Source organism: Streptomyces sp. BBFR102 (assembly GCF_051397025.1).
GTDB lineage: Bacteria > Actinomycetota > Actinomycetes > Streptomycetales > Streptomycetaceae > Streptomyces.
The window spans coordinates 792,319-849,437 of record NZ_CP195757.1 but is presented as its reverse complement, the minus strand read 5'-3'; the positions used below and the strand labels follow the sequence as shown (position 1 = coordinate 849,437).

Annotated in this window: 46 protein-coding genes and 2 pseudogenes (2 of these 48 only partly in view); 24 read left to right on the top strand and 24 right to left on the bottom strand. The window is 75.2% G+C overall.

The window, feature by feature from the left end:
* Positions 1-1,216, top strand: partial view of a ribosome biogenesis GTPase Der gene (gene der / locus ACSLIC_RS03885; protein WP_436736259.1) — the 3' portion only. Its footprint begins 248 nt before the window's first position; only the last 1,216 of its 1,464 coding nucleotides appear in the window; the start codon falls outside the window, past its left edge; the stop codon is at positions 1,214-1,216.
* A gap of 103 nt (positions 1,217-1,319) precedes the next feature.
* On the opposite strand, the gene ACSLIC_RS03880 is transcribed toward der, so the two are convergent.
* A complete protein-coding gene (locus ACSLIC_RS03880) occupies positions 1,320-1,658 on the bottom strand; it encodes a hypothetical protein (RefSeq protein WP_436736258.1) in 339 nt (112 codons plus the stop codon).
* A gap of 110 nt (positions 1,659-1,768) precedes the next feature.
* Positions 1,769-2,542, bottom strand: coding sequence for a hypothetical protein (locus ACSLIC_RS03875; protein WP_436736257.1), 774 nt, complete (start codon positions 2,540-2,542; stop codon positions 1,769-1,771).
* 787 nt (positions 2,543-3,329) lie between these two features.
* On the opposite strand from ACSLIC_RS03875, the pseudogene ACSLIC_RS03870 reads away from it, so the two are divergent.
* The 4 genes and pseudogenes from ACSLIC_RS03870 to ACSLIC_RS03855 all read left to right on the top strand — a co-directional run bounded on the left by ACSLIC_RS03870 (position 3,330) and on the right by ACSLIC_RS03855 (position 7,295).
* Positions 3,330-4,620 (top strand): annotated as a pseudogene (locus ACSLIC_RS03870) (glycosyltransferase family 4 protein).
* Positions 4,617-5,528, top strand: a complete 912-nt coding sequence (locus tag ACSLIC_RS03865; protein WP_436736256.1) for a hypothetical protein — start codon at positions 4,617-4,619, stop codon at positions 5,526-5,528. The pseudogene ACSLIC_RS03870 and the gene ACSLIC_RS03865 overlap by 4 nt, the downstream one beginning before the upstream one ends.
* A 286-nt stretch (positions 5,529-5,814) precedes the next feature.
* The gene (locus ACSLIC_RS03860) at positions 5,815-6,882 is read left to right on the top strand and encodes a helix-turn-helix transcriptional regulator (RefSeq protein ID WP_436736255.1); all 1,068 of its coding nucleotides are present in this window, start codon (positions 5,815-5,817) and stop codon (positions 6,880-6,882) included.
* A 197-nt stretch (positions 6,883-7,079) separates the two neighbouring features.
* Positions 7,080-7,295: an I78 family peptidase inhibitor gene (locus tag ACSLIC_RS03855; RefSeq protein ID WP_436736254.1), complete on the top strand. Its 216-nt coding sequence runs from the start codon at positions 7,080-7,082 to the stop codon at positions 7,293-7,295.
* Between the two features lie 83 nt (positions 7,296-7,378).
* Here the strand turns inward: ACSLIC_RS03855 and ACSLIC_RS03850 are convergent, their stop codons facing one another.
* Entirely contained in the window at positions 7,379-8,425 is a 1,047-nt protein-coding gene (locus ACSLIC_RS03850; protein WP_436736253.1) for a phosphatase PAP2 family protein, read from the bottom strand.
* Positions 8,426-8,677: 252 nt separating this feature from the next.
* Positions 8,678-9,841 carry a glycosyltransferase family 39 protein gene (locus ACSLIC_RS03845; RefSeq protein ID WP_436736252.1) on the bottom strand — a complete coding sequence of 388 codons (1,164 nt, stop codon included), beginning with the start codon at positions 9,839-9,841 and terminating at the stop codon, positions 8,678-8,680.
* Positions 9,842-10,071: 230 nt separating this feature from the next.
* Between ACSLIC_RS03845 and ACSLIC_RS03840 the strand changes: the two genes are divergently transcribed.
* On the top strand, positions 10,072-11,787 hold the full coding sequence (locus ACSLIC_RS03840) for an MFS transporter (RefSeq protein WP_436736251.1): 1,716 nt from the start codon (positions 10,072-10,074) through the stop codon (positions 11,785-11,787).
* Between the two features lie 9 nt (positions 11,788-11,796).
* Here the strand turns inward: ACSLIC_RS03840 and ACSLIC_RS03835 are convergent, their stop codons facing one another.
* Complete coding sequence (locus ACSLIC_RS03835) at positions 11,797-12,240, bottom strand: cell division protein SepF (protein ID WP_436736250.1); 444 nt, start codon at positions 12,238-12,240, stop codon at positions 11,797-11,799.
* Positions 12,241-12,534: 294 nt separating this feature from the next.
* On the opposite strand from ACSLIC_RS03835, the gene ACSLIC_RS03830 reads away from it, so the two are divergent.
* Both ACSLIC_RS03830 and ACSLIC_RS03825 read left to right on the top strand, forming a co-directional pair.
* Positions 12,535-13,698, top strand: a complete 1,164-nt coding sequence (locus ACSLIC_RS03830) for a DUF5685 family protein (protein ID WP_436736249.1) — start codon at positions 12,535-12,537, stop codon at positions 13,696-13,698.
* Positions 13,699-14,220: 522 nt separating this feature from the next.
* Positions 14,221-15,303, top strand: coding sequence for a S1 family peptidase (locus ACSLIC_RS03825; protein ID WP_436736248.1), 1,083 nt, complete (start codon positions 14,221-14,223; stop codon positions 15,301-15,303).
* A gap of 90 nt (positions 15,304-15,393) precedes the next feature.
* Here ACSLIC_RS03825 and ACSLIC_RS03820 read toward each other — a convergent pair whose 3' ends face one another.
* Positions 15,394-16,449 (bottom strand): DUF3533 domain-containing protein, encoded by a 1,056-nt coding sequence (locus tag ACSLIC_RS03820; protein ID WP_436736247.1) that lies wholly within the window; start codon positions 16,447-16,449, stop codon positions 15,394-15,396.
* Positions 16,450-16,637: 188 nt separating this feature from the next.
* Between ACSLIC_RS03820 and ACSLIC_RS03815 the strand changes: the two genes are divergently transcribed.
* Together ACSLIC_RS03815 and ACSLIC_RS03810 are read left to right on the top strand one after the other, a co-directional pair.
* Positions 16,638-20,153: a DNA polymerase III subunit alpha gene (locus ACSLIC_RS03815; RefSeq protein WP_436736246.1), complete on the top strand. Its 3,516-nt coding sequence runs from the start codon at positions 16,638-16,640 to the stop codon at positions 20,151-20,153.
* Complete coding sequence (locus tag ACSLIC_RS03810; protein ID WP_436736245.1) at positions 20,150-21,121, top strand: DNA polymerase Y family protein; 972 nt, start codon at positions 20,150-20,152, stop codon at positions 21,119-21,121. Before ACSLIC_RS03815 ends, ACSLIC_RS03810 begins: the two co-directional genes overlap by 4 nt.
* Before the next feature lie 394 nt (positions 21,122-21,515).
* On the opposite strand, the gene ACSLIC_RS03805 is transcribed toward ACSLIC_RS03810, so the two are convergent.
* Both ACSLIC_RS03805 and ACSLIC_RS03800 read right to left on the bottom strand, forming a co-directional pair.
* Complete coding sequence (locus tag ACSLIC_RS03805; protein ID WP_436736244.1) at positions 21,516-22,025, bottom strand: DUF402 domain-containing protein; 510 nt, start codon at positions 22,023-22,025, stop codon at positions 21,516-21,518.
* The gene (locus ACSLIC_RS03800) at positions 22,006-22,923 is read right to left on the bottom strand and encodes an N-acetyltransferase family protein (RefSeq protein ID WP_436736243.1); all 918 of its coding nucleotides are present in this window, start codon (positions 22,921-22,923) and stop codon (positions 22,006-22,008) included. Before ACSLIC_RS03800 ends, ACSLIC_RS03805 begins: the two co-directional genes overlap by 20 nt.
* A gap of 161 nt (positions 22,924-23,084) precedes the next feature.
* Here ACSLIC_RS03800 and ACSLIC_RS03795 point away from each other — a divergent pair, with 161 nt between their 5' ends.
* Entirely contained in the window at positions 23,085-23,471 is a 387-nt protein-coding gene (locus ACSLIC_RS03795) for a GntR family transcriptional regulator (protein ID WP_436736242.1), read from the top strand.
* Between the two features lie 63 nt (positions 23,472-23,534).
* Here ACSLIC_RS03795 and ACSLIC_RS03790 read toward each other — a convergent pair whose 3' ends face one another.
* Complete coding sequence (locus ACSLIC_RS03790) at positions 23,535-24,707, bottom strand: DUF5925 domain-containing protein (protein ID WP_436736241.1); 1,173 nt, start codon at positions 24,705-24,707, stop codon at positions 23,535-23,537.
* Between the two features lie 138 nt (positions 24,708-24,845).
* On the opposite strand from ACSLIC_RS03790, the gene ACSLIC_RS03785 reads away from it, so the two are divergent.
* On the top strand, positions 24,846-26,186 hold the full coding sequence (locus tag ACSLIC_RS03785; RefSeq protein ID WP_436736240.1) for a GH39 family glycosyl hydrolase: 1,341 nt from the start codon (positions 24,846-24,848) through the stop codon (positions 26,184-26,186).
* Positions 26,187-26,369: 183 nt separating this feature from the next.
* Entirely contained in the window at positions 26,370-26,816 is a 447-nt protein-coding gene (locus ACSLIC_RS03780) for a cytidine deaminase (protein ID WP_436736239.1), read from the top strand.
* Positions 26,817-26,832: 16 nt separating this feature from the next.
* Here the strand turns inward: ACSLIC_RS03780 and ACSLIC_RS03775 are convergent, their stop codons facing one another.
* The 7 genes from ACSLIC_RS03775 to ACSLIC_RS03745 all read right to left on the bottom strand — a co-directional run bounded on the left by ACSLIC_RS03775 (position 26,833) and on the right by ACSLIC_RS03745 (position 35,041).
* Complete coding sequence (locus ACSLIC_RS03775; protein WP_436736238.1) at positions 26,833-28,980, bottom strand: hypothetical protein; 2,148 nt, start codon at positions 28,978-28,980, stop codon at positions 26,833-26,835.
* Entirely contained in the window at positions 28,977-30,311 is a 1,335-nt protein-coding gene (locus ACSLIC_RS03770; RefSeq protein ID WP_436736237.1) for a lipopolysaccharide biosynthesis protein, read from the bottom strand. The genes ACSLIC_RS03775 and ACSLIC_RS03770 overlap by 4 nt, the downstream gene beginning before the upstream one ends.
* Positions 30,304-31,206, bottom strand: coding sequence for a polysaccharide deacetylase family protein (locus ACSLIC_RS03765; RefSeq protein ID WP_436736236.1), 903 nt, complete (start codon positions 31,204-31,206; stop codon positions 30,304-30,306). Before ACSLIC_RS03765 ends, ACSLIC_RS03770 begins: the two co-directional genes overlap by 8 nt.
* Positions 31,203-32,240, bottom strand: coding sequence for a glycosyltransferase family 2 protein (locus ACSLIC_RS03760; RefSeq protein WP_436736235.1), 1,038 nt, complete (start codon positions 32,238-32,240; stop codon positions 31,203-31,205). Before ACSLIC_RS03760 ends, ACSLIC_RS03765 begins: the two co-directional genes overlap by 4 nt.
* Positions 32,237-33,007, bottom strand: coding sequence for a glycosyltransferase family 2 protein (locus ACSLIC_RS03755; RefSeq protein ID WP_436740265.1), 771 nt, complete (start codon positions 33,005-33,007; stop codon positions 32,237-32,239). Before ACSLIC_RS03755 ends, ACSLIC_RS03760 begins: the two co-directional genes overlap by 4 nt.
* Before the next feature lie 527 nt (positions 33,008-33,534).
* Complete coding sequence (locus tag ACSLIC_RS03750) at positions 33,535-34,629, bottom strand: GNAT family N-acetyltransferase (protein ID WP_436736234.1); 1,095 nt, start codon at positions 34,627-34,629, stop codon at positions 33,535-33,537.
* Position 34,630: 1 nt separating this feature from the next.
* Positions 34,631-35,041 carry a hypothetical protein gene (locus ACSLIC_RS03745; protein ID WP_436736233.1) on the bottom strand — a complete coding sequence of 137 codons (411 nt, stop codon included), beginning with the start codon at positions 35,039-35,041 and terminating at the stop codon, positions 34,631-34,633.
* A gap of 325 nt (positions 35,042-35,366) precedes the next feature.
* Here ACSLIC_RS03745 and ACSLIC_RS03740 point away from each other — a divergent pair, with 325 nt between their 5' ends.
* Entirely contained in the window at positions 35,367-36,176 is an 810-nt protein-coding gene (locus ACSLIC_RS03740) for an SGNH/GDSL hydrolase family protein (protein ID WP_436736232.1), read from the top strand.
* Between the two features lie 156 nt (positions 36,177-36,332).
* On the opposite strand, the gene ACSLIC_RS03735 is transcribed toward ACSLIC_RS03740, so the two are convergent.
* The gene (locus tag ACSLIC_RS03735; RefSeq protein WP_436736231.1) at positions 36,333-37,445 is read right to left on the bottom strand and encodes a serine/threonine-protein kinase; all 1,113 of its coding nucleotides are present in this window, start codon (positions 37,443-37,445) and stop codon (positions 36,333-36,335) included.
* Positions 37,446-37,756: 311 nt separating this feature from the next.
* On the opposite strand from ACSLIC_RS03735, the gene ACSLIC_RS03730 reads away from it, so the two are divergent.
* On the top strand, positions 37,757-38,026 hold the full coding sequence (locus ACSLIC_RS03730; protein ID WP_436736230.1) for a hypothetical protein: 270 nt from the start codon (positions 37,757-37,759) through the stop codon (positions 38,024-38,026).
* A 152-nt stretch (positions 38,027-38,178) separates the two neighbouring features.
* Here the strand turns inward: ACSLIC_RS03730 and ACSLIC_RS03725 are convergent.
* The 4 genes and pseudogenes from ACSLIC_RS03725 to hmgA all read right to left on the bottom strand — a co-directional run bounded on the left by ACSLIC_RS03725 (position 38,179) and on the right by hmgA (position 43,936).
* A pseudogene (locus ACSLIC_RS03725) lies at positions 38,179-39,332 on the bottom strand (type ISP restriction/modification enzyme).
* A gap of 112 nt (positions 39,333-39,444) precedes the next feature.
* Positions 39,445-41,622 (bottom strand): RNA polymerase recycling motor ATPase HelR, encoded by a 2,178-nt coding sequence (gene helR / locus ACSLIC_RS03720; RefSeq protein ID WP_436736229.1) that lies wholly within the window; start codon positions 41,620-41,622, stop codon positions 39,445-39,447.
* A gap of 171 nt (positions 41,623-41,793) precedes the next feature.
* Complete coding sequence (locus tag ACSLIC_RS03715) at positions 41,794-42,540, bottom strand: GntR family transcriptional regulator (RefSeq protein ID WP_436736228.1); 747 nt, start codon at positions 42,538-42,540, stop codon at positions 41,794-41,796.
* Between the two features lie 73 nt (positions 42,541-42,613).
* Positions 42,614-43,936 (bottom strand): homogentisate 1,2-dioxygenase, encoded by a 1,323-nt coding sequence (hmgA, locus tag ACSLIC_RS03710; RefSeq protein WP_436736227.1) that lies wholly within the window; start codon positions 43,934-43,936, stop codon positions 42,614-42,616.
* Between the two features lie 131 nt (positions 43,937-44,067).
* On the opposite strand from hmgA, the gene ACSLIC_RS03705 reads away from it, so the two are divergent.
* The 6 genes from ACSLIC_RS03705 (at position 44,068) to ACSLIC_RS03680 (ending at position 50,881) form a co-directional block, all read left to right on the top strand.
* Entirely contained in the window at positions 44,068-46,125 is a 2,058-nt protein-coding gene (locus tag ACSLIC_RS03705) for a right-handed parallel beta-helix repeat-containing protein (protein ID WP_436736226.1), read from the top strand.
* Positions 46,122-46,910 (top strand): hypothetical protein, encoded by a 789-nt coding sequence (locus ACSLIC_RS03700; RefSeq protein WP_436736225.1) that lies wholly within the window; start codon positions 46,122-46,124, stop codon positions 46,908-46,910. The genes ACSLIC_RS03705 and ACSLIC_RS03700 overlap by 4 nt, the downstream gene beginning before the upstream one ends.
* A complete protein-coding gene (locus ACSLIC_RS03695) occupies positions 46,907-48,199 on the top strand; it encodes a hypothetical protein (protein WP_436736224.1) in 1,293 nt (430 codons plus the stop codon). The genes ACSLIC_RS03700 and ACSLIC_RS03695 overlap by 4 nt, the downstream gene beginning before the upstream one ends.
* A gap of 58 nt (positions 48,200-48,257) precedes the next feature.
* Complete coding sequence (locus ACSLIC_RS03690) at positions 48,258-48,899, top strand: TetR family transcriptional regulator (protein ID WP_436736223.1); 642 nt, start codon at positions 48,258-48,260, stop codon at positions 48,897-48,899.
* Between the two features lie 82 nt (positions 48,900-48,981).
* A complete protein-coding gene (locus tag ACSLIC_RS03685) occupies positions 48,982-50,073 on the top strand; it encodes a zinc-binding dehydrogenase (protein ID WP_436740264.1) in 1,092 nt (363 codons plus the stop codon).
* Positions 50,074-50,203: 130 nt separating this feature from the next.
* Positions 50,204-50,881 carry a TetR/AcrR family transcriptional regulator gene (locus tag ACSLIC_RS03680; protein ID WP_436736222.1) on the top strand — a complete coding sequence of 226 codons (678 nt, stop codon included), beginning with the start codon at positions 50,204-50,206 and terminating at the stop codon, positions 50,879-50,881.
* Between the two features lie 52 nt (positions 50,882-50,933).
* Here ACSLIC_RS03680 and ACSLIC_RS03675 read toward each other — a convergent pair whose 3' ends face one another.
* Positions 50,934-51,395 (bottom strand): MaoC family dehydratase, encoded by a 462-nt coding sequence (locus tag ACSLIC_RS03675; RefSeq protein ID WP_436736221.1) that lies wholly within the window; start codon positions 51,393-51,395, stop codon positions 50,934-50,936.
* 149 nt (positions 51,396-51,544) lie between these two features.
* Here ACSLIC_RS03675 and soxR point away from each other — a divergent pair, with 149 nt between their 5' ends.
* Together soxR and ACSLIC_RS03665 are read left to right on the top strand one after the other, a co-directional pair.
* Positions 51,545-52,009, top strand: coding sequence for a redox-sensitive transcriptional activator SoxR (gene soxR / locus ACSLIC_RS03670; RefSeq protein ID WP_436736220.1), 465 nt, complete (start codon positions 51,545-51,547; stop codon positions 52,007-52,009).
* A 326-nt stretch (positions 52,010-52,335) separates the two neighbouring features.
* Positions 52,336-52,839, top strand: a complete 504-nt coding sequence (locus ACSLIC_RS03665; RefSeq protein WP_436736219.1) for a hypothetical protein — start codon at positions 52,336-52,338, stop codon at positions 52,837-52,839.
* A 39-nt stretch (positions 52,840-52,878) separates the two neighbouring features.
* On the opposite strand, the gene ACSLIC_RS03660 is transcribed toward ACSLIC_RS03665, so the two are convergent.
* On the bottom strand, positions 52,879-53,457 hold the full coding sequence (locus ACSLIC_RS03660) for a hypothetical protein (RefSeq protein WP_436736218.1): 579 nt from the start codon (positions 53,455-53,457) through the stop codon (positions 52,879-52,881).
* 300 nt (positions 53,458-53,757) lie between these two features.
* On the opposite strand from ACSLIC_RS03660, the gene ACSLIC_RS03655 reads away from it, so the two are divergent.
* Entirely contained in the window at positions 53,758-56,592 is a 2,835-nt protein-coding gene (locus ACSLIC_RS03655; protein ID WP_436736217.1) for a penicillin acylase family protein, read from the top strand.
* A gap of 76 nt (positions 56,593-56,668) precedes the next feature.
* On the opposite strand, the gene ACSLIC_RS03650 is transcribed toward ACSLIC_RS03655, so the two are convergent.
* A protein-coding gene (locus ACSLIC_RS03650; RefSeq protein WP_436736216.1) for an exo-beta-N-acetylmuramidase NamZ family protein crosses the window boundary here: on the bottom strand, positions 56,669-57,119 show its final stretch. Its footprint extends 809 nt past the window's final position; the window shows 451 of its 1,260 coding nt (coding positions 810-1,260); the start codon falls outside the window, past its right edge — the gene reads right to left on this strand; the stop codon is at positions 56,669-56,671.

Genomic DNA, 57,119 nt, shown 5'->3' with positions numbered 1-57,119 from the left:
CCGCGACCGCGTCACCTACGAGGCCGAATGGGCCGGGCGCCGGTTCAAGCTGGTCGACACCGGCGGCTGGGAGCAGGACGTCCTCGGCATCGACGCCTCCGTCGCCGCCCAGGCCGAGTACGCCATCGAGGCGTCCGACGCGGTCGTCTTCGTCGTCGACGCCTCCGTCGGCGCCACCGACACCGACACCGCCGTGGTGCGGCTGCTGCGCAAGGCCGGCAAGCCCGTCGTGCTCTGCGCCAACAAGGTCGACGGCCCCTCCGGCGAGGCCGACGCGGCCATGCTCTGGTCGCTGGGCCTCGGCGAGCCGCACCCCGTCTCGGCGCTGCACGGCCGGGGCACCGGCGACATGCTGGACGCCGTCATCGAGGCGCTGCCCGACGCGCCCGCGCAGACCTTCGGCGGCGCCGCCCCCGGCGGCCCCCGCCGGATCGCCCTGATCGGCCGGCCCAACGTCGGCAAGTCCTCGCTGCTCAACAAGGTGGCCCGCGAGGACCGCGTGGTCGTCAACGAACTGGCGGGCACCACCCGCGACCCGGTCGACGAGCTGATCGAACTCGGCGGCGTCACCTGGAAGTTCGTGGACACCGCCGGTATCCGCAAGCGGGTCCACCTCCAGCAGGGCGCCGACTACTACGCCTCGCTGCGCACGGCCGCCGCCGTCGAGAAGGCCGAGGTCGCCGTCATCCTGATCGACGCCGGCGAGTCCATCAGCGTCCAGGACCAGCGGATCGTCACCATGGCCGTCGAGGCGGGCCGCGCCATCGTCGTCGCCTACAACAAGTGGGACACCCTCGACGAGGAGCGCCGCTACTACCTGGAGCGGGAGATCGAGACGGAGCTGGCGCAGATCGCCTGGGCCCCCCGGGTCAACGTCTCCGCCACCACCGGGCGCCACATGGAGCGCCTGGTCCCCGCCATCGAGACGGCCCTCGCGGGCTGGGAGACCCGGGTGCCCACCGGGCGCCTCAACGCCTTCCTCGGCGAGCTGGTCTCCTCCCACCCGCACCCGGTGCGCGGCGGCAAGCAGCCCCGCATCCTCTTCGGCACCCAGGCCGGCACCAAGCCGCCCCGGTTCGTCCTCTTCGCCTCCGGCTTCATCGAGCACGGCTACCGCCGGTTCGTCGAGCGCCGCCTGCGTGAGGAGTTCGGCTTCGAGGGCACCCCGATCAAGATCTCGGTCCGGGTCCGCGAGAAGCGCGGCCGCAAGAAGTAGCCGCGCGCCGGGCCCGCCCCGGCCACGGCAGACGTGAGAGGGGCCCGCCGGGATCGGCGGGCCCCTCTCACGCGTGCGCCACCTGGAGGGGGCTCCCGGAACGCTACTGACGCTCCCAGCGCGGCGGCGCCGGTGGCAGCGCCGGAGCCGCGTGCCGGCGGGAGGGCGGCGTCCAGCTCCCGCCGGCACGCTCCTCGTGGCCCGGATGCGGTTCCTGGGGCGGGCGGCGAAGGCCGTGCGGCCCCCCGAACGCGTGGAACCGTAGATCCTCCTCGCCGCTGCGGTCCCCGGGCAGCGCGCGGAAGGACCGGCGGTACTCCGCGTACAGCGCGTCGTAGATCGGCGTGGACGAGCGGCCATCGATCAGATCCCGCGCGGGGCGCATGGACGGGATGGACGACGGCGGCAGCGGCCGGGAGCGGGAGGGGTCGTAAGCGTGCACACACGTCCAAACGACCCCGCGGCCCAGGGGATGCGGGCGCGGGCCGTGCTTCATCGCGGGTACGGGGCGGACCGCGCCGCCGGGTGGGGACCGGCGGGCCCGCGGAACCCTCAGGTGCCGGCGAGCGGCATCGCCGCGGCGATCAGGCGTCCGTGGGCCGCCGCACGGTCCAGCGCGTCCCGCAGCAGGTCCTCCCGGGGCTGCTGGCCGATGGAGCCGGCGGGAGCCGCGTAGACCAGCACGGTCTGGCTCTTGTTGGCCGCCGCTCGCCAGCTGTCGGCCACCTGGAGCGGCTGGTGGGCCTGCCACCAGGCGACCGGGGCGCCGGACTCCGGCCCCGGCTGGAGGACCGCGTGCAGCTGGCCCACGGCCAGCAGTACCGACCAGCCGTGCAGCACCGGCGGGACCTGCTCCACCGTCGGGCACGGCGCGAAGCCCTGCTCGGCCAGGAGGTTCAGGAAGGCGTCCTCGGTGCCGCCGGAGCCCGGGCGGACGATCGGCCCGGTCGGCTCCACCACCAGGGCGGGGTGCAGCTCACCGTCGATCAGGACGAGCCCGCTGGTCACGCCGAGGACGGCCTGCTCAGGGGCGGGGGCGGCGCCGGAGCCGTCGGCGTTGATGGAGCGGACCGCCCCCTGGAGCTGCTCCTCCGCGACCTTGACGATCTGGGAGGGCAGGCAGGTGGCGTGGGCGAAGGCCAGGACGGCTGTTTCGTCGCCGACGAACAGGACGGTGCTGGTGCGTTCCTGTTCCGAGTCGCCCGGGGTGCGGCACGACGTGCAGTCGTAGTGGCCCGGGGTGTTCTCTCCGGCGAGCAGCCGTTCGGCTTCTGCGTCGCCGATCTCGGCGCGTACGTCATCGCTGACGTCGAGCATGCGCGGCACGGGTGGCTCCTCGGAATTCGGTGCGTGAGCGAGTCCGGCGGGTCACCGGCTCAACGAGGACAACGGGTGACCCGGGGTGCAAGTCACGCGCCGGTTCGTACGGGAAACGCTTTCACGGAACACTCGTTCGCGCCGGGGCGGAGTGCCGCGCGCGGGCGCACGGAGAGGTTGGCCGCGCGCCCCCGGCGTGCGGCCTGGTGTGACGCGATGCAGCAGCTGCTCGCCGCTGCGCTCGCCCGGCTCGACCCGCGCCGGGCGAGCGCCCGTCGGGCGGAGCCTCGGCCGTCGGGGTGCGTGGCCGACTGCGAGCCGGACGGCCGGTGGACGCCGGCACCGGCAACGGCCACCGCGGCGACCCCCACTTCGCCCCGGCCGCCCGGCGGGAGTTCGACCGCGAGCGGGAGGCCCCCGGCGCCCGCCTGGCGCCCCGAGGGGCTGCGGGCGCCGGGCTGCGGGGCGTGGCCGTACTGGGCGAAGCGGTACGAGCCGGACGGGCGGGCGCGCGCCGTCGAACCGGGGGAGACGCTCACCTCGGGTGGCGGCCCGGTTCCGGATGCGGTGGGGCGCGGCCTCCGGCCCGCTCGCCGTCGGCCCTGTCGCCAGGCTCCGGAACGGGCCGGGGCTGATGGACCCTCCGGGCGAAAGGTTCCCGACATCAGGCGTCAATACCGCAACCCTTATGGCACAAGATGATGATGAGGCCAACCCATGCCGCACCCGCCCGGTCCTCCTCCCCGGACAGGCCGACACGACGCCGTGTGCGGGGAAGGACGGGACGGCACCGCGCATGCGCATCTCATTCCTCATCCACAACGCCTACGGCCTCGGCGGCACCATCCGCGCCACCCACAACCTCGCCGCTGGGCTCGCCGCCCAGCACGAGGTCGAGATCGTCTCGGTCTTCCGCCACCGCGAGCACCCGTTCCTCGGCCACGACCCCCGGGTGACCCTGCGCCACCTCGTGGACACCCGCACGGGCACCCCCGGCTACGAGGGCGATCACCCCGAACACGCCATCGCCGCCGAGGACTTCCCCCGCGAGGATGGCCAGTACCGCGCGTACAGCATGCTCACCGACCGCCGCATCCGCGCCCATCTCCGCGCCGTCGGCGCCGACGTGGTCGTCACCACCCGGCCCGGGCTGACCCATCACCTCGCCCGGCAGGGGGCGGCGGGCGCGGTGCGCGTCGGGCAGGAGCATTTCGGCCTCGACGCCCACACCTCCGCCCTGCGACGCCGGTTGAGGGCCGTCTACCCCCGCCTGGACGCGCTCACCACGGCCACCGAAGCCGATGCGCGGGCCCACCGCGACCGGCTGCGGCTGCCCGGCGTCCACGTGGCCGTGCTGCCCAACGCCGTCCCCGCCCCGGCCGGCCCGCCCGCCGACCCGGCGGCCCGCCGCATCGTCGCGGCGGGCCGCCTCGTCCCGGTCAAGCGGTACGAGTTGCTGATCCGCGCCTTCGCCCGGGTCCACGCGCTCCACCCGGAGTGGAGCCTGGACATCTGCGGGGGCGGGGAGCGGCGCGCGGCGCTCGCGGAACTCGTCGAGGAACTGGGGCTCACCGGCCACGTCCGGCTGCGCGGCGCCGTGCACCCCATGGAGGACGCCTGGACCAGCGGCTCCGTCGCGGCCGTCAGCTCCCGCTGGGAAGCCTTCGGCATGACGGTGGTCGAGGCGATGCGCTGCGGGGTGCCGGTGGTCGCCGTCGACTGCCCGCACGGCCCCCGCGAGATCATCACCGACGGCGTGGACGGGCTCCTGGTCCGGTCCGCCGACCCGGACGCCCTCGCCGACGCGCTGCTCTCACTCGTCGGCGACGAGGACCTGCGGCACTCCATGGGCAGGGCGGCCCTCGCTAACGCCGCCCGCTACTCCCCGGCCGTCGTCGCCGAACGGTGCTCCGACCTCTTCACCTCCCTCGTCGACCGCCGGGGGGCGAGCCGGGGCCCCTGCCCGCCTGCGCGGCTCCGCCCACCGCGCGCGGGGCGCCGTGCTCAGCGCCGCCTTCGCCCTCCGCGACACCGGCCGCGCCCTCGGCCCCGCCGCGCGTGCCGCCGCCCCGGGCGGCGCCGCGTGACCGCGCCGCTGCCCCGCCCCTCGTCCGGTTCCACCAGGGCGCACCCGGCCTCCGGGCCGCCGCGCGCCGACTGCGTGGCCGACACCGCGGGCGGGCTCACCTTCGACCTGGCCGGCCTGCCGGGCCGCGCGGTCCGGGCCACCGGCGGCGCCGCCCTGCTCCTGCGCCCACGCGACCGGGGGACGGGCCCCGTTCCGCTGCCGCTCACCCCGGTCGGCGGCGGCCGGCTGCGCGCCGCCCTGCCCCGTACCGTGCCGCTGCCCGAGGGACACTGGGCCGCCTGGTTGCGCGTGCCGGGCACCGCCGACCAGCGGCTGGCTCCCGGCGCCCACCACCTGGGCCCGCTCACCGCCGCCCGCGCGGCCGACGCGGCGGCGGGCCGGGTCGTCGCCCGGCTGCCGTACGCCACGCGCGGCGGAAGCCTCAGCCTCCGCAGCTGGCTGCGCGCCCCGCACGCCGAGGCCGTGGAGGTGACCGGCGAGGCCGGGCGGCTCACCGTCACCGGCCGCCTCCACGGCGCCGCCTTCACCGCGCACGCCTACGGCGAGATACGCCCCGCCGGCGCTCCCGGCCCGGCCTGCCGAGTCCCGGTGACGCCCGCCCCCGACCCGGCCCACCCGCTCACCGAGGGCACGGCCTTCACCCTGGCCCTGCCCCACGCCGACCTCGCCGCCGACGGCCGCCCCCGCACCTGGTCCCTGTGGCTCCGCCCGGCTGGAGAAGCGGGACCCGAGGCAAGCCTGGCCCGCCTCCTGGGCCCCGGAGGCGTCACCACGGCCCCCCGCCCCCACCCGTCCCTCGCCCTCCCCGGGCCCCGAGGCGCCCTTCGGGCCGACCCCCTCTACACCCCCACTCACGACCTCACCCTCCGCCTGAGCCCGGTGCTGCCGCTCCCGCGGCGGGGGTGACAGGACCCGCCGCCCCGGTGCCGGTGGCCTCGGGCGCCAGCCGGGCCGTGAAGGGCGAGCAGGTGGTCGCCCCGCGGCCTCGGACACCGGCCGGGCTGAGGCCGGCCGCCGGCGACCCCGCCCACGCCGCGGCGACGGTACGCCCAGGCGGTGAGCGGCCGAGCACGCCCCCAAGCCCGGCCCGAGCCGGGAACAGGGCGAGCCCCCGGCCGGCCCGGCCCGCAGGGCACCCCCGGAACATCGCGGCCACCCCCTGGCCCTCCGCATCCCCTGCCACACTCCTCCCATGCTGGACACCTCCGCACGCCTCCTCCGCCTCCTCTCCCTGCTCCAGGCCCACCGCACCTGGACCGGCCCGCAGCTCGCCGAACGGCTGGGGATCACCTCGCGCACCGTCCGCCGCGACGTGGGGCGCCTGCGGGAGCTGGGCTACCCCGTCGACGCCGCCCCCGGCGCCGCCGGCGGCTACCGACTCGGTGCCGGCGCCGAACTCCCTCCGCTGCTCCTCGACGACGACGAGGCGGTCGCCGTCGCGGTCGGGCTGAGGACCGCCGCGGGAGGCGGTGTGGAGGGGCTGGGGGAGTCCTCGGTGCGCGCCCTGGCCAAGCTGGAGCAGGTCCTGCCGAACCGCCTGCGCCGCCGGGTCGGCGCCCTCCACGCGTACACCGTCCCGCTGCTGCGGGCCCCCGGCGGGCCGGGGGTCGAGCCGGGGGTGCTGACGGAGCTGGCGGCGGTCTGCCGGGACGCGGAACGGCTGCGGTTCGCCTACCGCGACCACGCCGGGGCCGAGTCCCGGCGCACCGTCGAGCCGCACCGCCTGGTCTGCACCGAGCGCCGCTGGTACCTGGTCGCCTGGGACCTGGACCGGGGCGACTGGCGCACCTTCCGGGCGGACCGGATCACCCCCAGGCCGCCGCACGGGCCGCGCTTCACCCCGCGCGAGGGCCCGGCCGAGGACCTCGCGGCGTACGTCTCCGAGGGGTTGTCCACCCGGGTCTACCCGGACCGGGCGGTGCTGCGGCTGCTGGTGCCGCTGGAGGAGGCGGCCCGGCGGATCTCCCCCTCGGACGGCACCCTGGCCGCCGAGAACCGACGGAGCTGCCTGCTGACCGCGGGCGCCGCGAGCCTCGATGTCCTGGTGATCCACATCCTGCTGCTGGGGCTGGAGTTCGAGGTGGTCGAGGGGCCCGGGGTCGAGGAGAGTCTGCGGGCCGCTCACGGGCTGCTCGGCCGGGCACTGGAGCGCGGCGAGCGGGCCGGAGAGGAGAACACGGAACCCCTCGGGCAAGCGGAATGCCGGGGCACGGGAATTCCTCTCCCGCACTCCGCCGAGGCTGTGCGACGGACATCCTGAGCCGGGCGGAATACTCGGCGGGCCGACAGCGGAATGGAGAATTCCAAGTACCGGTCGAATAACCCTCCGTAAACCGAGCGGAGAAGAAAGTCGGGCGGGGAACGGCCGAACGTGTGAACGGGACCCTGGCACACGCGTGTCGCGGTCCTGTGACAGAAGCGTGACCCGTGGAGAGGCGAAGGGGCTACGGTGGCGCCATGGCTTCTGACCCGACCCCGCCCCCCGAACCGCAGGACGACCCCGCCGCCTACGTCGGTCTGACCGCCGAGGAGGCCGAACGGCAGGCCGGGGAACGCGGCTGGACGACCGTCCGGACGCTGCGGCCCGGCGCCATGATCACCATGGAGTTCCTGGTCGGCCGGATCAACTTCGAGGTCACCGGCGGTCGCGTCACCCGCGGCTGGAAGGGCTGACGCCCACCGCGACCGGTACGAGCCACGGGCCGGGCCCCCGCATCCTGCGGGGGCCCGGCCCGTGGCGCTGTCCGGGGCTCCGCTCAGCCGCCGGCGACCGGCCGCGGCGAGGGCCCGCCCCGCTGGCCGCGATCGCCGGAGTGCGGTGGCCTGCGCGCGGCGGAGGAGGGCGGCGACGGCCGCTCGGTCCGGCCCGCGTGCGGGCACTGCGCCACGTGTGGGCGGTTGCCCGCCGGCCGCATCTGCTGCGCCGACGGCTCCGCCGCCAGCCGCTCGGCCGGGGCGGAGGGCGCGGTCGGCGGGTCCGCCTGGGCGGGGGTGCCGCGCCCCGGGGTGGCCGCGCCCGGCCGGGGCAGCGGCAGCCGGCCGCCCCAGCGGGACCAGAGCAGGTCGCGGGCGGTCAGGATGCGGGCCTCCGCCCAGTTGATCATCGGCTCGAACCAGGGCAGGGCCAGCAGGATCAGCACCCCCGCCGCCCAGCCCAGTAGCACGTCGCTCAGCCAGTGCGTACCGAGGTAGACCGTGGTCAGGCCGACACCGAGGGAGACCACGGCCGACAGTGTCGACAGGTGGCGCCGAGCGCGCGGCGTGGCGGCCAGGTAGGCGAGGATGCCCCAGGTCACCACGGCGTTGGCGGTGTGGCCGGAGGGGAATATATCGCCGCCCTGCCACATCTCGTTGGCCCCGATCTCGGTGGCGTAGTGCGGGCCGAGGCGGCCCATGCCGATCTTCGCGGCGCCCACCGTGAGGTTCAGCAGCAGCAGCGAGGCGCCGAGCGCCAGCAGTGGCCGCAGCGTGTGCTGCCGCCAGGAGCGCCAGCCCAGCCAGGCCGCGACCATCACCGCCGTCGGTCCGCGCTGTCCGAGGACCACGTAGTAGTCGAGGTACGCGTGGATCTCGGGCCACTGCTGGTAGGGGCGGAAGAACATGAGCTGCCAGTCCAGCCGGACCAGCCAGCTCGTGGTGATCACGGCCACGACGATGGTGGCGTAGAACGCCAGCGTCGCGCCGAACAGCGCGATCCTGTGCCGGCTCATGCGCGGCACATGGAGCTGTTCCGGCCGCTGCTGCTCACGGTCCAGCCGGGCGAACAGCCGGTCCAGACGGGTGAGGTTCGGTTCGGTACCCACTCAATCGACGTTACAGGGAGTGAGTGGGCGACTCGCTCGAATCTTCGGCTTTGTGATGACCATGTGATGTGGCATAGCTCTCAGCCCGTCCTTTGTCCCCGCATTGCGGAGGCGACGGCGGAAAGTATTACGGGCGGCGTGTGGGTAATGATCCGACCGGTAATTCTTCCACTTTTCCATTCTTTTCCGAAGGGAATGCCGGATGCCTTCCCGGACTCCTCCCGGTCGGGACCAGGGGAGCGGCGCCGCAGGTCAGGGCGGCCCCGAACCGTTCAGCCAGAAGCCCGCGTACCCGGCCGACAGCAGACCGACGCCCGCCAGCAGCAGCCCCCGGCGGGCGGCGCTCCAGCGGGCCAGCGCCACGGCGAGCGGCAGGAGCAGCGGGAAGGCGGGCAGCAGCAGCCGCGGCTTCGAGCCGAAGTACCCGGAGGCGCAGAGGGCCAGCACCACCACGATCCCCGCGTAGGCCAGCAGCGCCGCCGGCTGCCCCTGCCGCACGCACCGCACGCAGAGCCAGGCCAGCAGCGCCAGCCCCACCACCAGTCCCAGGCCGCCCCAGAAGCCGGGCCCGGCCAGCAGGGAGCCGAGGAAGCGGGCGAAGGCCAGCCCGCCGTCGAAACCGTTGCCCCATCCCTCCTGCACGGAGAGGTAGCCGAAGACCACGTCGCCGGTCCGCGCCCCCACCCAGACCACGTACGCGCCCGCGCCGAGCGGCGACAGCAGCGCGCCCGCCGCCATCGCCGGGGTGAGCCGCCGCTCGCGGCGCGCCGCGAGGGCCACGCCCACCAGGACCGCCGCGGTCACCGCCATGCCGACCGGCCGGGTCAGCCCCGCCAGCGAGGCGAGCAGCCCCGCCGCGATCCACCGCTCCCGCAGCACCGCGTACAGCGCCCACGCGGCCAGCGCGGTGAAGAGCGACTCGCTGTACGCCATCGACTGCACGATGCCGACCGGCAGCACGGCCCACAGTGCCACCGCCGTCACCCCGGCCGTGGCGCCGTGGAGCCGCTCGGCGACGGCGAAGATCCCCCAGGCCGCCGCGAGCGAGGCGACGGCGCTCACCACCAGCCCCACGTCCGGTGCGGCCAGCGGCGTCAGCCAGGACCCGAGCCGCTCCAGCCACGGCAGCAGCGGGAAGAAGGCCAGGTTCGAGTGGACGGCGCCGTCGGGGAGCACCACCTCCCAGCCGTAGCCCTGCTCGGCGACGCGCGCGTACCAGAGCGAGTCCCAGCGGCGGGAGAGCAGCCGGTGGGCGTCGTTGCCCGCCAGGGCGCTCCAGACCGCGAGCACGGCCAGGCCGGTCAGCCGCACCGCCGCGTACACCGAGAGCGCGAGCCCGGCGCGGCGCGGGCCCGGTGGGCCGGGCTCGGGTGCCCGAGGCGCGGAGAGCGGGCGGATTTGATCAGAAGCGGTCACCGGGCGATTATCCGTGCGGAGACCGAGCCGCTGGGGAGGGACCCTGTGAGCGAGAGCACACCGTACGTGGCGCACACCACATTCCGAGGTCGCAACGGTGGGAGCCACACCGCCCTGCATCCAGGTGTACTCACGTACGCTGTCGGCTCACTCGTTCGTCGTCGTGGCCAGGACCGGGAGTCCGTACCCCGCCGAAGTGAGACGCACGAGGCTCACTGGGAGGTACGCGTATGACCGGGACGCCCCGCACTGCTCACGGTGAAGGCGCCGAGGCCCCGGCCCGTCGCTGGATGATCCTCGTGGTGCTCTGCGCCAGCCTGCTGCTGGTCGCCGTCGACGCCACCGTGCTCCACGTCGCCATCCCCGCCGTCAGCGAGGACCTGCGCCCCGGGCAGGTGCAGCTGCTCTGGATCGTCGACAGCTACCCGCTCGTCTGCGCCTCGCTGCTGATCCTCTTCGGCACCCTCGGCGACCGGGTCGGCCGCCGCCGCATCCTGCTGCTGGGCTACGCCCTCTTCGGGATCGCCTCGGCGCTGGCTGCCGCCGCCGAGTCGGCCCAGCTCCTCATCGCCGCCCGGGCGCTGCTCGGCGTGGGCGGTGCCATGATCATGCCCGCCACCCTGTCGATCCTCCGCCAGGTCTTCCCCGACCGGCGCGAGCGGGCCCTGGCCATCGGGGTGTGGAGCGCGGTCGCCGGCATCGGCGCGGCCGGCGGTCCGCTCCTCGGCGGCTTCCTGCTGGAGCACTTCTGGTGGGGCGCGGTCTTCCTCATCAACATCCCGCTGATGCTCGTCTCGCTGCCCGTCGGCCGCTGGTTGCTGCCGGAGTCGACCGGCGACGGGCAGGGCCCCTGGGACGCGGTCGGCGCGCTGCTGGCCGCGGCGGGGCTCTTCGGCGTCGTCCTCGGCGTGAAGCAGGCCGGCAGCGGCGAGCTCTCCGTCCTCGGCACCCTCGTCCCGCTGATCGTCGGCGCGGTCCTGCTGGTCGTCTTCGTCCGGCGGCAGCGGCGCCGGACGCACCCGCTGGTCGACCTCGCGCTCTTCGCCCGGCCGGCCTTCGGCACCTCGGTGGGGTGCATCGTCCTCGCCATGCTGGCCCTGGTCGGCCTGGAGCTGATCGCCGCCCAGTACCTCCAGCTCGTCCTCGACCTCTCCCCGCTGGAGACCGGGCTGCGCCTGCTGCCGCTGACCTTCGCGGCGATGGCCGCCGGGCTGGCCGGCTCGCGGCTGCTCGGCCGGTTCGGGCCGCGCGCCATGGTCGGCTCGGGCTTCACCCTCACCGCCGTCTCCGTCCTCGTCCTCACCGGTATGGGTGACCACGACAACCCGCCTCTGTTGATCGGCGGCTTCGTCCTGCTCGGCCTCGGCCTGCAGACGACCCTCTTCAGCTCCTACGAGTCGATGCTCAGCGAGGCCCCGAAGGAGGAGGCCGGCGGGGCCGCCGCGATCGGCGAGACCTCCTACCAGCTCGGCGCGGGGATCGGCATAGCCCTGCTCGGCAGCGTCATGAACGCGGCCTACGGTCCCGGCCTGCGGCAGGTGGAGGGTGTCCCGGACGCCGCCGCGGCCGACGCCCGTCACTCGCTCGGGGAGGCGTACGACGTGGCGCGGGAACTGGGCGGGCCGGCGGGGGCCGCTCTGCGCACCGCCGCCAAGGACGCCTTCGTCCACGGCCTGCACGTCACCCTGGTCGTCAGCGCCGGCCTGCTGCTGCTCGGCGCGCTGGCCGCGCTGCGGCTGCCCCGGTCGATGGACCCCGCGCCGGCGGAACCCGGCACCCCGGACCCCGGCCCCACCGACGGTTCCGGGGACCAGGCCCCCGGGCCGCGCGCCCCCGAGGCCCCCGGGGAGGCTCCCCGCACCAAGGCGCCGCGCCCCCGCTCGGGGAAGGACTCGGACCGGGCCACGTCGGCCGACCGCGCGCGGGACTCGGCGCTGCGTGGCTGAGCGGAGTGGTCAGCTCTGGTTGAAGAAGCCGTTGTCGGTGCGGTGGGCGGCGCCGCCGTCGACGATCTGGGTGTCCGGCGGGGAGAGCAGGAAGACCCGGGTGGCGATCCGCTCGATGGACCCGCGCAGTCCGAAGATGAGCCCGGCGGCGAAGTCCACGACGCGCTTGGCGTCGCCGGGGTCCATGGCGGTCAGGTTGATGATGACGGGCACCCCGTCCCGGAACAGCTCGCCGATCCGCCGGGCGTCCCGGAAGCTCTCCGGTGTGACGGTGCCGATCCGGCGGCCCTGGTCGTGGGCGGACTCCGAGGCGACCTGGACCCGCGGGTCCGTCACCCAGGCGTCGCCGGGCTCCGGGCCCTCGGCAGCCTCGTCGGCATAGCCGTCGTAGTAGCGCTCGTCGTTGTCGTCGACGAGGCCAAGCCAGGCACTCGCTTTGCGCACCGATCCCATGGACGCCTCCTCTCGCAGCGGTTTCCCTGTTTTCCGCACCCCTATCGTCGTCCATCATGCTGACAACGCGCCAAGGGGATAGGCGGCGCGCGGAGCTTTCGTGACGGTACTGGTGCACGCTATGACCGCATTCCCCAAGGGGCGTGCGGTATCACTGTGCTGACAGTGAGTGAAAATACGACGATCGGCGCGCGTCGCGCCGTCCGGGTGACGGACGGGGGCGACCGGGTGACGCGAGCGGAGCCGGTGGCTCCCCCGCCGCCGCGCGCCGGCGACCGGGGGGAAGGGCAGCGGATGTTCGGAATGGTCCGGCCGTGCACGCACCGGCTGGGGGAGCGGCTGACCGCTCAATGGATGGCTCACCTGTGCGGACTCTGCCTCGCCCTGCGCGGCCAGGCGGGGCAGCTCGCCCGCGTGGTCACCAACTACGACGGTCTCGTCGTCTCCGTCCTGACGGAGGCTCAGGCAGGAGCCGGGCGGGCCGGAAGGCGCCGCGCGGGACCGTGCGCGCTGCGCGGCATGCGCAGGGCTTCGGTGGCGGAGGGTGACGGTGCGCGGCTCGCGGCCGCCGTCTCGCTCATCCTCGCCTCGTCGAAGACCCGTGACCATGTCACAGATCAGGACGGCCTCCTGGCGCGCCGTCCGATCGCCGCGGCGGCCCGTCGCGTAGCGGGCGTATGGGACAAGGCGGGCGCCCGGGCCGGGGCGGGGGTCGGTTTCGACACCGCGCTTCTGGTCGGCGCGGTGGAGCGGCAACCCGAGGTGGAGGCGCTCGCAGGGCCCGGTACGCCGCTGCTGGCCGTCACCGAGCCGACCGAGACGGCGACCGCGGCGGCCTTCGCGCACACCGCGCACCTCGCCGGAATGCCCGGCAACGCGGCGCCGCTGGCCGAGGCCGGCCGCCTCTTCGGCCGCCTCGCCCACCTGCTGGACGCCGTGGAGGACCAGGAGAAGGACGCCGCGAGCGGGGCGTGGAACCCGCTCACCGCCACCGGCACCCCGCGCGCCGAGGCTCGTCGGCTCGCCGCCGACGCCCTGCACGGCATCCGCCTCGCCCTGGATGAGGCCGAGTTCACCGACGGGCGGCTCGCCCACGTCCTGCTCGTCCACGAACTGGGCCGTTCGGTGGAGCGGGCCTTCGGTGAGGAGCGCCACCGGCACGGCCCCGAGGCGTACGGCCCGCCGCCGGGCAATCCGTACGCCCCCGGAGCGCCGCCGCATCCGGGAGACCCCGGCGACCTGCCGCCCCCGCCGCCGCCCCGGGGGCCGCGCGGACTGCTCTCCGGTTGCTTGGTCTTCGCCGGCCTCGCCTGCACCTGCCAGATGTGCTGCGGGACGTACGAGGGGCCGTGGAGCCGCCAGCGCAGGGACGGCTTCTGCGAGTCGTGCTGCGACTGCTGCGACTGCTGTGGTGAGGGGTGCGGTTGCTGTGAGATCTGCGGTTGCTGCGACTGCTGACGGTGCGGGGCTGAAACCGTTCGTACGGCCGACGCGCCGTCCTGAGGGATGGATGCGGCGGCCATGAGGTGAAGGGCCGGCCGGGATCTCCCGACCGGCCCTTCGGTGCCCGCGGGCGGGCGTGCCGGGCGAGTTGGGGAGGTTCGGTGACCAGGGCGCGCCGGGGGTGTGACCGGGTGCGGGCGGGGTGGGAGCGCCTGATTCCGGTGGGGCGGATATGAGACAGGACTAGTCCTCACTCCGGGCGGCGGGGTAACTGCGGAGGGTGTGATTCCGCAGGTGTGAGCTGGGGGTGACGGTGCGCGGGCGGGTGTGCGGCGGGGCGTTGGGGATTCGTACGGGGGGCCGGAAGTCGACCTTGTGTGCCGGCTCACGGCCTCGCAATAGTTGCTGCCACGCAGGGCCCGGAGGCATTCGGGCCGGTCACGGCCGGCCCCCTTTTCCCTCCGAGCCCGTTCCTTCCGGCTGCCCGGCCGACCCCCACACGCGGTCCGGCGGCCGAACCCCCACAGGAGGACGTACGTGAACCACCGACGCATACCCAAACGGCGGGCCGTCGTGACCGGCGCCGGCGTCGCCGCGCTGGTCGCCGCCGGGCTGACCTTCCAGACGGCCAACGCCAGTGAGCCGCAGAACGCCGAACCGCGCACCCTGTCGGTCGCCTCCGCGGGCAAGCTCGCCGACACCCTCGCCGACGACCTCGGCAAGGCGGCCGCCGGGACGTACTACGACGCCAAGGCGAAGAACCTGGTGGTGAACGTCCTCGACGAGGCCGCCGCCACCGAGGCCGAGGCGTCCGGCGCCAAGGCCAGAATCGTCGAGCACTCCCTCGCCGCGCTGGACGGCGCCCGGGCCGCCCTCAAGGACCGGGCCGACGTCGCGGGCACCTCGTGGGCGATCGACCCGACCAGCAACAAGGTCGTCGTCACCGCCGACCGCACGGTCGAGGGCAAGGACCTCGCGAAGCTCACCAAGGTGGTGGACGCGCTCGGTTCCAAGGTCGAACTCAAGCACACCAAGGGCGAGTTCAAGCGGTTCATCGCGGGCGGCGACGCCATCCACGGCGACGGCGGACGCTGCTCCCTCGGCTTCAACGTGGTCAAGGGCGGCGAGCCGTACTTCCTCACCGCCGGCCACTGCACCGAGGGGATCTCCAGCTGGTCCGCGACCTCGGGCGGCGCCGAGATCGGCACCACGGTCGAGTCGGACTTCCCCGGCGACGACTACGGCCTGGTCAAGTACACCGGCTCCACCGAGCACCCCAGCGAGGTGAACCTGTACGACGGCAGCACCCAGGCCATCACCGGCGCCGGCGAGGCCACCGTCGGCCAGTCGGTGACCCGTTCCGGCTCCACCACGCAGGTCCACACCGGCGAGGTGACGGCGCTCGACGCCACCGTGAACTACGGCGGCGGCGACGTCGTCGAGGGCCTGATCCAGACCACCGTCTGCGCCGAGCCCGGTGACAGCGGCGGTTCGCTCTTCGCCGACTCCACGGCGCTGGGCCTCACCTCGGGCGGCAGCGGCGACTGCTCCTCGGGCGGCGAGACCTTCTTCCAGCCGGTGCCGGAGGCGCTCTCCGCGTACGGCGCCGAGATCGGCTGACACCCCGCTGGACCGAACCCCGGCCGGAGTCCCACCCCGGCCGGGGTTTCGCCTGCCCGCACCCGCCCGCCGCGCCGTCGTGCGGGCGGTTCACCGCGGCAGGCCCCGTGACCGCTCCCGGGCCCCGCTGTACAGGCCGGCGGCCAGGGTCACCAGGATGCCGCCCACCGCCCACGCCGCCAGCACCAGCAGGGGGCCGGTGAGCGCCCGCCCGTCGAAGTACGCGATCGAACGCGCCCCCCAGGTGCCGGCGCCTGGCTGGAGGGCCGGGCCGATCGCCTCCCAGAACGGCGGCAGCATCGGCAGCGGGAAGGCGCCGCCCGCGCTCGGGTTGCCGCCGACCACCACGATCAGCACGGCCACGCCGATGCCGGCGAGGCCGATCCACGCCTCCAGGGCCAGGGTGATGGCCCCGACCGAGAAGACCACCAGGGAGCCCAGCCCCCACATGCCCCACAGGCTGCCCGGCAGGGCGCCGAGGATCGGCCCGACCACCACCGCCCCGCCGAACCCGCCCGCGACCGAGTACAGCGCCATGCAGGCGAGCCGGATCGCCGCGCGTCGGCCGTTGGCCGGGCGTTCGCCCGCGCTGAGGGCCAGCAGGGAGGCGGTCAGGTAGCCGCCCACGCACCAGCCGACGGCCAGGTAGAAGGACGAGAGGCCGTTGAAGTCCTCGCGGGAGGCGGGGGCGATGTCCACCGTCCGCACCTGGCGGTCCTCGGCCGCCTCCGCCTCGGTGACGATCCGCTCCAACGACGTGGCCAGCACGGTGCCACCGCCGGAGGCGACCAGCAGCTGGTCGGTGGTGCCCTCCGGGTTCACTACCAGGGCCCCGTCGAGCTTCCGCTCCAGGATCTGGTGGCGGGCCTCTTCCGCGTCGGCGACCTTCCGTGCGTCCAGCGGGTCCCCGGACAGCGCGTTCAGCCGGGAGACCAGCTTCTCGCTCTGCCCGGCGGGGCCCGGCGCGGCCACCCCGAAGGGGACGTGGGTCGCCTTCGGGTCGTGCAGGGCACCCACGTAGCTGGCGATGAACAGGATCTGGAGGGCGAGGGCGCCGATGACGAGCAGCGTGGTGCGCAAGGTGACCGCGTCCCGCAGTTCGGCACCGAGGCCCCGGCGCGTGGCGGGCCCGGCGGAGTGCGACATCCCCCCACGCTGTCTCCGCCCGTCCAGGGCCGCAGTCGGGGCCGGTCCGAATGGCTGACAGGGCGGAGTCCCGTCCGGGGTGTGAGAAGAAGCGCAGGCCACGACGGGCCGTGAGGGGGGAGGGGCAGGCCCAGTGCGGTTATCGTACGAGTGTTCGAAACCTGGTCTATGGTGGAGGGCGGGGGTGAGTGGAAGCTGAGATTCCGGAGGTGTGCGCGGTGGGGTTCACGCATCTGCACACCGTCTCGGGCTACTCCCTGCGGTACGGCGCCTCGCACCCCGAGCGGCTCGCCGGGCGCGCCGCCGAACGCGGCATGGACGCCGTCGCCCTCACCGACCGGGACACCCTCGCCGGAGCCGTCCGCTTCGCCAAGGCGTGCGCCACCGCCGGGGTGCGACCGCTCTTCGGCGTCGAACTCGCCGTCGGCGAGCGCCCTCGCCCGCAGGGCCGGGTCCCGGTGCGCGGGGGCGCCTTCATCGACGAGTCCGCCGCCCGCGTCACCTACCTCGCCCGGGACGGTGCCGTCGGCTGGGCGACCCTCTGCCGCCTGGTCACCGCCGCCCACGCGGCCGGCGCCGACCAGCCGCTGCTGCCCTGGGGGGAGAACCGCGGCGAGGGCGTCACCGTCCTGCTCGGCCCCGCCTCCGACGTCGGCCGCGCCCTCGCGGCGGGCCGCCCCGACCGGGCCGCGCGGCTCCTCGCCCCCTGGCGCGAGGTGTACGGCGACGCGCTGCGCCTGGAAGCCGTCCACCACGGGGTGAGCGGCACCGGCCCCGGCTCGCTCCGCCTCGCCGCCCGCACCGCCGGCTTCGCCGCCGACCAGGGCGTCCCCGCCGTCCTCACCAACGCCGTCCGCTACGCCGACCCCGGCTCGGGCCCGGCCGCCGACGTCCTGGACGCCGCCCGCCGACTGGTCCCGGTCGACCCGCGCCGGGGTCTGGACAGCGGCGAGCGGTGGCTGAAGGACGCCGCCGCCATGGCCCGTACCGCCGAGCGGATCGCCGAGGCCGCCGGGCTCGGCCCCGAGGGCGCCGCCCGGCTCCTCGCGGAGACCCGCCGCACCGCCGACGCCTGCCTCGTCGACCCCGAGGACGACCTCGGCATCGGCGCGGTCCGCTTCCCTGAGGCCGCCCTGGTCGGCGCCGGGCGCCGCACCGCGCAGCGGGTGCTGGCCTCCCGGGCGGCGGCCGGCATGGTCCGCCTCGGCCATGACCGGAAGGCCGCGTACTGGGACCGGCTCCACCACGAGCTGGACATCATCGGCCACCACGGCTTCGCCACGTACTTCCTCACCGTCGCCCAGGTCGTCGACGACGTCCGCGAGCTCGGCGTACGGGTCGCCGCCCGGGGCTCCGGCGCCGGGTCCCTCGTCAACCACCTGCTCGGCATCGCCCACGCCGACCCGGTCGAGCACGGGCTGCTCATGGAGCGGTTCCTGTCCAAACGCCGGGCCGTCCTGCCCGACATCGACATCGACGTGGAGTCCGCCCGCCGCCTGGAGGTCTACCGGGCGATCCTCGGCCGCTTCGGCGCCGAGCGGGTCGCCACCGTCGCCATGCCCGAGACCTACCGGGTCCGGCACGCCGTCCGCGACGTGGGCGCCGCACTGTCCATGGACCCCGCCGACATCGACCGGATCGCCAAGGCGTTCCCGCACATCCGGGCCCGCGACGCCCGCGCGGCCCTCGCCGAACTGCCCGAACTCAAGCGGATCAACGAGGAGTTCGGTGGCCGCGACCGGCTCTGGCAACTGGTCGAGGAACTGGACGCGCTGCCGCGCGGCGTCGCCATGCACCCGTGCGGCGTGCTGCTCTCCGACGCCTCCCTCACCGCGCGCACTCCCGTCGTCCCCACCAGCGGCGAGCAGTTGCCGATGTCCCAGTTCGACAAGGAGGACGTGGAGGACCTCGGCCTGCTCAAACTCGACGTGCTCGGCGTCCGCATGCAGTCCGCGATGGCCCACGCCACCGCCGAGGTCGCACGCGCCACCGGCGAACCCCTCGACCTCGACCGCCAGGCGGACCCGGCCCTCGCCGACCGGGCCACCTACGAACTGGTCCGCTCCGCCGAGACCCTCGGCTGCTTCCAGATCGAGTCACCCGGCCAGCGCGACCTGGTCGGGCGGCTCCAGCCGGACAGCTTCCACGACCTGGTCGTGGACATCTCCCTGTTCCGCCCCGGCCCGGTCGCCGCCGACATGGTCCGCCCCTTCATCGAGGCCCGGCACGGCCGCGCCCCCGTCCGCCACCCCCACCCCGACCTGGAGGAGGCCCTGCGCGAGACCTACGGCGTCGTCGTCTTCCACGAGCAGGTCATCGAGATCGTCTCCGTCCTCACCGGCTGCGGCCGCGACCGCGCCGACCAGGTGCGCCGCGCCCTCTCCGACCCCGACGCCCAGGGCCGGCTGCGGGTCTGGTTCGCCCAGCACGCCGCCGCCCGCGGCTACACCGCCGAGGTGATCGCCCGTACCTGGGAGATCGTCGAAGCGTTCGGCAGCTACGGCTTCTGCAAGGCGCACGCCGTCGCCTTCGCCGTCCCCACCTACCAGTCGGCCTGGCTCAAGGCCCACCACCCCGCCGCCTTCTACGCCGGGCTGCTCACCCACGACCCCGGCATGTACCCCAAGCGGCTGCTGCTCTCCGACGCCCGCCGGCGCGGGGTGCCGGTGCTGCCGCTCGACGTGAACCGCTCCGGCACCACCCACCGGATCGAACTGGTGTCCGGAGATGGGGAGCGGCCCGGCCGGTGGGGCGTCCGCCTCGCCCTCAGCGACGTGCACGGCATCAGCGAGGCCGAGGCCGCCCGGATCGAGGAACACGCCCCCTACACCTCGCTCCTCGACTTCCTCCAGCGCGCCCGGCCGGGCCGGCCCGTCGCCGAACGGCTCGCCCAGGTCGGGGCGCTCGACGCGTTCGGCGCCAACCGCCGCGACCTCCTGCTGCACCTCACCGAACTCCACCGGGGCCGCCCGCGCGGCGCCGCCCAGCCCACCCTGCTCGGTGCCGGCTCCACCCCCGGCGCCCGCCGCGTCCCCTCCGCCGGGCTGCCCGACCTGGACGAGACCGAACGGCTCAGCGCCGAACTGGGCGTCCTCGGCATGGATGCCTCCCGCAACCTCATGGACGACCACCGCGACTTCCTCGAAGAGCTGCGGGTCACCTCCGCCCGGGCGCTGCGCGGCGCCTCGCACGGCAGCACCGTGCTGGTCGCAGGCGCCAAGGTCGCCACCCAGACCCCGCCGGTCCGCTCCGGGCGCCGGGTCGTCTTCACCACCCTCGACGACTCCACCGGCCTGGTCGACCTCGCCTTCTTCGACGACAGCCACGAGGCGTGCGCCCACACCGTCTTCCACTCCTGGCTGCTGCTGGTCCGCGGCACGGTGCAGCGCCGCGGCGCGCGCAGCCTCAGCGTGGTCGGCACCGCCGCCTGGAACCTCGCCGACCTCATCGAACTCCGCCGCGACCAGGGGCTGGAGGCGGTCGCCGCCCACCTCGCCGCCGACCCGGGCCGGCCCCCCGAGGCCACGCCCGGCCGCCGCATCCGGATGAGCACCGGCTACGAGATGAACGCCTGGTCCGACCTCCGCCCGGCCGGGCCGGGGCCCGGCGCCACCGGGACCCCGCCCGCCCCCGCCGGGATCACCCGGCCCGAGACCGCCGGGAACGGGCGGCTGTGGCACCGCAGCCAGGGGAGCGCCGGATGATCCTCTGCGTCAGGTTCCGCCTGGGCGCGGAGCGCGAAGCCCTTCTTCCGGAGCTGGCCCGGCTCGCCGAGGACGTCAGCCCCGTCGTGCAGGCCGTGCCGCCCGACACCCTCCTGGTCGACGTACGGGGCGCGCTGCGCTACTTCGGGCAGGACGCGGGCCGCCTCGCCTCCGTCCTCAGGGTCCGCGCCCTCGCCCACACCGGCACCGCCTGCACCATCGGCGTCGCCGCCAACCCGCTGCTGGCCCGGATGGCCGCCCGGCAGGCGGAGCCCGGCACCACCCTGCTGGTCCCCGACACCCCCGAGGCCGTCGTGGAGTTCCTCCACCCGCGCCCGGTCGTCGCGTTGCCCGGCGTGGGGCCCGGCACCGCCCGTACCCTCTGCGCCTACGGCCTGGACACCGTAGGCCGCCTCGCCGCCGCCCCGCTCGGCACCCTCCAGCGGCTCACCACCGCCCGGACCGGGCGCGAGCTGCACGAGAAGGCACACGGGATCGACCGGACGCCGGTCGTCCGCAACGCCGCCGCCCAGTCGCTCGCGGCCGAACGGCTCTTCGGCCGCGACGAGCTGGACCGCGACTCCCAGCGCCGCGCCCTGCTCTCGCTCACCACCGAACTGGGGCTCCGGATGCGCGAAGCGGACCAGGTGAGCCGGGGGCTGGCCCTGACCGTCCGGTACGCCGACCGGTCCACGACCACCCGCAGCCGCACCCTCCCCGAGCCGACCGCCCACACCGCCGCCCTCACCTCCACCGTCTACGCCCTCCACGACGCGCTCGGCCTCCAGCGGGCCCGGGTCCGCGCCCTCGCCCTGCGCGCCGAGGGCCTCACCCCGGCCGAACACGCCGCCCACCAGCTCACCTTCGACCCCACCGACGACAGACTCCGCCGCCTGGAGGCCGCCGCGGACCGGGCGCGGGCCCGGTTCGGCGCCACCGCCGTGGTCCCGGGGACGCTCGCGGCCTGAGGGGCCTGGAGGGAGAAGGGCGGCGGCTCCGCCGTCAACTGACCCGCGCCCCGCGCACCCCGAAGGGCCGCCACCGCTCCCCGGTCAGGGAGACGGCGACGGCCCTTCGGCCCGTCAGGGCAGGTGGGGTGGAACACGCGGCGTGCGCCAGCGACGGGAGCCGACCGCGCGGCGTCGGGCCGAGCGGTCCCGGCGGCGGTGCGGCGAACGGGCACGGGCGGGCTCCTCGCCGGGGCGTCGACCGGGCGCGGCCCGGTCACCCGGGCCCCGGCCGCCACCGAAACCAGCCCCCGAGTGGCCCGGCCGGGCCCGGAGATCCGCCCGCAGGCCGATCCTTACGGTCCCCGTGGGACCGCGCTGAGCGGCCCGTCGGGCGCGCCCCCCGCCGCACTCCTCAACGGGCCGTCAGCTCTGTCAGCAGCCCTGCCCGCGCCCGCTCCTCCAGGGCGTCCAGCGCCGCCGTGGCCGCGGCGGCCGCCGCCGGGTCGCTCCGCTCCAGCCCGCTCGCCGCGAACTCCTCCTCGTCCAGCCGCAGCACCTCGCCGCCGCCGGCCGGGACCCACAGGTCCAGGTCGAGGTCCTCCACCACCAGCACGCCGTCGGCCAGTTCCGCCGGGCGGGTCACGTCGCAGTACCAGCCCTTCAGCGCGCCCGCGCCGTCCCGCACCTCCTTCACCGCGTACCAGCGGCTCCGCCAGAAGTGCTCGGTGAACACGTCCCCCGGCTCGAACCGCACGAAGCCGAAGTCCCGCACCCCGCCGCCCGCCCACGGCGCCCGCACGGTGACCCGCTCCCCGTCGTCGGCCAGCAGCCTCGCCGGGTAGGTGATCCTGGTGCGGCCGTGCTTGACCAGCCGTACGTCCACCGCGCCGGCGGACGGCGCGTCACCCCAGCTCGCGGGCATGACGCACCTCCGTCGCGCAGATCTCGTAGCCGAACTTGCGGTTGACCGCGAGCATCGGGGCGTTCTCGGCGTCGTTCCCGGTGAACGCCTCCCGCAGCCCCGCCGCCCGGGCCTTGTGCAGCGTGGCGGTCTTCGCCAGGCTCGCCAGCCCCCGGCCCCGGTACTCCCGCAGCGTCCCGGTCATCGCCGACGACATCCGGCTCACCCCGTCGGTCATCACCGCGCTGAACGCGACCGGGCGCCCGTCCACCACGGCGAGCGTGGCCAGCTCCCAGGACTGGCAGGGGTGGCCCCAGGTCGTCTCCAGCCACTCGGCGTAGTCGTCCAGTACGGCGCCGATGTCGCTGGGTTCGTCGGCGGTCACCGCCGCGTCCAGCTCGAAGACCGGGCGGGGGTTGCCCTCGAACGCGGCGCAGTCCACCAGCTCCACCCCGGGCGGCGCCTCGGGCAGCGGCGGCAGCGGCGCCGTCAGGTCCAGCCGCAGGAAGTGCGCGGAGCGGCGCGAGGCGTAACCGCGCCGCCCGGCGTAGGCGAGACTCACCTCGTCGCCCAGCACCCAGCTGTAGGCGCGCACCGCCCCCAGCTCCCGCAGGTACGCCTCGGCCGCCTCCACCAGCGCGGTGCCCGCGCCCCGGCCGCGCCGGTCCGGGCGGACGTAGGTGTTGACGTAGGCGTTGCCCGGTGTCGGGCTCTCGTGGGCCAGCCCCGTCTGGCAGCGGCCGACGACCTCGCCGTCCACCTCCGCCACCAGCAGGCGCTGGCGGGCCGCCTCGGCGGTGTGCTCGCGCTCCCACACCTGCGCCTCGGCGGTGGTCAGCAGCGGCGGGACCGCCTCCCGCAGGACGCGTACGACCGCCTCGGCGTCGGCGGGCCGGAAATCTCTCACCGTGATCGTCATGTGCGGGACGCTAGGCGTTGCCGCACCCGGCGTCGCGTCAATTTCCGTACGTCCGGCGCCCCTCGCGCGTCCGCTCCCGCCCGCGGCCCCCTCCCGGCCCCGCTCGCCCCGGCCCTCCGCGCCGTACCGGCGGACCGCCACCGGTACGGGACAATCGCCGCGTGACAGCCGACGACATCGCCATCGAGATCGACCCCCGCGACCCCACCGCCCCCTACGAGCAGGTGCGGGCCCGCCTCTCCGAACTGGCCCGCTCCGGCGCCCTGCCCGTCGGGCACCGGCTGCCGACCGTGCGCGGCCTCGCCGAACGCCTCGGCATCGCCGCCAACACCGTCGCCAAGGCGTACCGGGCGCTGGAGGCCGACGGGGTGATCGAGACCCGGGGCCGCAACGGCACCTTCGTGGCCGCCGCCGGGGAGGCCGCCGACAAGGAGGTCGCGGCGGCAGCCGCCGCCTACGCGCAGCGGGCGCGGCGGCTCGGCCTGGACGCCGACACGGCCCGCGCCGCCGTCGAGGAGGCGCTGCGGGCCGCCTACCGCCGGCGCTGACCGGACGGGGCGCCCGCCTGAGGCCGGGTCAGGACCGGGGCCCCGGCCGCACGGGTACGGCACTCACAGGTACAGCCCCGCGTCCGCCGCCCCGCGCTGGTCGGGCAGGTCGGTCGGCCCGTTCCCGCGCCGCAGCGCGTACAGCTCGGCCAGCGTGGCGCCCTCCCGGCCGACGCCCTCGGAGGTGCCGAGCCACGCCACCGCCTCGTCGCGGGTCAGCGCGCCCACCTCGATCCGGGCCAGGCAGCGCCCGGGCCGCACCACGGCGGGGTGCAGCCGCTCCAGCGGCTCGTTGGTGGTGACGCCGACCAGCACGTTGCGGCCCTGGCCGAGCAGTCCGTCGGTGAGGTTGAGCAGGCGGGAGAGCGCCTGGCCCGTCGAGCTCTTCGCCTCACCCCGGATCAGCTCGTCGCAGTCCTCCAGGAGCAGCAGCCGCCAGCGGGCCTCGCCGTCGCCGCCGTCCTCGCCGATGGCGATGTCCATCAGGTAGCCGACGTCGCTGAAGAGCCGCTCCGGGTCGAGGACGCAGTCCACCTGGCACCAGTCCCGCCACGAGCGGGCCAGCGTGCGCAGCGCCGAGGTCTTACCCGTGCCGGGCGGGCCGTGCAGCAGCAGCAGCCGCCCCGCCACCTCGTCCGGCGTGGTCTTCATCAGCCTGTCCATCGCCTCGGCGACCGGCGCCGTGTAGTTGCCCCGCACCTCCTCCCAGGTCCCGGCGCTGATCTGCCGGGTGGTGCGGTACGGGCCGCGCCTCGGCGAGAGGTACCAGAACCCCATCGCCACGTCCTCGGGCTGCGGGTCCGGCTCGTCCTCCGCGCCGTCCAGGGTCTTCCTGACCAGCTCGGCGGCGAGTTCGGGGCTGGTCGCGGTCACCGTCAGCTCGCAGCCCCGGGTCCACCGGGAGACGAGCATGGTCCAGCCCTCGCCCTCGGCCAGCACCCGGCCCCGGTCGCCGTCCTTCACGGTGCGGACCACGGTGGCGCCCTCCGGCAGCCCGGGGGCGCCGGGCTTCAGCTTCTCCACCGTCCCGCTGTGCGCGTACGCCTGCTCACCGGTGGCGAACCGGGAGAGGAACAGGGCGTCCACCACGTCGACCGGGGCGCAGTCCCCGTCGAGGTTCAGCCGGGTCTCCAGCAGCCCGGCCAGCGGGGAGGGGAGGGCGTCCGGCGTGCGGGCGGGGGCGGGGGCGGGCGTCGTCTCGATCGGGGTCTCCTGGTGCTCGGCCATGCCCGCCATGGTCCGTGAGCCCGGGCCCGCTACGCACGCGGTTTTCCCCGCGCCCCCTCCCACCTGAGCCCGGGCGGCGTGTCGCGGCCCCCCTCTTCGTGGCGGAACCCGTGCCACCGCCCGGGCGCGCTGCCTACTCTGGAGGCGATGCGAGACCACGGGGGGCAGCGCGGTGCGGCCGGCCGGGGGCGCCCGGCCCTCCTGGCCGCCACGGCCGCCCTCGCCCTCCTCGCCGCCTGCTCCGGCGGACCGCCGGCCGCCCCCGCTGACCCCGCCGAGCTGGGCTGGGGCTTCACCCACACCCAGTACAGCGCCGACGAGGGCGAGGACCGGGCGGTGCGCCGGGCCCGCGCGGCCCTCACAGGCACCGGCCTGCCACAGGTCCAGCACCTGATGGGCTGGGGCTCCGCCAACCCCGAACCCCGGCCCGGCACCTACGACTTCGCCGCGATGGACCGCCGCATCGCGCTCGCCCGGAAGACCGGGGCCACCCCCGTCGTCACCCTGTGCTGCGCCCCCGACTGGATGAAGGGCGGTACCGAGGGGCGCACCGACTGGAACGCGAAGTCCCTGGAACGCGCCCCCGACCCGGAGCACTACGCCGACTTCGCCCGGCTCGCCGCGACCACCGCCCGCCGCTACCCGCAGGTCCGCCACTACCTCGTCTGGAACGAGTTCAAGGGCTTCTGGAACGAGACCGAGGGCCGCTGGGACCACGAGGGCTACACCGAGCTGTACAACCAGGTCCGCCGCGCCCTCAAGGAGGTCGACCCCGCCATCCGCGTCGGCGGCCCCTACCTCGTCATGGACAGCTTCCCGCCCGGCCGCGCCGAGGGGGCCTCCCGCGAGGTGCGCGGCGCCTGGGGCGCGCTCGACCGGCGGACCGTCGACGCCTTCCGGTACTGGAACCGGCACAAGGACGGGGCCGACTTCGTGGTGGTCGACGGCTCCAGCTACACCACCGACGGCGAGCCGGTACCGGACGCCTTCGCCGCCACCGCCAAGTTCACCGACGTCGGCCGCTGGGTCCGTGCGGAGACCGGCGGGCTCCCGCTGTGGTGGGCCGAGTACTACGTCGAGCCCGGCGACGTAGACGACCAGCGCGCCGGCTGGCCCGAACCCCGCCGCCGCGCCGTCCACGCCGCCGGCCTCGCCGCCCTCGCCCGGGGCGGCGCCACCACCGCCTTCTACTGGAACCCCGAGCGCACCACCACCCCCTGCCCCGGCTGCCTCTGGCGCCCCACCCACCTCCCCGACGGCGGCACACCCCTGCCCATGCTCGGGCTCCTGGCCCGCTTCCAGCGCGAGTTCGGCCCCGGCACCCGCTTCACCTCCGTACCCGGCGACACCGCCCCCGGCCTCACCGTCCTCGCCGACGACCGCACCGTGCTGGTCGTCAACCACCGCGCCACCCCCCGGACGGTACGGGTCGACGGGGCGCGGGTCCGGCTGGAGGCGTACGAGGTGCGGTGGCTGGGGCGGGGGTGAGCGGGGCCGCCGGCAGCACTCGGCCTCCCCAGGGGCGGAGGCCGTTCGGTGCGGGATGTGCCGGTGCGGGAGCGGGGCCGTCCGCACCGGTCCGAGGGTGACCGGCCGCCAGTTCGCGGCTGTGCGGCCGGCACGGGTGAAAGGGCGTGGCGGGCCGCCCTCCCGGCCTCGTAGGCTCCGGGCATGGCACTCGACCAGGAACTCGTGGACGCGGCACGCCAGCAGCTCGACCGGCGGTGGCCGGTCGGGGAGGACGGGGGCGCGGCGGCCGTGCGGCTCGCCGACGGGAGGGTCCTGACCAGTGTCGGGCTCGACAACCTCAACATGAGCGTGGCGCTCTGCCACGAGACGGGTGCCCTGATCCAGGCGTACACCCTGGACGTCCCCGTCACGGCCACCGTCTGCCTCTTCCGCGACCGGGACCGGGGCCGCGTGCTGGTCATGCCGCCCTGCGGCATCTGCCAGGAGCGGCTCGCCCTGTGGGGGCCGCGGGTCGAGGCCGCCGTGCCGGACGACACCGCCCCGGAAGGCTGGCGCGCCGTCACCCTCGCCGAGCTGAACCCCCACTACTGGGGGACCGGCGTCACCGCCGACGGCGGCTGGCCCTCGCAGGCCGTCCACAGCTCCTGACGCCGCCCCGGCCGGTTCAGGCCAGCGTCCAGAAGCGGTGCACCAGCGCGCCCACCGTCACCACCAGCAGCGGCACCGCGAACCAGAACAGGGACTGGAGCGCGGGGGAGGGCCGGGCACCGGGCGCCGCCCGCACCCGCAGGAACTCCCGTGCCCCCAGGAGGAGGACGAGCAGGACGGCGGACAGGGCGCCCAGGACGGACCACGGGGTCCAGGTGACCGTCGGCCCCGGCGGGCCGGGCGCCGCCGCCTCCGGCGTGCCCGGGGCCGGGACGCGCGGCTCGTACACGACGGCGTCGGCGTTGCGCACCACCGGGAGCAGGTCGTCGCGGGCGTCCAGGGTGGCGATCAGCCGCCGCTCCCAGCTCGTCGAGTAGCCGGCGTCCAGCTCCAGGAAGAGGGACTGGCCACGGCCCACGATCAGGTACGAACCGGGGCCCGCCGCACGCAGGGCGTCGGCCAGCGGGCCGGCCAGGACCGGGTCGCGGGGGGCCTGGGTGGGGACGTAGTGGACGCGCTCCATCGCCCGGGAGCCCCAGGGCAGGGCCGGGGTGACGCTCTCCTCGGGGTCCTCGCTGAGCCAGAGCAGGCGTGCGGTCGGCTCGGCGTGCGCGTACACCCACTCCATCGCGGCCACCTCCCCGGGCCGCACCCGCTCGAAGGCCTCGTTGCCCCACCGGGCCACCAGGAAGCCGCCGACCAGGACCAGCCCGGCCAGCAGGGCCGCCACCGGGGCCGGCGAGCCCCGGTCCCAGGCCCGCTCCCCGGGGTCGGTCCCGGCGCGCGGGAAGAAGGCGAGGGCCGCCAGCAGGGCCGCGCCGGGCAGGGCGAAGAGGAAGACCCGCAGCGCCATCTCCCCGCCGTACGACTGGAGGGCGAACCCGGCGGCCGGGACGAAAGCCAGCGCCGCCAGGGCCCGTTCGCGGTACCCGGCGTCCCGTCTGCGCCACCAGCCCCAGCAGGCCAGGGCCATCACCAGCCCGGCCAGCCCCACCCGCGCGTACAGCACGAGCTGGTGGGTGGCGGAGCCGCCCTCGATACGGCCGGAGACCGACGAGGTGAGGTTGGCCCCCAGCCCGCCGACACCGCCGAAGAGTTCGTCGAAGTGGCCGGACCAGTACGGCTCGGCCAGGAAGCACACCCAGCCCACCGCCACCACCCCCAGGAGCAGCGGCAGCCCCCGCAGAGCGCACCGGCCGAGCACCACCAGCACCGCCACCACGCCCAGCATCACGAAGGGCGTCAGCTGGTGGGAGGGGACGGCCGCCGCGAAGAGCGCCAGCACCACGGCGAGCAGCACGGCCCGCTGCCCGGGCCTCGTCTCCGGTACGGCCGCCCCGCCCGGCAGCGCCCCACCCGAGGGCGCCCCCGGCGCCGGGAACCACCGCAGCAGCACCGCGGCGAAAGCCAGGTACAGCAGGTACGTGAAACTCTGCGGGGAGAAGTAGTCCTGTCCCACCCAGCCGCTCAGCGCGAAGAACCACACCCCGCACCAGCGCGCCCGCCACCCCGCCCGCACCGACCGCGCCAGCAGCGCCATCGGGACCAGCGCCAGGAGGTTGACCACCAGGGGCCACCAGCGCACCACCTCCGCCAGCTGGGACGGATCGGTCAGGCCGCACGCGCGCAGCACGAAGGCGGCGGCGGCGAAGAAACCGGGCCAGCTCCACCGCGCGTCCAGCGCCGGTGCCGAACCGCCGGTCCGGTCCAGGTACTCCAGGAAGCCGAGGTGCTGCCAGGCGGTGGCGAACCGGGGCTCCTCCTCGACCACGGCCGGCAGCGCGTGCAGCGACACCACCGTCGCCACCAGGACGAGGCCGAGGAGGAGGGGCTGGGGGCGGGAGGCGCGAAGCAGCGCGGCGAACGCCGTGACCAGCAGCGCCGCTCCCGCGAACACCGGCCACGGCAGGACGCCGACCAGCCCGAGGCCGCCCATGGCGTCCAGCGCCGCCTCGTCCAGGCCCGGGACCGGCAGCCAGTACAGCACCAGCCCCGCCGCCGCCAGCAGCGCCGGCCCCACCGCCCGCAGGCGCGGGCGCCGCCGGGCCGGGGCGGCGGGCGCCTTCCGGGCCGGCGGGGGCGGTGCCCCGGGTTCCGGGTCCTTCGCCCAGGCGGGGCGGTGCTCCGCCGCCACGTCCTCCCGCGCCGCCGGTCCGCCGCTCACCGTCCGCCTCCGCCCGTCGGGGCCGCGCCCTCCGGCGCCGCCCGCACCACCGGGACCAGCCGCACCGCCGCCACCGACGCGACCACGGCCAGCCCCGCCACCTCCGCGACCCCGGCCCCCACCAGCCCCAGCCGGGGCAGGAGCAGCAGGGTCAGCCCCAGCATCACCGCACAGAACACGCCCTGCAGCCAGGCCAGTCCCGAGGTGCGGCTACGCGCCCGCAGCACGCTGAAGTACACCTCGGTCACCACCCGCAGCAGCGCCCCCACCGCGTACCAGCGCAGCAGCCCGGCCGCCGCCTCGGCGTACTCCGCGCCGAAGACGCCCAGGACGTACGGGGCGCCCAGGAACAGCCCGGCGCAGACCGGCACCATGATGCGCGCCATCCGCAGCAGCGCCGCCCGGGTGTTGCGGCCCAGCCGCGCCGGGTCGTGGGCGCCCTCCACGGTCAGCGAGGCGCCCATGTTGACGGCCAGCAGGTTGACGGTGCCGCCGATGGTGATCGTCACGTAGAAGTACGCGTTGTCCGCCGGGGAGACCTGGGCGGCCACGATGACCGGCACCAGGTACACCACGGCCAGCGAGAAGAGCGCGCCCGTGCAGTCGCCGGCCAGGAAGCGGCCCAGTTCGCGCACGGCCGGCGGCCGGGCCGCGCCCCCGGTCTCCCGCTCGTGGCGCGGTACCAGACGGCGCAGCACCAGCCACCCCAGCGGCACCACGGAGACCGCGATGGCCGCCGCCCACGACACGAAGACCCCCGCCACCGGCACCGCCCCGGCCAGTGCCACCAGCAGCACCAGCTTCACCAGCGAGAAGGCGGTGTTGCCGACCGGCACCCACACGGCGCTGCGCAGCCCGGTCAGCACCCCGTCCTGGAGGGTCAGCAGCGCCCAGGCCACCACCGCCAGCAGGAAGCCGGCCGCCGGCAGCGGTCCGTGCAGGAAGGAGTAGGCCGGGCCCCACAGGTCGAGGGTGAGCAGGAAGACCCCGGCCGCCGCGGCGACCACCAGGGTGCTGCCCGCGTAGGCGCGCCGGACCAGGGCGCCGGTCGCCGCCCCGGAGACGGGGACGAACCGCGCCAGCGCCCCCGTCAGGGTGACCGCGGTCAGCCCCGCCAGCAGCTTCATCGCCGCGATGGCGGCCGAGCCGTGGCCGACCGCCTCCTGCGAGTAGTAGCGGGCCGCCGCCACCCAGAAGCCCAGGCCGAGCACGGCGGAGACCCCCGTGTTGACCATCAGGGCGTACGCGTTGCGCAGCAGCGGGGCCCGCCCCGGCGCGTCGGCCGGGGCGGGCGCGGCCCTCGCGGGCCGGGCGGTGCCGGTGTCAGCCACGGGACCGGAGCACCTTCCGCCGGGCCTGCCGGGCACGCCGCACCACCGCGTATCCCCGGGTCAGGGCGCGGTCCTGGGCGTACGCACAGGTCAGCGGGCGGCACTCCAGCAGCCGCCCGAACAACTCGGGCCCGGTCGAGCGGCGCACCGTCACCCGCCGCAGCGCGTACGGGCCCTGGGCACGGCGCGCCCAGGAGTTGCCCACCGCCAGCGACTGGGCGTACCCGGCGGCCCGCACCGCCCGCCGCACCCGCCGGTCGGAGTAGCCGAACGGGTAGGCGAACGAGGCGGGCGGCGCGCCGAGTTCGCCGCCCACCAGCTCCCGGCAGTACGCCAGCTCGGTGCCGAGCCGCCCGGAGGCGAGCTGGTCGAGCTGCGGGTGGGTGTGGCTGTGGCCGCCGATCTCGACCCCGGCGGCGGCCAGTTCGCGCACCTGTTCCCAGTCGAGCATCCGATCCGGCGCGTCGCCCGCCGCGTGGCGGCCCCGCAGCCAGCCCGTGGTGACGAACACCGTCGCGGGCAGGGCCAGTTCGGCGAGGACCGGCAGGGCGTGCCGGTGCACGCCCTCGTAGCCGTCGTCGAAGGTGATGAGGACGGGCCGGGGTGGCAGCGGGCGTCCGGTGCGCCAGCGAGCCGCGAGCTGGGCGGTGGTGAGCGGGGTGCAGCCGTAGGCGCTCACCATCGCCATCTGCCCGGCGAACGCCTCCGGGGTCACCGACAGCGCGCGCGTCGCGGCGGCGGGGGAGCGGGAGACCGCGTGGTACATGAGGATCGGCACGGCCCGGTCGTCCGTCCGGTCCGCCCGGCCGGCCGCCTCCCCTGACAAGGCGGGCGCCGGTCTCTCCCGCAGGACCCCGCCGCCCGGCGGGTACCGGCTCAGCAGGTCGCCGCTCATGACCGGGCCTCCGGGGCGGGGCCGGCCGCTTCCGTCGCCGCCGAGGCCCCGGGAACGCGCGGCACGGTGAAGCGGGGCGCGTCCGCGCGGCGGGCCCGCCAGGAGCCGACCAGGTAGCCACCGGCCGCCGAGGCGGTCCCCACCAGCACCGCGCCGGCCCGCGCGGCGCCGCCCCGCCGGCCGCGCAGGGCGTCGGCCAGGCCCCGGGCGACGGCGGCGGGCAGCGCCCGGGTTGCGTGGCGCCGCTCCGAGGCGAGCCCGGCGCCCGCGCCGACGCTGCGCGCCACCAGGGCCTTGGAGAGTCCCTCGGCCCAGGTGCGGGAGCGGAAGTAGGCGAACCGCTCGCGCGCCGGCGGCACCCGGTGGTGGATGACGGCCCGGTCGTCGATGAGCAGGACCGCGTCGGGCCGGGCACGGGCCAGCCGCACGCAGAACTCCGTCTCCTCCCCGCCCAGCGGACGCCGCCCGCCGTCGCGCCCGATGCCCAGCGCGAAACCGCCGGCGACGCCGAACGCGGAGCGGCGGAACGAGGCGTTCCCGCCCAGCACGTTGCGCACCCGCACCCGCCCGGGCGGCAGCCCCCGGTAGGTGCACCCCACCACCCAGTCGAACTCCTCGGGGAACCACACCGGCCGCCGTCCCGAGGCCCACCGGGGCAGGGTCCGCCCGCCCACGGCGAGGACCCGGGGGTCGGCGTACCCGGCGGCGAGACGGCGCAGCCAGTCGGGGTCGGCGACGGCGTCGTCGTCGAGGAAGGCGACCAGTTCGCCCCGGGCCGCGCCGACGCCGGTGTTGCGCCCGGCGGAGAGGCCGCGCGGTCCGGCGTTCGGCAGCACCCGGATCGCGCGCGGGCCGTCGGAGAAGTGCCGCTCCAGCCGCTCCAGCAGCACCGGATGGTGGTCGACCACCAGCAGGATCTCCAGCGGGGGCAGCGTCTGGGAGCCCAGCGAGGCGACCGCGTCCAGGACGTCCGGCCAGCGCTCCTCGGTGTGCGCGCAGACCACCACCGAGAACCCCTTCGCCGCGGCCCTCACGCGTCGCCCCCGAGCGGGAAGGCCGACGGGCGGCGCACCCCGCGCGCCCGGCTGCCCCGGCCGGAGCGCTCGCGCAGGATGACCCGCAGCACCCGCAGCCCGTCGCGGACGGCGCGGAGGTTGCTGGCCCCGTGGATGCGCAGGTACTCGTGGCTGGGTATCTCCTGGACCCGCAGCCCGGCCCTGACCACCCGGATGTTCATCAGGGTCTCCACCTCGAACCCGGTGCAGTCCAGGTCGATGCGGTCCAGGCAGTGCCGCCAGAAGGCGTTGTAGCCGTAGCAGAGGTCGGTGTAGCGGGCGCCGAACTTGGCGTTGACAACCGCGCACAGGGCGCGGTTGCCGAGTTTGCGGACCGGCGTCATGTCGTCGGTGCCGCCGCCGTTGGCGAAGCGCGAGCCCTTGGCGAAGTCCGCACCGGAGACCAGCGCGGAGACGTAGCTGACGATCTCCGCGCCGTCGGCCGAGCCGTCCGCGTCGACCATGACGATGATCTCCCCGGTGCACGCGGCGAAGCCCGCGATGAGGGCGTCGCCCTTGCCTCTCCCGCGCTGGCGGACCACCTTCACCTGGGGCCACAGCTCCCGGGCGACCTCCACCGTGCCATCGGTGGAATTCCCGTCGACCAGCACCACCTCATGTATCCACGTGGGCAGCGTCTTGAACACGTACGGCAGGTTCTCCGCCTCGTTCATGGCCGGAATGACCACGCTCACCGGCGGGGCGATCGCGAGGTGCGAGGAGATACGGCGATAGGCGTCCGGAATTCGGGCGGTGGCGCTCCGCTCCGAGCCGCCGTTGACCGAAGGCGCGGGCAGCGGGTTCTGGCCAGGTACTGCCGGCTGAAGAAAAGTCACGGGTCCGTTCCCTCTCGTCCGGCGGGCCGCCCGGTCGGGCGGCCCGGCACTGTGTCCGGTGCGAAAGGGGGCGTGAGCCCACCCCGACCGTGTCCGCAGCGGACCGTGGACACGGTGTGTGAGCTGGTGATTCCGGCCGCGCGGCCCGTGACGGGCCCCGGAGCCGGGACCCGCCGCGGCACCCCCTGCCGCGCTCCGCCCGGTCGTCCGCAGTCGCCGGGCCCTCCCCAGGAGCCCCGCGGCCGTCGGCCGGTGCGGTGGCGCTTTTCGTCGGTGTCGACCTGCGTGCCGGCATGTGCGCCGACGTCTGTGTGCTCGCGCTACTTTATGGCAGAAACCGGGATCAGATTCTGCTTTTCGGTATTCAGCCGGACGAGTTCCGCGGAATGACGCATTCTCTTCGTGAACGCCCCCGATGTGGCGGGTGAATGAATTCCTCAACCGCCCGTCCGGAGTCGCCCCATCCGTTTCAGCAGGGCGTCGGCGGGCCGGAACAGCTCCGGCCGCCCCTGCACGGTGTTGCGCAGCGCGCGCACCGGCGCCCGCCGCATCCGGTGCGCGAGGGCCACCGGATGCCGCCGCGTCACCCACCCTTCGGCCACGGTCAGTTCCCGCGTCTTCAGGGAGTCCTTGTACTCCTTGCGTCCCCGCCCGAGGTCGAGCAGCGCCATTCCGTCCACGGCCGCGCCCCGCGCCATCGCCAGGTGCAGCACGAGCCCGGGGGAGTACTTCGCGTACGCCGGGTCGTACGCCGGGAACCAGCAGGCCAGCACCGCCGCCGAGCGGAGCCCGAAGTGGGCGGCGACCGGCCGTTCGCCGGCGTACAGCACGGAGAGCAGTCCCCGGACCGGACCCGGGCCGGTGTGGAACAGCTGCTCCACCAGGCGCGTGATCCACGGCCTGGCGAAACGGTCGCCGCGTCCGGTGCGGCGGTACTGGGCCGACTTCCAGGCCATCAGGAGCCGCAGCGCCCCGGGATCGCGTTCGTCGTGGACGTACCGCAGCGGGCCGTGGTCGCGGTCGAGCCGGCGCTCCTTGGCCAGCGTGGTGCGGGTGAACTTCGGCGAGCGCTCCCGCAGTCCCGCCAGGTAGCTCTCCCAGCCGTCCGCGACGTCCATCACCGGCGAGCCGAAGCGGGCCGAGGCCCAGCCCTCGAAGAGCGGCTGGCCCGCCGCGAGATGGTCGAACTCCCAGACGGCCAGACCCGAGCCGCGCAGCAGGCCGGACGCGTCGCCCGTGAACCCCGGGCCGTGGACGAGCCCTTGGCAGTCCGAGACGCCGAGGCCGACGGCGCGGCCGACGCCGGCGGGGGTGCGCTGGTGCGGGAAGAAGGCCGTGGGTACGCCGTCCTCGCGGACCACGGCGATGCGGACGTCGCGTCGGCAGGCGCCCATGGCGAGGGTGAACTCCGGTGCCAGGAACGGGTTGTGGAGCTGCGGCGCCACGGCGGGCGGGGTCTGGGCCTGGAGCGCGGACCAGGCGGCCCGGTCGGCGGCGGTCAGCTCGCCCGGGCGGTGCACGGTGATGTCCACGTCAGCCGACCCGCTCTCGGCCGGCGCCGCGCCGGACGAGCCGCCCGGCGAGCGCGCAGGTGAGGACCAGGCAGCCGATCGCGCCCACGGCGGCCACCCCGGTCCGCGCCGACCAGGAACCCGCCATCAACAGGGCCTGGGCGACGCCGGTGTTGACCGCGAGCGCCGTGCCGAGGGCGGCCACGGCCCGGCTCCACGGGTCGAGCCCGGTCAGGACGAGGGCGACCGCGCCGCCGGGCGCGGTCGCCAGGAAGGCGAAGGTGAGCCCGGCGTGCCAGGGCGCCCCGGGCCCGGTCAGGGTGAGCAGCGTGCCGCACGTGAGGACCGCGCACCACGCGGCGGCCAGGGCCGCCGTCGGCGGCCCACCCGGTGAGCCGCGATGTCGTTCTGTGAGCGGAGACGATGGCTTCATGCCGATGGTCTGCATTGGCGACTTTGCCCCCCAGCGCGCCGGATGCCGGACTTCAATGTGGCGCAGTGGTGCCGGGCCGTCAAGATGCGGAGAGAGTGTGCAGATGCTCGACGGCGCCGTGCCCGTCTGAGGGCATGCGTTCACGAACGAGTGCACCGTGTAAGCGGAATGACCAGCCATCACATCTGCGTCGCACCTGTTGCTTTCGCAAAGAGTGCAGGGCAGGCCGTTCTCTCCGCGCGTAGATGTTTTGGCATGAACACTTCCGAGCGCCCCTGATTCCGTGCTACCAAGTGCACGCCGACCCCCCGCAGATGGAGGCTTCATGAAACTGCGTAGAACCGCGACAGGTGTGACCTCGTTCCTCGCCGCCCTCGCCCTCGCCTTCACCGGGGCGAGCGCGGCGACCGCCGCCGACGCCCAGGCGGCGGGCGGCTACGTGGCCCTGGGCGACTCCTACTCCTCCGGGGTCGGTGCCGGCTCCTACGACAGCGGCAGCGGCGACTGCCGGCGCACCCCCAAGGCGTACCCCGCCCTCTGGGCCGCCGCCAACTCGCCCGCCAGCTTCGACTTCGTCGCCTGCTCCGGCGCCAAGACCGGCGACGTCCTCGCCAACCAGCTGGGCGCGCTGAAGTCCTCCACCAGCCTCGTCTCGCTCACCATCGGCGGCAACGACGCCGGGTTCGCGGACGTCATGACCACCTGCGTCCTCCAGTCCGAGGCCAACTGCGTCGCCCGGGTCAACGAGGCCAAGGCGTTCGTCGAGGGCTCGCTGCCCGGCAAGCTCGACTCGGTCTACTCGCAGATCCGCGCCAAGGCCCCCTCGGCCAAGGTCGTCGTCCTCGGCTACCCGCGGTTCTACAAGCTCAACGGCTCCTGCATCGCCGGTCTGACCGAGGGGGAGCGCACCGCCATCAACAACGCCGCCGACCTCCTCAACTCCGTCATCTCCAAGCGCGTCGCCGACCACGGCTACGCCTACGGGGACATCGCCGCCGCCTTCACCGGTCACGAGATCTGCTCCGGCGACTCCTGGCTGCACAGCGTCAAGTGGACCGGGATCAACGACTCGTACCACCCGAAGGCCGCCGGCCAGTCCGGTGGCTACCTGCCGGTCCTCAGCTCCAAGGCCTGATCCGCGCCCGCCGTCCGCGCGGGCCCCGCACCCCGGGGCCCGTCGCACCGCGCCCTCGCACCCCGAGAACGCGTACGAGGAGGTCCCGCCATCGCGCGGGACCTCCTTCCGGCTCTCCCGGCGGCCCCGCACGCCGCCGCGCCCCGCGCTGGCGGCTCACCATCCGAGCACGTACCCCAGCCCCGTCGTCACCAGCACCACCAGAGCCGCCAGCGCCACCAGGGCGGGCAGCGCGCGGCAGCCCGCCCCGCGCACCCCCTCCTCCTCCAACACCCCCGGACCGCGCCCGGTGTGATGCTCCGCCGGCCCGCGACCGTCCGGTCCGGAGCCGCCCCGCCGGGCCTCCCGCGCGCCGGGCACCCCGGGGTGCGTGCCGCCCCGGGAGCGCGAGCCGCCCGCCACCCGGCGCAGCAGCCGCTCGGCCTCCACCGCGCCCAGCCGGTCGTCCGGGTGCTTGCGCAGCAGCCCCTCGATCACCGGCCGCAGCGGGCCGGCCCTGCCCGGCGCCGGAAGCGCGTCGTCCACCGCCGCGCCGAGGGTGGCCAGGGCCGTCTCGCGCCGGAACGGGGTCCGCCCCTCCACCGAGGCGAAGAGCAGCACCCCGAGCGCCCACAGGTCCGAGGCGGGACCCGGTACCCCCTCCAGCGCCCGCTCCGGCGCCAGGTACTCGGGCGAACCGACCACCTCGCCCGCGTCCGTCAGCTCCTCCCCGCCCTCCACCAGCGAGCTGCCGAAATCGGTGAGCACCACCCGCCCGCCGTCCGCGAGCAGGACGTTGGCCGGTTTCACGTCCCGGTGCAGGACCCCGGCGCCGTGTGCCGCCCGCAGCGCCGAGAGCACCTGGACGCCGACCGCCGCGGCCCGCTCCGGCGGCAGCGGGCCTTCCGCCTCCAGCACGTCCTGGAGGGTGAGCCCGCGCACCAGCTCCATCACGATCCACGGCCGCCCGTCCTGGCGTACGACGTCGAAGACCTCGGCCACGCCCGGGTGCTCGACCCGTCCCGCCGCCCGCGCCTCCCGCTCCAGCCGCGCGTGGAGGCGGGCCATGTCCTCCTCGGGCAGGCCGAACGGCACGCTCACCTCCTTCACCGCCACCTCGCGGCGCAGCGTCTCGTCCCGCGCCCGCCACACCGCCCCCATCCCGCCCCGGCCCAGCTCCCCGAGGAGCCGGTACCGCCCGGCCAGCAGCCGACCGCCCGCCTCCGGTGGCGCACCGTGTTCCTCCCCGCCCGCTCTGCCCGGCCTGCCCGACGTACCCGATGTGTTCATGAACCCTCCGTGGGGGGAGCGCCATTTCTCACACAAGTACCCCGTGAGGGCGTATCCGCAGCGCCGCCGTGCCGGTGATTCGTGGGCGCGCCGGCGGCCGCGCGGGCACGCCTCGGCACGCGCCGGGCGCTCGCAGACCGCTTCACGCAGCGTCACAGCGGGCCTGCGCGACATGTCCCCGACAGGTGTGGGTACCCGTCAACAACCTTGCGGGCAAGGCGGATCCCGTGCCCGGGATACCGGCGCGAAGCCCAGGGGCGATAGGGTTGGCCTGCCCGGGGCCGGGTGCCCTCGTACGGGTGGGGAGTGACATGGAACAGATAACTGTGCGCAGCAGGCCGCGAGTGCCTGCGATCACGTGCGGGAGCAGCGCGACCAGTTCGCGCCTCGACCGCCATCTCTCGGTGCTGGGCGGTCCTGCCGTCCCGCTGCGCGAGACGGCCGAGGCGACGACGCTGATGCGTGAGCTCACCTCACGGAATACCGCGCACGATCGCACCGGCAGGGGTGCGCGGGTCAGTCGGGTATCACTGTTCGCACCGCTCAGGCGGCTGCGCAGGTCGCTGTTCGGCGGCCACTGACCCCAGGCCGGCCGTAACCACTCCGGCCGGCCTCCCCCCTCCCCCCCCTGTTCCAGACACCGTCCGGTTCGGGGCGCAGCAACTGTGCCACCACTCCCCGGCACCACGTCGCGCTCCGCCCGGCGGACGCCCTCTACTCCGCGGTACCCCGTTCACCAGAGGGCCCCCTGCCCCTCGGGCCCCTCCTCGCGCACCGCCAGGACCGGGCCGGGCCGCCGCGCCGCCGCCGGGACCGGCAGCACCCCCGCCGCCCGCAGCTCCGCCTCGCCGACGACAGGCCCCGCCACCTGCGGACGGCCCGCCTCCGCCTCGCTCAGCAGGGCCAGCACGGTGATCAGCTCCAGCAGCTCACGGGTCCGCTCCCGCGGCCACTGACGGGGCGCCAGCCCCTCCAGCGTCCCCGGCGGCCCGACCGCCGTACGCCGCGCCACCCACTCGGCCAGCACCCGCACCCCGCCACAGGTGAACTCCCAGGCCCCGGACGGCACCGGCGCGATCCGCCCCCCCCGCCGACCAGCAGGCTCTCGCCCTCCCGGTCGTACGCCACCGGGTACGGTCCGCCCTCGCCCGCGTCCGACTCGACGAGCGGGGCCCGGACGTACGGCCGCTGCCCGCCCGGCAGCCGGGGGCGCTCGCCGTCGAGCGGGGCCAGCAGGGCGAGGGCGGCGCTGCCCCAGGCCACACCCGCCTGCCACTCCCCGGCCCGCCGGGGCAGGGGGACCTCGCAACCGCCGGCCCCGGGCACGGCGGCGCACACGGCCCACGCGAAGACGTCGTCGGCGGTCACCGGCAGGCCCAGCTCACCCGCCAGGTACGGGACGAGGCCCGGCGCCAGGTTGGGGCCGGCGGCGTCCGGCCCGCGGTGCAGGGGGCGGACCGGCCGGGCCCTGCCGTGCGGGTTGCGGCCGGTCGGCAGCAGGGCGGTGGCGAGCAGCGGAGGGCCGCCCGGGCCCGTCTCCAGCAGATAGCGGGAGGCGGGGCCGTGGGCCCGCCACAGTTCGGGCCGGGCGGTGTCCAGGAGCCGGTGGTCGGGCAGCAGCCAGCGCGCGTCGAAGGGGCCGTCGAGGACGCGGACCGGCTCGGGGCACGGGCCCGGGTCGCGGGCGAGGCGGCCGGTGGCGGTGGAGCGGCCCGGCAGCGGGGCGACCGAGGAGCGGGTGGTGCGGGCCCGGGTCGGCCCGAACAACTCCTCGCGCCGCTCCCCCTCCGCCTCGGCCAGCGCCCGCCAGCGGCGCCGCAAGGTCTCCGGCTCGCCCGCCAGCGGCCAGTCGCGGCCCGGCCGCCAGGGCGCCACCGACCAGGGCATCAACTCCGCCAGCCGCACACCCCGCCGGCCCGCACCGCCGCCCCCTCGCACGCTCACCCCCGCATCGTACAAACCACCCGCCCGGCCCCGCCGCCCGTCCGCCCGTAGCGCCTCAGGGGCTGGTGAGGACGGCCAGGCGCCGGGTCGCGCGGGTCATCGCCACGTAACGGTCGACGGCGCCCTCGACGCCCTCGCCGAACCGCTGCGGGTCGACCAGGACGACCAGGTCGAACTCGAGCCCCTTCGCCAGCTCGGGGGTGAGCGAGCGGACCCGGGGGGTCGCCCTGAAGGAGGGGTCGCCGATGACGCACGCGACGCCCTCGGCGTGCTCGGCGAGCCAGGCGTCGAGCAGGGCGTCCCGCTCCGCGGCCGGGCCGTGGTGGACCGGGACACCCGTGCTGCGTACCGAGGAGGGCACGTTGGCGTCGGGCAGCACGGCGCGGATGACCTGCTCGGCCTCGGTCATCACCTCACTGGGGGTGCGGTAGTTGACGCCGAGCGAGGCCACCGTGATCCGGTCGAGCCCGGCCCGCTCCAGCCGCTCGGGCCACGAGGCGGCGAACCCGTGCCGGGCCTGGGCGCGGTCGCCGACCACGGTGAAACTCCGTGAGGGGCAGCGTGAGCGCAGCATCTGCCACTCGGCGTCGGTCAGCTCCTGCGCCTCGTCCACGACGATGTGCGCGAATGGGCCCTCCAGCGGCTCCGGCTCGGCCCCCGGCAGCGCGCCCTCGTCGATCAGGGTGGTCTGCAGATCGTCGTGGAGGAGCATCGTCACCGCGCCCTCCCCGTCGTCGTCGGCCCGTACGAGGGTGTCGACGACGGCGGCCCGCCGCTCCCGCTCGGCGGCGACGGCGGCGTCCTGGCGGAGCTTGCGCACGGAGGACCGGGGGTCGCCGAGCCGCTGCCGGGCGGCGTCCAGCAGCGGCAGGTCGGAGACGGTCCAGGCGTGCGGCTCCGGGCGTTGCAGCGCGCGGATCTCCTCGCGGCTCAGGTGCGGCGCGCACCGGCGCAGGTAGGCGGGGACCGTCCAGAGGTCACCGACCAGGTCGGTCGGCTCGATGATCGGCCAGGCCCGGTTGAGGGCGCCGAGCAGCTTCCGGTTCCCGAGGAGCGAGCGGCGCAGCAGCGCGGGCGGGGCGTCGCTCTCGTCCTGGTCCGCGAGGATGGCGAGGAGTTCGTCGCGGATCTGGCCCCGTGCCTCGTTGTGCGGGGTGCCGGGCTCCACCGCGTCGAAGGCGGCGGCCCAGTCGGCGGCGCTCAGCCACAGCGTGGACCAGTGCGTGACGACCTCCATGCCCTCGGTGGGCGGCTCCTCGTAGAGGGCGACGGCCGGTTCGACCGCCCGCACCATCGCGGCCGAGGACTTCAGCCGGGCCACCTCGGGGTCGTCCTCGGGCCGGGCCTCGGCGCCTTCGGGGACCAGGTCGCGCAGGGTGCAGGTGCGCACACCCTCCTCGCCGAGACTGGGCAGCACGTCGGCGACGTAGCTCAGGTAAGGCTGGTGCGGGCCGACGACGAGCACGCCGCCGCGCCGGTGGCCCAGGCGCGGGTCGGCGTACAGGAGGTGGGCCGCGCGGTGCAGGGCGACGACCGTCTTGCCGGTGCCCGGGCCGCCGTCCACCACCAGGGTGCCCCGGGAGCCGGCGCGGATGATCGCGTCCTGGTCTGCCTGGATGGTGGCGAGCACGTCGCGCATCCGGTCCGAGCGGTGGCCGCCCAGGGAGGCGACGAAGGCCGACTGGTCGTCCAGCGCGGCGTGCCCCTCCAGACCGTCGGCGGTGAACACCTCGTCCCAGTAGTCGCTGATCCGCCCGCCGCTCCAGCGGTACCTGCGGCGGCTGGCCAGGCCCATCGGGTGGGCGTGGGTCGCCGCGAAGAACGGCTCGGCGGCGGGGGAGCGCCAGTCGGTCAGCAGGCGGCGCCCGTCGCCGTCGGTGAGGCCGAGCCGGCCGATGTACACGGGCTCGGAGCCGTCCTCGCGGACGAAGTGGCCGAGGCAGAGGTCGAGGCCGAAGCGGCTCAGGGTCCGCAGGCGCGCGCTCAGGCGGTGGACCTCGGCGTCCCGGTCCATCGCGGCGCGTCCGGCGCCGCCGGGGGAGCGGAGGGCGGCGTCGAGGCTCGCGGTCAGCTCGGCGAGCGACTGCTCCAGGGCGGCCTGCACGGCGGCGAAGTGCCGCTCGTCGCCGCCGGTCAGCGCCGGGTCGGCCTTGGCCGCCAGGCGGTCGGGGAGAGCGAAGGCCTTGAAGGCGGCCGGAGAGCCCACCTCGGGGCCGGGCGAAGGGGTGCGCACTGCGTGAATCACTCATTTCGGCGGGATCGGGCGACGGCCCGTGATTCTGCCTGGTGGAGGGGGCCTTGCCGCAAGCGCCCCCCTGCGCTGTACGTTGACAGTGGCAGGGAGCGCGGGCGCGCTCGTTGCCTTCCTTCCGCCCTCCCGCGTCTCGGGAGTCCCGGACCGGGCCTACGCGTCCAGCGTCACGGTGAACGAGAACCGGTCCCCCCGGTAGTGGATGCGGGTCACGTCGAGGGTGCGGCCCTCCTCGTCCACCGTGATCCCGGTGTAGTGCAGGATCGGGCTGAGCAGCGGGACGTCGAGCAGCCGGGCCGTCTCGGGGTCGGCGAGGCGGGCCTCGACGGTGTCGGTGATGCGGGCGATGCTGAGGCCGACGGTGTCCCGCAGCACCTTGGTCATCGGCCGGTTCTCCAGGTCGGCGGGGTCGACCAGGGCCGCGATCTCCGGCGGCAGGTAGTTGCGGGCGTGGTTGGTGGGCTCGCCCGTCTCCTCGTCGTGGCGCAGCCGGTGGTACGCCGTGACCTCGCTCCGGCCGGGGAAGTACTCGGCAAGGTCGGCGGGGACGGACTCCGGGCCGTGGCCGAGCAGGCGGGCGCGCATCCCGGACTGCTGGGCGACGATCGCGTCCACCGAGCCGAGCAGGCGGACCGGGGCGCCCTGGCGGGCGCTGGGCTCGATGAAGGTGCCGCGCCTGCGGTGGCGGGTGATGAGCCCCTCGTCCTCCAGCTCCTTGAGCGCCTGCCGCATGGTGAGGACGCTGACGCCGTAGTGCGCGGCCAACTGCTCCTCGGTGGGCAGCCGCAGCGGGGCGCCGGGGGAGCGGCCGAGTATGGAGGCCCGCAGGGACTGCGAGACCTGGTACCAGAGGGGCAGTTTCCGGTTCAGGACGATGGAGTCCGGTGCGAATGCGGTCACGGCTTCTCCGGGAGGACGGGACGGGCGGGCCCGGCCGCCGGTGCGGGCGGCCGGGCACAGGTGGGTCAGGGGATCATCCCGCAGTACCCCAGTGCCGCTCCAGGCCCTGCCACACCTGGTCGTAACCACGCTGGCGGTGGGCGGCGCCCGCCGCCTGCGCGGTCGGCAGGATCGGCCAGCGCGTCTCGAACATGAAGGCCAGCCCGTCGTCGACCTTCTGCGGCCGCAGTTTCGCCGCCGACGCCTTCTCGAAGGTGTCCCGGTCGGGGCCGTGCGCGGACATCATCGGGTGCAGCGAGCCGCCCCCGGGGACGAAGCCGCCGGCGCCGCCGCGCTTGGCGTCGTAGGCGCCGTCGATCAGCCCCATGTACTCGCTCATCACGTTCCGGTGGAAGTACGGCGGCCGGAAGGTGTCCTCGCCGACCAGCCAGCGCGGCACGAAGGCCACGAAGTCGACCCCGGCCAGGCCCGGCGTGTCCGAGGGCGAGGTGAGCACGGTGAAGACCGAGGGGTCCGGGTGGTCGTAGCTGATCGAGCCGATGACGTTGAACCGGTGCAGGTCGTAGACGTATGGGACGTGGTTGCCGTGCCAGGCGACGACGTCCAGCGGGGAGTGGCCGTAGGCGGCCCGCCAGAGGTTGCCGCAGTACTTGGTGACCACCTCGACGGGCCCTGCCACCTCCTCGTAGGCGGCGACCGGGGCGCGGAAGTCCCGGGGGTTGGCGAGGCCGTTGGCGCCGATCGGGCCGAGGTCGGGGAGCTGGAAGGGGCGGCCGAAGTTCTCGCAGACGTAGCCGCGCGCCGAGCCGCCCGCCAGCTCCGCGCGGAAGCGGACGCCGCGCGGGATCAGCGCGATCTCGCCCGGCCCCGCCAGCAGCACGCCGAACTCGGTGCGCAGCCGCAGCACGCCCTCCTGAGGGACGATCAGCAGCTCGCCGTCGGCGTCGGAGAAGACCCGCTCCATCGAGGTGTCGGCCGCGTACAGGTGGACGGCCATCCCCTCGCGGCGGGCCGGGTCGCCGTTGCCGCCGAGGGTCCACAGGCCGGCCAGGAAGTCGGTGCCGGGGGCCGGGTCGGGCAGCGGGTCCCAGCGCATCCGGTTGGGGTCGGGGACGGCGTCGGTGAACGGGCCGCCGTGCAGCGTGCCGTTCTCCATCCGGGCGAAGGCCGGGTGGTCGGCCGAGGGGCGGATGCGGTACAGCCAGGAGCGGCGGTTCTGCGCGCGGGGCTCGGTGAAGGCGGTGCCGCTCAACTGCTCGGCGTAGAGGCCGAGCGGGGCGCGCTGCGGGGAGTTGCGGCCCTCGGGGAGGGCGCCGGGGACCGCCTCGGAGCTGTGCTCGTTGCCGAAGCCGGTCAGGTGGGCCGGGGTGGCCGGTGCGTGTCCGTCAGCGCTCATCTGGTGCTCCCTCGTCCGCCGATTCCTCTGCGTCACCATAGGATTGCCGGGGTCCGGTGACAAGCCTCCGTGCGTCCGGTCCGTGCGCGGGGGGCTCCCAGAAGCTGAACATTGCTCTACTCTCCCGGGGCATGTCGTGGACACGCAGGTTCCTCGCCGTCCTCGCCGTCGCCGGGACGCTCCTCGCCGCCCTGCTGACGGCCCCGCCCGCCCTCGCCCACGAGGAGCGCCCCGTCGACTTCCCCGACGGCTCGGGCCGCGTCCCCGTCCACCGCGACGAGGAACCCGACCTCCTCGTCTGCAAGAAGGGCGAGGCCGCCTTCGAGAAGCGCATCGCCTCCTTCCCGAAGGCACTCCTGGAGAAGAACCGCGCCCTGTACGCCCGTTGCCTGCGTGAGGGGTACCGCCACCTCCAGCAGGCCGTGGACGCCGTCGACCGCCCGGGCACGACCATCGCCATCCTCCCCGGCCTCTACGAGGAGGAGCCCTCCCAGCCCGCGCCGTCGGGTGCCTGCGCCCGCCTCGACGCCCCCGACTCCCAGCTCGGCTACCAGATCCTGTCCTACGCCCAGCAGAAGCGGTGCCCGCACAACCAGAACCTCGTCGCGATCCTCGGCAAGAAGGACCTCCAGATCGAGGGCACCGGCGCCCGCCGCACCGACGTCGTCATCGACGCCAAGTACCAGAAGCTCAACGCGATCCGCGCCGACTCCTCCGACGGGGTCTACTTCAGGAACTTCACCGCCCAGCGCACCACCTTCAACGCCCTCTACATCCTCGCCGGAGACGGCTTCGTCATCGACGACGTCCTCACCCGCTGGAACGACGAGTACGGCTTCCTCACCTTCGCCGGCGACCACGGCCTCTACAAGAACTGCGAGTCCTACGGCAACGGCGACTCCGGCATCTACCCCGGCAGCGCCTCCGACCTCAACGACGGCCGCGGCTACGACGTCCCGCGCTACGCCATCGAGATCACCGGCTGCCGCAGCCACCACAACATGGTCGGCTACTCGGGTACCGCCGGGGACTCGGTGTACGTCCACGGCAACGAGTTCGACCAGAACATGGGCGGCGCCTCCATGGACAGCGCCTTCCCCGGCCACCCCGGCCTCCCGCAGAACCACGCCCGCTTCGAGGACAACCGCATCCACCACAACAACGCCGACTACTACCGCCACATCAAGGACGGCACCTGCTCGCGCCCGCCCGCCGAACGCGGCTACGAACAGGGCGTCGTCTGCCCCCAGATCTCCATGCCGCCCGGCACCGGCATCATCACCGCCGGCGGCAACTGGAACCTCTACGAGGACAACTGGGTCTACGGCCACGACCGCGCCGCCTTCTTCCTCAGCGCCGTCCCCGCCTTCATCCGCGGCGAGAGCGCCTGGTCCCAGCAGACCGACACCTCCCACCGCAACCGGTACGCCGGCAACCACCTCGGCACCGACCCCGACGGCAACCGCGTCCCCAACCGCACCGACGTCTGGTGGGACGGCCAGGGCGAGGGCAACTGCTGGCAGTCCGGCGCCACCACCTCCACCCCCGCCACCCTGCCCGTCTGCGGCACCGCCCGGGGCGCGGTCGACGGCGGCTCCGGACGGCTGGTCGGCGAACCCGTCAAACTCGCCCAGCTGATGGTCTGCGCCGACTACGACGCCCGCAGCGCCCGCGTCCCCGCCGGCTGCGACTGGTACGGCGCCCGGGGCGTCGAACGCGTCGAGACCCAGCTCGCGCTGGCGGCGGCAGCCGTGCTGACCCTGGTCGGCGCCGTCCTGTGGCGGCGCAGGCTGCGCGGCGACCGGCTCGCGGGCGCGGCCCTCCTCCTCGGCCTCGCCGGGCTCGCCCTGGACGTGGCCGGCTCCACCCTCGCGCTGCGCCCCGGCCCCCTCCCCGGGCTGGCCCTGCTCGCCACCGGCCTCGCCTGGACCGGCCTCGGCGCCGCCCTCGCCCGTCGGCACGCGGTACCGGGACTCGCCACCCTGACCCTCCTGCTCGGCGCGCTGACCCTCGCCGACGCCTTCGACCAGGCCGTCCACCTCATCCCCTGGATACCGGTCGGCCTCGGCTGGCCGCGCCTGGTGCTGGGCCTGGGCTGGGTCCTGTGGGCGGTGGCCGCCGCCGCGCGCCGCACCCCGGAACCGGACCGGGCCCCGCGCACCGAACAGCCCGAAGGGAGCCTCGCGTGAACCGCGCCCGCGCCGCCCGCCGTGCCACCGCCCTCGCCGCCGTCCTGCTCCTCGCGGCCGGCTGCGGCGGGCGCCCCACCACCCACCACAAGCCCGGCACCAGCCACGAGGAGGCCACCGCCGGGGCCGGCCGGCTGCTCGCCGAGCGGGACGCGGCCGGTCACCGCTACCGTGAACTCCCGCCCGGACAGGGCCCGTCGGTCCGGGTCACCGCCCGGCCCGACAGCGAGGACGGCTGGAACCTCCTCCTCACCCTGAGCCGCTTCCGCCTCACCCCCGACAGCACCGGCTCCGGCGCCGTCCCCGGACGCGGTCACGCCCGCCTCCTCGTCGACGGCAAGGAGACCGCCCGCCTCTACGGCACCTGGCACCACCTGCCCGCCGCCGACCTCCCCGGCCCCGGACCGCACCGGCTCACCGTCCGCCTGCACGCCGACGACCACACCGTCTGGGTCCGCGACGGACGGCCGGTCCAGTCCACCCACACCCTCGGGGCGCAGGCCGGGGAGAGGCCGGGGCCGTCCGCCCGCACCGTCGAACTGACGGTCACCGACGGCCGGGTGACCCCGCCCCTCGGCCGCACCGAGGTGAAGAAGGGCGACCGCGTCACCCTGAAGGTCCGCTCCGACCGCGACGACACCCTCCACGTCCACGGTTACGACAAGGCGAAGAAGCTGGTGGCGGGGGAGAGCGCCACGCTCACCTTCACCGCGGGCCGCACCGGCCTCTTCGAGGTGGAGACCCACGGCACCCGCCTCGTCCTCACCCAGCTCCTCGTCCGATGACTCCGCACCCGCCCGCCCCGGAGCCGGCCGCCCTCCTCGCCCACGGCATCGGCGCCCAGCACGACCTGCCCGTCTCCCCCTTCTACGCCTTCGCCGGAGCCTTCGCCGCCCTCCTCGTCTCCTTCCTCGGGCTCGGCCTGCTCTGGTCCCGCTCCCGCTTCACCGGGGCCGCCGCCGGGCGCCCCCTGCCCGCCTCCGTCCAGCGGTGCGCCGACGCCCGGGCCACCACCCTGACCCTGCGCGCCCTCGGCCTCGCCGCGTACCTCACCGTCCTCGCCCACCTGCTCCTGGGCCCCGGCGACCCCGCGCGCAACCCGGCCCCGGCCGCCGTCTACGCCCTCTTCTGGGCCGGGCTCGTCCCGCTCTCCCTGCTCTGCGGGCCCCTCTGGCGCCGCGTCAACCCGTTGCGCACCCTCCACCTCCTCGGCCGCGCCCTGCTCCGCCGGCCCGAACCGGGCCGCGCGCCGCCCGCCCGGTCGGGCCTGTGGCCCGCCGCGCTCGGGCTGCTCGTCTTCACCTGGCTCGAACTCGCCTCGCCCGCCCCGGCCTCGCGCACCGCGCTGCTCACCTTCCTCGGCGCGTACACCGTGCTCCAACTGGCCGCCGCCGCCCGCTGGGGCGAGGCGTGGTTCGCCCGGGGCGACGCCTTCGAGGCGTACGCGGGGCTGCTCGCCCGGCTCTCGCCCCTCGGCCGCCGCGCGGACGGGCGGCTCGTCGTCCGCAACCCGCTCGACGGCCTGGACGCCACCGAACGCGTCCCGGGCCTGGCCGCCACCCTCTGCGTCCTCCTCGGCTCCACCGCCTACGACGGCTTCTCCGGCACCGCAGGCTGGACCGGCACCCTCCAGACCTCGCCGCTCGGCCGCACCCCGACCGCCACTCTCGGGCTGCTCGCGGTGATCGGCGTGACCGGCGCCGTCTACGCGCTGTGCACCGCCGCCACCCGGGTCCAGGGAGCCGGTGCCGCCTTCGCGCACAGCCTGGTGCCGGTCGCGCTCGGCTACCTCGTCGCCCACTACTTCACGCTCTTCACCACCGAGGCGCCGCGCGCCGCCGCCCTCGCCCTCGGCGCCGGCCCGGGCCCGGTCCCCGAACCGCCCCTGGAACCCGCCGCCCTGGCGGCCCTCCAGGTCTGCGCCGTCGTCACCGGCCACGTGCTCGGCGTGGTCGCCGCGCACGACCGGGCCGTCCGCCTCCAGCCGCCCGAACGCGCCGTCACCGGCCAGCTCCCGCTCCTCGCCCTCATGATCACCTACACCCTCGGCGGGCTCGGCCTGCTCGTCGCCTGACGCCCCGTGCGGTCCGCCCCCGCCCGGCGCTCGCGCGGGTGGCCGCCGGAAGGGCACCATGGTCCCCGTGCAGCACCTCACCTCCCTGCGCCGCGCCCCCGTCCAGCAGCGCAGCGCCGAACGGCTCGTCCGCATCCTCGACGCCTGCGCCGACCTCCTCGACGAGGTCGGCTACGAACAACTCACCACCCGCGCCGTCGCCGACCGCGCCCAGGTGCCCATCGGCTCCGTCTACCGGTTCTTCGACAACAAGCGGGCCCTGGCCGACGCCCTCGCCCACCGCAACCTCGACCGGTACGCCGACCGCATCGCCCGCCGCGTCGCCGAGATGGACGGCACCGACTGGCGAGGCGCCGTCGACGCCTGCCTGGACGAGTACCTGACGATGAAGCGGACCGTCCCCGGCTTCACCCTCATCGACTTCGGCGTCCCGGCCCCGCCCGCCCCCGGCGAGCCGCACGCCAACCACCAGGTCGCCGACCGGGTCGCGGCCCTCCTCGCCGCCCATCTCGGACGCCCCCTCGACGACGCCCTGCGCCGCGCCGTCCTGGTCGGCGTCGAAGCCACTGACTCCCTGCTCCACCTGGCCTTCCGCACCGACCCGGCGGGCGACGAGGCCCTCGTCACGGAGACCCGCACCCTGCTGCACGCCTACTTCGCCCACGCCTTGGACCGCATGCCCGAGGACCAGGACGGCTGAAGCGCGGCCCCTGGTGCCCGGCACCACGGGGGCGTTAGGTTGGCCGCCGCCCACCCTCGCCCAGCAGCCGGGAGAACTCGCCGTGGTCCGTGCCGCCTTCCTGCCCGCCACCGGTTCCGCCCTCACGACCGGTGAGATCGAGCTGCCCGACCCCGGCCCCGGCCAGGTGCGGATCAGGCTCGCCGCCGCCGGGGTCTGCCACTCCGACCTCTCCCTGACCAACGGCACCATGGCGGTCCCCGTCCCCGCCGTCCTCGGTCACGAGGGCGCCGGAACCGTCGTCTCCGTCGGCGAGGGCGTCACCTCGGTCGCCCCCGGCGACGGGGTCGTCCTCAACTGGGCGCCCGCCTGCGGCGACTGCGCCGCCTGCGGTCGGGGCGAGGTGTGGCTGTGCCGCAACGCCCTCGCCGGAGCCGCCCGGGTCCACGCCCACCGGCCCGACGGCACCGTCCTGCACCCCGGCCTCAACGTCGCGGCCTTCGCCGAGGAGACCGTCGTCGAGGAGAACTGCGTCCTGCCCGTCCCCGACGGGGTGCCGCTGACCGACGCCGCCCTGCTCGGCTGCGCCGTCCTCACCGGCTACGGCGCCGTCCACCACAACGCCCGCGTCCGGCCGGGCGAGACCGTCGTGGTCCTCGGCGCCGGGGGAGTGGGCCTCGCCGCCCTCCAGTCCGCCCGGATCGCCGAGGCCGGCGCGGTGATCGCCGTGGACGTCTCCGAGGCCAAGCGGGAACTGGCCCACCAGGCCGGCGCCACCGACTTCGTCGTCGCCTCCGCCACCACGGCCAGGGAGATCCGCGCCCTGACCGGCGGCGAGGGCGCCGACGTGGCCGTCGAGTGCGTGGGGCGGGCCGCCACCATCAGGACCGCCTGGGACTCCACCCGGCGCGGCGGCCGTACCACCGTCGTCGGCATCGGCGGCACCGACCAGCAGGTCACCTTCAACGCCCTGGAACTCTTCCACTGGGGCCGCACCCTCTCCGGCTGCGTCTACGGCAACTCCGACCCCGCCCGCGACCTGCCGGTCCTCGCCGAGCACATCCGCGCCGGCCGGCTCGACCTCGCCTCGATGGTGACCGACCGGATCGGGCTGGACGACATCCCCGGCGCCTTCGAGCGGATGACCGCCGGGAAGGGCGGCCGGGCCCTGGTGGAGTTCGCGCGGACGGAATGAGAGAGGACGGCGGCCCGACGCCCGGCACGCCCGGCGGGGCACCGGCCGTCCCCCGTCCGGCCGCGCACGCTAAGCGCTTGCTCAGTGGCAAGGGTAGGGTGTGGCACCGGTACGGAGGGAAGGGCTGGGCATGAGCGCGGTGGAGCGGGGCCCCGAGGGGCCCGACGAGGCTGTGGGCGAGGGCGCCGACGGAGCGGGTGGTGAGCCGGACGACGCGTCCTGGGCCGAGGTGACGCCGGATGCGGCCCGCAGGCTGCTGGTGGCCGCCGTCGACGCCTTCGCCGAACGCGGCTACCACGCCACGACCACCCGCGACATCGCCGGGCGCGCGGGGATGAGCCCCGCCGCCCTCTACATCCACTACAAGACCAAGGAGGAGCTGCTCCACCGGATCAGCCGCATCGGCCACGACCGGGCGCTGAAGATGATGCGGGACGCGGCCGACAGCGAGGGCACGGCGGCCGAGCGGCTGGACCGCGCCGTCCGCTCCTTCGTCGGCTGGCACGCCCTGCGCCACACCACGGCCCGCGTCGTCCAGTACGAACTGGACGCGCTCGGGCCCGAGCACCGCACCGAGATCATCGAACTGCGCCGGGGCACCGACGCGGCGGTCCGCGAGATGATCGCCGACGGTGTGCGGGACGGCGAGTTCGAGGTGGCCGACATCCCGGGCACCGCCCTGGCGGTGCTCTCCCTCTGCATCGACGTGGCCCGCTGGTTCAAGCCCGGTGGCACCCGCACCGCCGAGGAGATCGGCGCACTCTACGCCCACCTGGTCCTGCGGATGGTCGGCGCAGGCGGGAAGTGAGTCCCCGCGCGGCCCGGGGTGCCCCGGGCCGCGAACGAGCGGGCGGCGGGGTTCAGAGGTAGTAGCGGACGACCGCCTCGGCGACGCAGACCGGCTTGTCGCCGCCCTCGCGCTCCACGGTGAAGACGGTGGTGACCTGCACGCCGCCGGTGACCTCGCCCACCTCCTCGATCCGCGCGGTGGCGCGCAGCCGCGAGCCGACCGGGACGGGGGCGGGGAAACGGACCTTGTTCACGCCGTAGTTGACGCCCATCCGCACGCCTTCGACCGTGATCAGCTGCGGGCCGAAGACGGGCAGCAGCGACAGCGTCAGGTACCCGTGCGCGATGGTGGTGCCGAACGGGCCCTCCTTCGCCTGCTCGGGATCGACGTGAATCCACTGGTGGTCGCCGGTCGCCTCGGCGAACCGGTCGATCCGCTTCTGCTCGATCTCCAGCCAGTCGGTGTGGCCCAGCTGCTCGCCGACGGCCGCGCGCAGCTCGCCGACCGATGTGAAGATCCTCGGTTCTGCCATGTCCCGACCTCTCTCATCAACATGTCTAAGCGCTTGCTCAGCATGGACCGGCCGTATCCGGCTGTCAATGAACCGCCCGCCGCTGCCCGGGGCCGGTGCCGGGCCCGTCCGCGGACCCAGCGTTCATCCGAGCCGCGTAGGGTCGGCGGGTGCCGCAGATTCCGCAGAAGATCCATGAGCTCACCGTCGGCCAGCTCTCCGCGCGCAGCGGGGCCGCCGTCTCCGCCCTGCACTTCTACGAGGCCAAGGGGCTCATCTCCAGCCGCCGCACCTCGGGCAACCAGCGCCGCTACCACCGCGACACGCTCCGCCGGGTCGCCTTCGTCCGCGCCGCCCAGCGCGTCGGCATCCCGCTGGCCACCATCCGCGAGGCTCTCGCCGCACTTCCCGAGGAGCGCACCCCCACCCATGAGGACTGGGCCCGCCTCTCCGAGGCGTGGCGCGCCGAACTCGACGAGCGCATCAACCAGTTGCACCGCCTGCGGGACCACCTCTCCGGCTGCATCGGCTGCGGCTGTCTCTCCCTGGAGACCTGTGTCCTGTCCAACCCGGACGACGCCGTGGGGGCGTCGCTGACGGGATCGCGGCTCATGGGGGCGCGGCGGAAGGCGTAGGGCACGGCTGGTGGTCGACCCTCTCGCCCGGCCTGGCGGGTCAGGGTGCTTCCCCCGTCGGAGCGGATGCCCGCCGTCCGGTCGCCATGCCCTGAGTGCCGCTCAACTGCGCCCTGGGCAAGGGGAGTTGGGATGCCGGCCGACGGTGGCGCGGCCCGGGAGGCCATTCCTCCGACGGGCGGGCGAGGGGCGGGGGTTCCCAGCCGGACGGGCGGTGCGCGCCCCTCGCCGCGCGCCCCGAGGCGTACCCGCGTGCCCAGGTGGCGCGTGGGGCGGCGCGGGTACACAAGGAGCGAGACGCCGATTCCTGAGGGAGGGAGAGCGATATGGCAGTGGCCGTCTGCTCGTTGAAGTGGGAAGCCGCCCGGACCGGAAGCCAACGCATCGTCTACGACAGCGACGGGTACCACCTGGTGCGCTTTCCGTACGAGGAGAGCGAGGAGTCGTACGACCCGTGGGGGATGCACGACCCGGGCAAGGCGTACCCCGACCCGGAGTCGGGGCTGATCGTGCCGAGCCACGACGGGTGGGGGACGCTCTCGGCGCTGGTGTTCTGGGCGCCGGACAGCCGGCCGGTGGAGTACCGGGCCCGGTTCGTGCGGGACCCGCTGGGGACCTCCACCGGGTACGACTCCACGGCGACCACCGATTCCGCGCCGACCGGGGGCAACCAGTTCCGGACGTACGTATGGCAGATGTTCGTCCGGAAGGACACCCCGCTCGGCCTGAAGGTCACCGCCAGGGCGGCGGGTGACGTGCCGGTGCCCGCGGCGCTGACGCTCGCCGAGTTCAAGCTGGCCGTACAGCCGGACGTGACGCTGCCCGGGTGAGGGGGCCGCCCGGCGGGGGCGCGGCCGGGGCCGGACCGCTCAGGCCGCCAGCAGGGGGGAGACGGCCTGGGCCAGGGCGCGGGGGGTGAGCAGTTCGCGCGGGACGCTGATCCCGCAGCGGGCGCAGTGCGGTTCGGGCCCCTCGCCCCAGGCGAAGCGGGGTGTGGCGCAGACCGGGCAGGCGGCGCCCGGCTCCCGGTCGAGGGCGTCGAGGAGGCGGCGCAGCACCTCGGCGAGGGGGAGGGAGGGGTGCAGGCGGGGGTTGTCGCACCAGGCGAGGGCGTAGCCGCTGCCGGTGCGGCGCTGCCAGGTGTCGACCCCGGCCGGGCGGCGCAGCCCGCCCTGCTTCTCGCGGCGTCTGCGGGCGGCGAAGCGCGCCTCGTGGGCCAGCCAGAGGTCCCGCGCCTCCTCCAGTTCGGCGAGGGCCGCCAGCAGCAGCGCGGGATCGGGGGAGCGGTCCTCGGGGCCGAAGCCGTGCCGGCGGCAGAGGTGGTCCCAGGTGGCCCGGTGGCCGTAGGGGGCGAATCTCTCCAGGCACTTGCGCAGGGAGTAGCGGCGCAGGGCCAGGTCGCAGCGGGGGTCGCGGACCTGTCTCGCCAGACTCCGGAAACCAGCCATGGTGGTGCACCTCCGTGATCGGAACGCCGGCTCCGCCCCCGGACCGCCGCCGTCCGGGGGGGGGCCGCCATGGAGGGGGCCCGGACGGAGCGCGGTCGGAGCGAGGTCGTTACAGGGACGTATGCGCCGCCGGAACGGCTCCATTCGTCCCGGCGCCGTCCCTTGCGCTCCGGCGGGGCCGAGGGGCGGTCCCCTGGCCGTCGGGGTCTGTGGGGATTCGGAGAAGGTGACGCATGTTCACCTTCAGCGCGCACCGTACCGGCGGTAACCTCCGGCTCACCATCGTCGGGAGGATCAGGTATGCGACGGCGCACCCCCAGATACGCCCCACGCACCTCACTGGCCGGCCGGGCGGTGGCCCTCGCGGCCACCGCTGTGCTCGCCCTCACCGCGGGGCTGCTCTCCCCGCCCCCACCGGCCGCCGCCGACGACCCGGCGCCGGTCGTCGACCACTGCGGCGAGACCTGCCACGACATCCTGCCGCCGGGCAACAACGGCAGCGCCACCCTCGTCGAGATCCTCGCCAACCGGGCGTTCGGCACCCAGCCCGAGCACGCCGACGACCAACTCGCCCCGTACGACGCGCTCGCCTCCGGGTACGGCTCGCTCACCGACGGCAAGCTCTCCGAGTTCTTCCACGACGCCTCCTTCGGCGTCCCCGAGGACCAGGTCGCCTCCGTCACCAGTCCCCGCGACGACGTGACGATCACCCGTGACAAGAAGACCGGCGTCCCGCACATCAAGGGCACCACCCGCTACGGCACCGAGTTCGGCGCCGGGTACGCGGCCGGCCAGGACCGGCTCTGGCTCATCGACCTCTTCCGGCACGTCGGCCGTGGAGAGCTGACCCCCTTCGCGGGCGGCGCGGAGGCCAACCAGAGCCTGGAGCAGCAGTTCTGGCCCCAGGCGCCGTACACCGAGGAGGACCTGGAGGCCCAGGTCGCCTACATCCGCGACCACGGCGGCGAACGCGGCAGGCAGGCGATGGCCGACGCCCAGGCGTACATCGACGGGCTCAACGCCTACCGCGTCAAGGCGAAGGAGGGCCGGACCTTCCCCGGCGAGTACGTGCTCACCGGCAAGATCGACGCGATCACCAACAACGGCGAGATCGAGCCGTTCACGCTGACCGACCTGATCGCCCTGGCCTCGGTGGTCGGCGGCCTCTTCGGCAACGGCGGCGGCGGTGAGGTCGAGGCCGCCCTCTCCCTCCTCGCCGCACAGCAGAAGTACGGCGTGGAGAAGGGCACCGAGATCTGGGAGGGGTTCCGCGGCCGCGAGGACCCCGAGACGGTGCTCACCGTCACCGACGGCACCTCCTTCCCGTACGCCGGCAAGCCGGAGAAGGCGCGCGGCCAGGCGCTGCCCGACGCCGGCTCGGCCACCCGCGAACAGGTCGTGTACGACCGCACCGGCTCGGCCGCGCGGAAGGACCCCGCCAAGGACCCGGTGAAGGCGCCCGCCGAGCTGGAACCCCTCCAGGGCATGTACGACGACGGCGTGCTCCCCGCCGACCTGTTCTCCAGCGACCGGGGCATGTCCAACGCGCTGGTGGTCTCCGGCGAGCACACCGCCTCCGGCCACCCGGTCGCCGTATTCGGCCCGCAGACCGGCTACTTCGCGCCGCAGCTGCTGATGATGCAGGAGCTCCAGGGCCCGGGCATCAGCGCCCGCGGCGTCTCCTTCGCCGGCGTCGGCATGTACGTCCAGCTCGGGCGCGGCCAGGACTACTCCTGGAGCGCGACCTCCGCCGGCCAGGACATCACCGACACCTACGCCGTCGAACTCTGCTCCCCTGACGGTTCGAAGCCCGGCGAGGACGCCGTCCACTACCGCTTCCGGGGCGAGTGCCTGCCGATGGAGAAGCTGGAGAAGACCAACGCCTGGAAGCCCAGCCTCGCCGACTCCACCGCCAAGGGCTCCTACCGCCTCCAGGTGTACCGGACCGAGCTCGGCATCGTCACCCACCGCGCCACCGTCGACGGCACCCCCGTCGCCTACACCCAGCTGCGCTCCACCTACGGGCACGAGGCCGACTCCATCATCGGCTTCCAGATGCTCAACGACCCCGGCCACGTCACCGACGCCGCCTCCTTCCAGGAGGCCGCCCAGCACATCAACTACGCCTTCAACTGGTTCTACGCCGACTCGCGCGACACCGCGTACTACAACAGCGGCGGCAACCCGGTCCGCGCCGAGGGCGTCGACGCGGCCCTGCCGGTGCGCGGCGAGCCCGCGTACGAGTGGCGGAACTACGACCCGGCCACCCACACCTCCGACCAGACCCCGCCCGCCGAGCACCCGCGGTCGGTCAACCAGGACTACTACATCTCCTGGAACAACAAGCAGGCCAAGGGGTACTCCGCCGCCAACTTCAGCCACGGCGCGGTGCACCGGGGCGACCTGCTCGACGGCCGGGTGAAGAAGCTGGTCGAGGCCGGTTCGGTCACCCGCGCCTCGCTCACCCGCGCCATGGCCGAGGCCGGGGTCACCGACCTGCGCGGCGAGCAGGTGCTGCCCGAGCTGCTGAAGGTCCTCGGCGGCGGTGACAGCCCCGAGACCACCCAGGCGGTCCAGCAGCTGCGGGCCTGGCAGGCGGCCGGGGCGCAGCGCAACCAGGGTTCCGCGGGCTCGAAGGAGTACGCCCACGCCGATGCCGTCCGCATCATGGACGCCTGGTGGCCGAAGCTGGTGCGGGCCTCCTTCGAACCGGGCCTCGGTGAGGAGCTGTACACCGCCCTCACCGGCCAACTCACCGTCGACGAGGCCCCGTCCGCCGGCCACGGCCCGACCGGCTCGCACGCCGGGTCGGCCTTCCAGAACGGCTGGTGGGGCTATGTCGACAAGGATCTGCGCCGGGTCCTCGGCGAGCCCGTGGAAGGCGGCCCCGGTGTCGCCTACTGCGGCGACGGCGACCGCGACGCCTGCCGCCGGGTGCTGCTGACCACCCTCGCCGAGGCCGCCGCGACCCCGGCCGAGGAGGTCTACCCCGGTGACGACACCTGCGCCGCCGGCGACCAGTGGTGCGCCGACAGCATCGTGCAGCGCGCCGTCGGCGGCCTCACCCACAAGAACATCCAGTGGCAGAACCGCCCGACCTACCAGCAGGTGGTGGAGTTCCCGAGCCACCGCTGACCACGGTGCGCGACGGCGGCACCCCCGGCACACCCGGTGCCGGGGGTGCCGCCGTCGCGCACGACTCGCGCCCCGCTCAGCGGTACAGCAGGTACGTCCGCCGCGTCCGCCGGAACTCCGCCAGCCCGGCGCGCCAGCCCGCCACCACCTCGTCGGTGCCCGCCCCCGCGTCGATCATGGTGCGGACCTGGGTGGAGCCGGTGAGCTTGTCGATCCAGTGGTCCTCGCGCCAGGCGAAGCCCGGCCAGACCTGCCGCGCCGTCACCAGCAGCCCGATCCCGGTCCGGACCGGGTCGAAGACCTTCCGGTCGTGGACGTGCACCTGCACCCCGCCGACGGTCACCCCCGCGAACTTGGAGAAGACCGGCGCGAAGTACGCCTCGCGGAAGTGCACGCCCGGAAGGCGCAGCGCGCCGGCGGCGGACGCCCAGGCGTGGTCGATGCCCTCGGCGCCGATCAGCTCGAACGGGCGGGTGGTGCCGCGTCCCTCGGAGAGGTTGGTGCCTTCGAAGAGGCAGGTGCCCGCG

Bases quoted from the DNA above. Each gene is read 5' to 3' on its own strand.
- ACSLIC_RS03745 (WP_436736233.1), bottom strand. From the start codon at position 35,041: ATGAAGCCATCGTCTCCGCTCACAGAACGACATCGCGGCTCACCGGGT.
- ACSLIC_RS03675 (WP_436736221.1), bottom strand. From the start codon at position 51,395: ATGGCAGAACCGAGGATCTTCACATCGGTCGGCGAGCTGCGCGCGGCC.
- ACSLIC_RS03740 (WP_436736232.1), top strand. From the start codon at position 35,367: ATGAAACTGCGTAGAACCGCGACAGGTGTGACCTCGTTCCTCGCCGCC.
- ACSLIC_RS03695 (WP_436736224.1), top strand. From the start codon at position 46,907: ATGACTCCGCACCCGCCCGCCCCGGAGCCGGCCGCCCTCCTCGCCCAC.
- ACSLIC_RS03830 (WP_436736249.1), top strand. From the start codon at position 12,535: ATGTTCGGAATGGTCCGGCCGTGCACGCACCGGCTGGGGGAGCGGCTG.
- ACSLIC_RS03860 (WP_436736255.1), top strand. From the start codon at position 5,815: ATGCTGGACACCTCCGCACGCCTCCTCCGCCTCCTCTCCCTGCTCCAG.
- ACSLIC_RS03785 (WP_436736240.1), top strand. From the start codon at position 24,846: ATGCGAGACCACGGGGGGCAGCGCGGTGCGGCCGGCCGGGGGCGCCCG.
- ACSLIC_RS03820 (WP_436736247.1), bottom strand. From the start codon at position 16,449: ATGTCGCACTCCGCCGGGCCCGCCACGCGCCGGGGCCTCGGTGCCGAA.
- ACSLIC_RS03765 (WP_436736236.1), bottom strand. From the start codon at position 31,206: ATGAGCGGCGACCTGCTGAGCCGGTACCCGCCGGGCGGCGGGGTCCTG.
- ACSLIC_RS03780 (WP_436736239.1), top strand. From the start codon at position 26,370: ATGGCACTCGACCAGGAACTCGTGGACGCGGCACGCCAGCAGCTCGAC.
- ACSLIC_RS03790 (WP_436736241.1), bottom strand. From the start codon at position 24,707: ATGGCGGGCATGGCCGAGCACCAGGAGACCCCGATCGAGACGACGCCC.
- ACSLIC_RS03835 (WP_436736250.1), bottom strand. From the start codon at position 12,240: ATGGGATCGGTGCGCAAAGCGAGTGCCTGGCTTGGCCTCGTCGACGAC.
- hmgA (WP_436736227.1), bottom strand. From the start codon at position 43,936: ATGAGCGCTGACGGACACGCACCGGCCACCCCGGCCCACCTGACCGGC.
- ACSLIC_RS03840 (WP_436736251.1), top strand. From the start codon at position 10,072: ATGACCGGGACGCCCCGCACTGCTCACGGTGAAGGCGCCGAGGCCCCG.
- ACSLIC_RS03665 (WP_436736219.1), top strand. From the start codon at position 52,336: ATGGCAGTGGCCGTCTGCTCGTTGAAGTGGGAAGCCGCCCGGACCGGA.
- ACSLIC_RS03805 (WP_436736244.1), bottom strand. From the start codon at position 22,025: ATGCCCGCGAGCTGGGGTGACGCGCCGTCCGCCGGCGCGGTGGACGTA.
- ACSLIC_RS03730 (WP_436736230.1), top strand. From the start codon at position 37,757: ATGGAACAGATAACTGTGCGCAGCAGGCCGCGAGTGCCTGCGATCACG.
- ACSLIC_RS03800 (WP_436736243.1), bottom strand. From the start codon at position 22,923: ATGACGATCACGGTGAGAGATTTCCGGCCCGCCGACGCCGAGGCGGTC.
- ACSLIC_RS03690 (WP_436736223.1), top strand. From the start codon at position 48,258: ATGGTCCCCGTGCAGCACCTCACCTCCCTGCGCCGCGCCCCCGTCCAG.
- ACSLIC_RS03655 (WP_436736217.1), top strand. From the start codon at position 53,758: ATGCGACGGCGCACCCCCAGATACGCCCCACGCACCTCACTGGCCGGC.
- ACSLIC_RS03855 (WP_436736254.1), top strand. From the start codon at position 7,080: ATGGCTTCTGACCCGACCCCGCCCCCCGAACCGCAGGACGACCCCGCC.
- ACSLIC_RS03705 (WP_436736226.1), top strand. From the start codon at position 44,068: ATGTCGTGGACACGCAGGTTCCTCGCCGTCCTCGCCGTCGCCGGGACG.
- ACSLIC_RS03735 (WP_436736231.1), bottom strand. From the start codon at position 37,445: ATGAACACATCGGGTACGTCGGGCAGGCCGGGCAGAGCGGGCGGGGAG.
- ACSLIC_RS03660 (WP_436736218.1), bottom strand. From the start codon at position 53,457: ATGGCTGGTTTCCGGAGTCTGGCGAGACAGGTCCGCGACCCCCGCTGC.
- ACSLIC_RS03810 (WP_436736245.1), top strand. From the start codon at position 20,150: ATGATCCTCTGCGTCAGGTTCCGCCTGGGCGCGGAGCGCGAAGCCCTT.
- ACSLIC_RS03680 (WP_436736222.1), top strand. From the start codon at position 50,204: ATGAGCGCGGTGGAGCGGGGCCCCGAGGGGCCCGACGAGGCTGTGGGC.